We start from the raw sequence: 57,109 nt of genomic DNA on the forward strand, positions 1-57,109 counted from the left end.
ATCGGGGCCAATATAAAATATCAGGCTGACAGCGGAGGCCATACTGGGACACGATAGCCCTGATTAACCGCTTCGACTAACAACCACTGCGGCAGCTCCGGCAACTCAATCAGCGGCCAACTTTCCACCGTAGGCCACGCCCGGTAGAGTGCGCGGGTGGCGGTTAACTCGGCGCGCTGTGCCGCGCTCATTGGGGCGTCGTCAATAGAGTAGTCACTAATTGTCATAGTATCCGTTGCTAAAATAAAGGCGTCACGATACCCCCGCGCCAGCTTTGATAACGCCTCATTTGAGGGGGACGAGGTTTGAATATCGACCCAGCATGGCCTGCCATCCTGTGCCGCTCTCATTTTCCCTATTGGCGCATCACCCATAAATATCATGGCGTCATCATCGGCAATAAGATAACCATCTTCCGGCCACGTACCCGCCGCCACATAAATACTTTCTAACGCCACAGGAATAAAAGCATTCTCTGACGGACTATAAATATAATTGCTCATTAATACCCCACTCCCCAGACTGTAATCGTCGAATTTGACTTCGTATAACTAGACGCTGCCTGAAATGAGGAGCGATCAATAATGCGAGCGGCTGAAAGCACCGGGCTGGTCGCCACGTAAATCACCGAACCTGTCATTGACTGCATAATTGAGAGACACGCAGTCGGAAATGGAATGGGCCAGGTGCCATCAATAACAAGAAGCGCGCCATCTGGGGAGGGGGAAATAGAAACCGTGCGCCACTGGATGAGAACGCTTCGTTGCACGCCAGCAATCAAGGCTGGCACTGAAATGTAACCAGAGGCCGCCGCCAAACCCGTCGCCGCCGGTAATTTTTCCGCGCCGCCTAAATTAAGGCTGGTCAGTGCCGCTTTTACAAAAGCCGTATTCGCGAGCTGTTGCGTGTTATCCCCTGTGGTGGGGGTTGGGGCTGTGGGTTTCCCTGTCAGTATCGGACTTTTTTTCGGTGCATACTGTGAATGTGGATCATCTGCAAGTAGATGTTTTTTCATCAGGTCATCAGCATAATCCCTGACCTCAATCACTTTATCATCAACGTACTTACGCGTTGCCAATACCACCGACGGGTCGATTTTTAACGTGACAGCGGCAGTGCTGCTAACAATTAAAATTACCCGAATGGTTTGTGTACGGCCGCTACCCTCTTGCATCAGTGGCTTATAGGTTTCGGCGCAGTTGGCAATGGCAATCAAATCACCGTCTTTATCCAGCAAGCCTATTTCCCTAATCCACCACCCGCCCTCGGCCTCCGGGATAACCTGCTCCGCAATAATCTGACTGGTGTTAATTGGGTCAACAGACAGGGTATTAAGAGCGGCGCGGCGCTGTTCATTCACCAGTTGGGTTTGTGCCGGGTTAGGGGTTGGCAGTGTTCCGCCGCCATCCCCGACCGCCATGTGGGTAATCTCTAAGCGGGTGCCGAGCGCGGTGGCGTTCGCCAGCTTGGCCGCGCCGATGTTGGTCAGTAAAGCAAAGAATCTCGCTGTCATGGGTTCACTCTCAGGTCATCAATAATATGGACGGCGGCGCTGGCGTAATCCTCGCCGGTCACGGTTATGGTTTCAGGTAAATAGGGGTAAATGGTCAGCTCATCACCGCTGTAACTGGCAGCGGCCACAAACAGCGGGCCACTACTGTCGAGATTGATAGACAGGCCGACTAAATGACGGCTGCATGGCTTGGCGTCGTCTATCAGCCGCTCCAGCTCTTGATACATTTCTTCGGTAATGCCGGTTTCTAGCACCCCAACATCAAGGCGAAAGGTGCCGGGGGTTTCGTTGGTCTTCCACCACTCAATCACCTTGATGAGATAACCCAGCGGCTCAACTACCCGACGAATTGCACCGATGGTGCCTTTGTGTTTGTGGACATACTGCGAGGACTTCACCACCGCACGTTTGGTGGCTTCCGGCCAGTTCTCATCCCAGCGATCCACCGACCACGCCCATGCCAGATAAGGCAGCAGGGATAACGGGCAGGTATCGGCGTTCCACAGCTGGCGAATGGGAACCGGGGTGTTTTCCAGTTCGGCACAGGCGCGCGCGGCGGCCACTTCCAGCGCAGAAGAACCGACGGGCAATAAGCGGTCAGTCATCCGTACCTCCGACAGTGATGGTGCTGCCGGTGCAATACGCGGCTTGGGTTTTATCCAGCACCACGTCGGCCAATGGGGCATTAATCACCACCCGCTGGACGCCCTCAACATGCAGCGCGGCATACAGTGCTGACAGGCGAATGTCGCGACCGAGGCGGCGTTGTGTGGTGACAAAGGCGGTCAGTTTTTTCTCGGCGGCTACGCGCACCGGTTCCGCTTCTGGCCCCGGATGAAGATAGAGCACCGCGTCAATTTCATAATCTTCAATCCGGGCGGATTGCACCGTCACGCGGTCAGCCACTGGCCGCGTGTTCTCATCATTCAGCGCGGCTTCCACCACCGCCAGCAGTTCGGCCGAGGCTTCGCCATTACCTTCGCGCGATAACACCGTGACCGTGACACAGGCGGGTGTCGGGCTGATTGCCGAGGCATCGGCCACCCGCCCGTCGGCACTTTTGGCGTGATATTCATAAGCACCCGTTGGCCCGGCGACGCTCAAGCCCTCAAAGGCTTGCGGGATACGCACCCGGAAATCGCTGTCAGATTCCATCACCGCCTCAATGGGTGGAATGGCGGTTGAGTCGGCCGGGGTAATCACCAGCCGCTCAACGTTGTTATTTGCGCCGAGCTGGTCTAAATCGCTACCGACGGCATAGGCCACCATCACCGCGCGGGCCGCATCATTGACGCGCTGGCGTAATATCACTTCGCGGTAGGCGTTTTCCTGTAGCAACTTGACCAGCGGCTCAGATTCCAGCGACAACGTGCGGGCCACGGCGGCGCGCTGTTCTTCCGGGTAAAGAGATATCAGCGTGGCTTGGCGCTCGGCCAACAGGGTTTCATAATCCAGTTCTTCCACCACAAGCGGTGGCGGTAACAGGCTCAGGTCAATGGTTGCCATAGGGTTAGCTCACAGGGATGGTTAAAGAGAGAGGGGCCGCGCTGCCGGTGCGAGTGCCGGTAATATCGACCACCATTTTTCCATCTATGGTGGTTTCAAAGGTGATGCCAGTCAGCTTGACCCTCGGCTCCCAGCGCAAAATGGCACTGTAACTGGCGGCCATGATTTGCAGGCGCAGGGCTGGATTTTGCGGCTGGTCAATCAGCTCCGATAGCAGCGAACCATAGGCGCGACGCATCACACGTGACCCCACCGGGGTAATCAGAATGTCTGCAATTGACTGGCTGATATGGTCAGAGTCGGTAATGGTTTGCCCGGCGTTGCGGTTCATGCCGAGATAGGTGGCAGTGGTCATTTAATCCCCTCCGTATAGCTGCCACCGCGCTGCACGCCGCCGTGGTCATGGTCATCAACCACCACACCATTGGATGAGAACTTGCCGCCAGAATGTTCAATGTTGCCGCTCATCTTGCCGCCACTTTTCACGTTTAAGGTGGCAGTGGTCAGGTTGTGGGTGCATTCAACTTTTGGCGTGTCTAAAAGAATTTTGACCGAGGCGGCACAGGTGATAGTGGGGGCGGTAACATTCACCGATTCACTGGCATTGATAACCGCCGTTTTGACGCCATCAGCCCGCAATTCGCCGCTATCAGGTTCATAGTGCAGCGTTGCACCGTCAGGAAAGGTGATATACAGGCCATTGGCCGAGGCAGACGGCGGCGGGAAATCATCAGAGAAAATGCCCGGCAGCACAAATGCGGTATCCAGTTCGCCGCCGAGGGACAATATCAACACCTGCTCACCCTCGGACGGTGCCCACCATGATCGCGACTGACCGGCGCGCAGCGTCAGCCAGTTTAACCAGCCGGTAGTATTGTCTCCCGTTGCTACACGGCACAGGGCTTGGTCGAGATCGACCTCGGCCACCGTACCAATGCGGATAAGGTTGCGCAGCAGGCGCAGAATTTCAGTTATTTGGGTTTGTGTGTTCATGGGGAAAGAATGTGTTTTTGACAGATAAAATCCAACTAAAAGCAGTTGTATGGTGCTTGAAACAACAACGTAGCTAATCGGTACAGAAATTAATAACTTACTGATATAGTTGAGGACAATCTTAACTGGACGAGATAATTTAAATGGGAAAGACTAAAAAAAGGCACTCCTTTATGATATCAATCAAAATGGATAGTAATTCAAAAGGTGTTTCTTATGCTAAAAAAATACCATATATGAATTCAAAATCTTATTTTGATGCGCTTTCAATAAAGGATGGTGAAATTTTAATAAAAGGTGATAGGTCGGCCAGACCCAACTTTGATGAAATATTTTATAATCATGTAAGTATTTTATATACGCAAATGATAAAATCAATCTTGGCATATTACTGTTTGTCTGGTGCTATATGTAAAATTAATGAAATTAACTTCTATGATGACAGTCAACAATTAGTCAAATCAATCGAAATGGCTGAAATCAATAATGTGAATTTGCCTGGTCGTGACTTCACTGCATTAAAAGAGATTGATTTTAATAAAATGGATGTAATCTTTGATGATAATAAAAAGGGGAAGGTGTTTTTTATATCGCTCAGCTACTTTATCAGGTCCTTTTGCATGAGTGATTCTAGTGAGTCTTTTGAAAAGTTATGGAAATCATTTAACGCAGTTTATAAAGAAATATCAGGTGAGGAACGTGATAATGATTGCCACAGATATCTTCGAAAAGACATGGTGAATTCTCCACAGAAATACCCATTAATAGCGCAAGCAGTCACTAATTTAACTTCTCAAGAAATAAGAGCTAATACTCGATGGAATAAAATGATCCTTAATGACTTTAACACTAAGGAAAAAACAAAAGCATTTAAGTGTTTTATTCTTAGGAATGATGACTTTAGATTGATGGAAATATGTAAGGAATCATTACCTGTTAGAGCTGACTTCCTAAAGTCTAACGGACTATATGAAGTAACAAACAATCATATTGAAGATAAAATTAAAAATAAAATAGTGAATGATATGCATGTTGCAGCTACGTTATGCATCAAGTACATGTATTATGCGAGGAATAAATTAGCACATGGAGAACAAATTGACTCGGGATTTAGATTGAAGTGTATAAATAAACAAGAGGAGTCAATGAGTTGGTGCGCCTCACTATTAATGATGTTGGTTATAGATATATATAATTCAAATGATTTATAGTAAATATAATGCATAATTATGGAGGTGAACTCTATTCACCTCCAACTAAAAGTTATTTTGTAAGCTTTTTTCTATAAGTGTTTCGATCATTTTCTTATTCTCTGATGTAAATCCGAGCAACGGCCTTTCATCATACTGCACATCTTTGCTGTGCTCGTTCGGACGGTCACGCAGGCCAAAATGGTGCACTGCCGCCATTCGTTCCACGCGCCCGGCAAACTCGACCACCGCCTCATTTGGGCTACTGTTGGCTTTCATATAGCGGGCGGTGCGCAACTTGGCGAACATTTCCCGCTTAATCCGGCCTTTTGGCTTACGCAATGGTTGAGATTTACGCGCGGCATACGGGGTGCCGTCGGGCGCTTGCTGGCGTTTAATGCGTTGCTGTTGACTGGCCCGCAGGCGTTTGGCAACTGTCACCGCCAGCGCTTTGCGGGCTTTGGGTGTCAGACTGGCAATCAGCCCGGCCAATGCGTCATCAAAGGGTTTCAGCTCATTCATTTGACTGTTTCACCGTTAAAGTAGATTGCTGTTGGCCGTGTTGGCGTACCCGGCCACGCCGGTTCCAGCGCATGGTTAACATGCAGTGCACCGTCTACCTCTTTCACAATGGCCCGCTCGGTCAATTGCAAGTCGATACGGATATCACTCAGCACATCGCTCATCACATCAACCTTATGAATAAAGCCGGTGCGGCGTTTTTCTTCTGTTGCCATGATGTCCGGTTGATGTTCCCGCAGCCATGCCAGTATCGGCACAAAGAGATAATCAACATCACTGGGAAAATCCTCAATAAATAGCGTGAGCTGATATTGATTTTCAAAAGAGAGCGACGGGGCCAGCGTCGAGACAATGCGCCCGCCATCAACAAACATTTTCAGCCGCTCCGGGTTAGTCTGGAACAGTGGCAGACTGTCGGTTAAGGCTTGGCGTAGCAGTTTGGGTTTTAACATGGTGTTGTTCCTGACACTGTTTCACGGCTTCCACTTGTAGCCCGCAGGCCACCAGTGCGGTTTCTAACTGGCGGATATCGGCACTTAAATCACCATTAACCGCCGGACTACTGCCCGGCAGCGGGCAACTGTTCACTGTCGGACAGCCAACGTAAATAATCGTTGGGGCTGGCGAACGCGGGACGTTGGTGCAGCCGGATAACGTCAGCAGGCAAAGCAGCAGCAAACCAATCACGCAAGGCTTTATTTTCATTGAGTAACCTTTGAATTCTCTGTTCACGAGATAATGACAAGGTGCTGGCGTGGCTCAGTGATTGCCGTAATGCCCGCTCATTGTCTGCCTGTTGCCGGGCCTCATCTTGCAAGCGGGTGATCGCGTTGTCCCGGCTCTCAATCCCAGCGGATAAAGTGCCAATCACCAGTTTGGCGCTGTCTAAATCTTTTTTAAGATTATGGGCGTGCCACGCCAGCACCCCCATCATCAAAACCCATAACAGAAGTAATGTGCGCATATCAGACCCCACTCAGGCAGTGTGTTTGTTCGGTGGTGCGGCGACGCTCTAACCCTTTGGTTTTCACGCCATTGACATACACCCAGCGCGGCAACTGATTGCAGGCGCTGCGCCAGTCGCCCTTGTTGACAAAAAAGGCCAGCGTCGAGCGGCAGGCCGCACCGGTGCCGACGTTAAAGGCGAACGACACTACCGCGTCATACACCGGTTGCGGCATAACAAGCGGCATACACACCGCTATTGCCCGCTCAACCCGCTGCACGTCAGCGACCAGATTGACCGCCACCTGTCGCTCACTGATAACACTGCCCGGCTTCACCCCGGCGGTGTGACCGATGCCATTTGTCCAGACGTTGGCGCTGCATTGGTAGGCGTTGAGCTGGCAGCCCTCATAATCGGCAATCAGTTTTAGTCCAGCAGCCGATGTTTTTAAGGTTTGGTAGTTTGGCAAGGTGGCGGCCAGCGCCAGAATGACCCCGACCAGACAGCGCTTAACGATTGAGTTCATCGAACACCTCCCGCCTGATAACCACTTCTTTCAGCAAGAAATAGCTCTTGCGCCGGTAGTACCAGTTGATAAGACAGGTGGCAGCAGCGGCCACCGCTGCCACATAAAACGCGATATCTTGCGGACTCAGTGCGCCAATAAACGCCAGTACCAGCGCCAAGACATAGGCCAGCGCAGAGCTGATTTTCTCCATTTTCAATCCCATAATTGAACGGTTTCACGTTGGGCCGCCGGGGCCATGTCGGGCAACGCCACCGGATAACCGTGGGGCAGAATGGCCCCCAGTTCCGACAGCCCCGGATTCGCGTCATAGACTTGCTCCAGCACATCTTGCGTGCGCCCGTAATAGCGCCAGCACAGTGCGTCGAGCGTGTCGCCTTGCAACGCGTTGACCTGCATCAGATAAGGCCAATAATGTTGTGCGGCTTACCGGCAATGTTGCGAATGCTAATTCGCGCGTCACGCCACAACTCATCAACGGTACTTTCAATGGCCTCCGCGCGTTTATCACCGCGCGCACTGGCGTCATAGCCGCGATAACGCTCGGCCAACAGTGCAGCCGTAATGGCACAGACCGCGCGCTGGTACTCGGCCAACTGGATGCTCTCGCCGTCCAGTTGCTCGGCCTGCACCTCGGCCAGTGTTTTAAAGTCTGCCGCCATCTGGTCACGGCGGTACTCGTACAGTTCGGCGTTAACCTCGGCAATAGCGCTTTTGATGGTGAAGCGCAGGCGCTCGGCGGTGACTGTTCCCTCAAGGCGCAACAGCTCGCGCAGCTTTATCGGGTCAACCGCAGGCCAGAAAAAGGTATTTTCAATCACCGGTTCGGCCGTTTTGTCAGGCCGTGGCGCGGGGATAACAACAGTGGTCATGGCAACCTCAATAGCAGAATGGGTGGGCGGTGGACGACGGCGTTAACAAGGTAAACCCTGTTGCGGCCATCGTGCCGCCCGGCTCGGGGAGCGTTCGGTTTAGCGGCTGGCGGCGTTCTTTAATTTCACGGCCAGTCGCTCAATGTCTTTTTTGACGCCACAACCGGTATGCAGTTGGAGTGCGCGGTGAAGATGGGACAGGGCCAACTCGCCCCGGTCACTGTCACGCAGCACATAACCGGTGATTTTGTGCAGTTTGGCGCGCACTTGGTCGGGCATGTCTTCATCTTCCATCAGCTCAATGGTTTGCAGCAGAGGCTCAATATCAATCGGCTTATCGGTGGCATAGGCGCGCGCCGCAGCGTCCGCGACTTCCTCGGCAATCAGGTAAGCGGTCGAGCGGGTAAAGCGGTCGGTTGGCACTAACTGATAACGCAGGGCATAACGGGCAATATCCAGTGCACCGGGAATATCCCCGGCATCCAGCCGCCAAATCATGATGGTCATGACAATGGCGTCCTGCGCGCCTTTCCCCTCACTCAACACGCCAGACACCCACGGCAGATAATCCGGCAAGAGTTGGCGTTTCAGCTCGGCTTTACGCTCGTTTGAACGCACCTGTTTCAGCTTGCGTTTATCTTCATTGAGCTTGAGCAACATCAGCTCGTAGCCGGTGGCATGGCGCAGCGGGTTATCCCGCTGTTGTGAGGCGGCAATGGCCGACTGTTGGATAAAGTGGCGACGCGCAGGACTGGACATAGTTTATTTACCCTCGTCAGTAACAGCAGGGGCAGAAACAGCTTTCACCGCATCAACCAGTGCATCAGCAAGACGATCAAAGTCGGATTTGTCCGCTGCTTCGGTGTCTTCTTTTTTCGGCGGCGATAAAATCTCGATGTTCTCCACCAGACAGCCGCAGGTGTAATCCTCCACCACATAATCCTGTTTAATGGATTCGTAGTTTTCGATACGGTCACGCTTGGCGTTCTCATCGATATGGCGGCGGTGCGAGTCTTCCAGCCAGTAAATGGACAGGTTATCGAGGCGGGTGATAAAGAACGCGTTAGCCGGGAAGAACGGCACACGGACAGCCGGTAAATTGCCGATACGCTTCTGGCTGATAATCAGGTCAGCGGCGAGGGTTTCGCTGTTTTCCTGCTCTTTGTTGACGATAGGAAAATATTTATCCTGCATCAACTGACGGCCAGTGATAACCACCAGTTCAGGGTCTTCCTGATGCCATTCAGCAATCATGGTATTGGTGGCATCCATCACCAGCGCATCCAAGTTGGCATAATCGCCACCATGGCCGACACGGATTTTTTCCGATACTACCGTGCCATCTTCGCCAACGACTTTGCTCATCACGCGGATTGGCGCGTTGAGGCGGTATTTTTGCAACCAGCCCGGCGCGATATCCTGCAACAGTGGGTTTAGTGCACGGTTAGAGGTCTTGGCACGGTGGGTGCCGTTGAAGCCCGCCATAATGCGGTCAAGTGCCTGCCGCTTGATAATGGCGTCACGCAAGCGGGTCTGGAAGTCCTGATAACGCGCCCACAAGTCAAGGGTGTTATAGCGGATGTGGAAATCGTAGTTCACCTGTTCACAGAAATATTTCTCACTGTCCAGTGAGGCAAACTCGGCGGTTTCGCGTTCGTCGCCGCCGTCAGTATCGGTGGTGCTGGCAACCGAACCATTGACGCCAAGGCCGACCTTTTCGGCGGTCAGCTCGGCGACTGGCACAATATTGATACTACTCAGAAATTCTGAGGACTCTTGCACGCGGGTCATGATGGTTTGCGTGACGGAGGGTTCAACGCTGAATTTTTTATTCAGGTCGCCGGTTTCTACCCCGTTCAGCTCGGCTTGACGGGTCAGATAGGCATTAAATTTAAAGCGGGTTGCTGGGCGCATAATAATCCTGATTCAGTTAAATAACGTATTGATGAAATAACAATGTGACCGCACAGCCAGCGGCCAGTGACGACGGGCTAGCAGTCGGTCAAAACATCGTTCTGGCTGTTGACGCCGGTGGATTCCGGGCGCTTGGTCTGGCTAAAGTTTTCAGTGATAGAAAGCTTGGCTTCGAGGGACGTAACCCCTTGCTTTCCCTTTTCGATGCTCTGTTTCAGCTCCACCACTTGGTCAGCAAGTTGCTTCTCAATGGAGGTAAAACGGGCCTCAATGGTTTCTCCCTGCTCCTGCACATGCACTGCTACCGCATTCACCGCCTCATGCACATCATTAAAACGGGCATCGTCGGTGGCCTGTTTGCGGCTGAATACTGACTTCACCATGTTGAGCAAGGTGACACCCGGCTCGGCCACGTCTTCAAATTCCAGCTGCACTTCAACCGCCGCAGAGAAAAAGTTATCCGGATGGGATTTACGGGCGGCCAGTGGGTTGTGTTTGGCTTTGGCGCTGAACTCCAGCATTTCATTGCCGAGGCTGGCGGGGTCATCGGTCACGGCCAGACCGACCAGATAGGCTTTACCGGTATTGGCAAAGTTCGGGCGAATTTCCATGGATGTATAGATTTTCTGACGGTCTTTATTCATCAATACCAGCTCGTCAGTCGGGCTGATTTGGGCGAACAGTGCGCGCTTGCCTTTTAGCGCTGAATCATCGTCAATAGTTTCCGCTTTCAGACCGATGACATCGCCATAACGGCGGAAAGTGCTGTCCGGGGAGTAACTTTTCAAATGTTCCAGATTGATGCGGCAACCGTAGACGCGCGGGTCAAATGACTCGGCCATCTGGTTGATATCGTTGGCGTCAATCACTCGCCCGTCGCAGGTATCACCCTCAACGCCGATACGAAACCATTTTGATACTTTCTTAGCCATAAGTGGCTGCTCCATTCAGTGTGATTATGATTATTCGGTTCGGGGCTTAGTTTCCTGATGTAAGGCGGCGGCAACAACGAAAGCCAGTTGTGACGGGGCTGGCACAACAGCGAGGACGCGCAGAGTGTCGGGCTGGTCGCGTAGCCTAATGGCATGAATACGACACCGAGCACCATTATCAGCGACCCACGGCGACAGGCGGCTTTGCTTTACTGGCAGGGCTTTTCTGTGCGCCAGATTGCGGACACGCTGGCCCTAAAATCGCCGACTGTGCAGAGCTGGAAGAAGCGCGACGGATGGGACGCCATTGCACCCATTTCCCGCGTGGAAACCAGTATGGAAGCGCGGTTGATTCAGCTCATCATGAAAGACGCAAAAGAGGGGCGGGATTTTAAAGAGATTGACCTGTTAGGCCGCCAGATTGAACGACTGGCGCGGGTAAACCGCTACAGCCAGACCGGCAGCGAAGCGGATTTAAATCCGAATGTGGCGAACCGCAATAAAGGGGAGCGCAAAACCCCGGATAAAAATCTGTTCAGTGAATCCGCGATTGAAAAACTGGAATCTATTTTTCACGAAAATATTTTTGATTATCAGCGCAACTGGTTTGATGCCGGGCTACAACACCGTATTCGCAATATTCTGAAATCGCGCCAGATTGGCGCAACGTTCTTCTTTGCCCGTGAGGCGCTGCTGGATGCCATCACTACAGGGCGCAATCAGATATTCCTGTCCGCCAGTAAGGCACAGGCGCATGTGTTCAAAAGCTACATTATCGATTTTGCCCGCATGGTTGACGTTGACCTGAAAGGCGACCCGATGGTGTTACCGAATGGGGCGCGCCTGTTCTTCCTCGGCACGAACGTGCGCACCGCACAGAGCTACACCGGCAATCTCTATCTTGACGAATATTTCTGGATACCCAAGTTTCAGGAGCTGCGCAAAGTCGCCAGCGGCATGTCATTACACAAGAAATGGCGTACCACCTATTTCTCCACGCCGTCGAGTCTGGCGCACAGCGCCTATCCGTTCTGGTCTGGTGAACTGTTCAATAAAGGCCGCCGCAATAAATCCGACCATATCCAACTGGATTTAAGCCACAGCCATTTGGCGCGTGGCACGCTGTGTGATGACGGTCAGTGGCGGCAGATTGTCACGGTAGAAGATGCACTGACGGGCGGCTGCAATCTGTTCGACCTCAACCAGCTCTCACTGGAATACAGCCCGGCCGAATATCAAAACCTGTTGATGTGCGAGTTTGTGGACGATCAAGCGTCAGTGTTCCCGTTCGCCGAGTTGCAGGCTTGTATGGTCGACAGTCTGGAAGAGTGGGAAGACTACAACCCGTATTCGTTGCGGCCGTTTGGGTATCGGCCGGTGTGGATTGGTTACGACCCATCCGAGGCCAACGGCGGCGACAGTGCCGGGTGTGCGGTGATTGCGCCGCCCATGGTGCCGGGCGGCAAGTTCCGCGTACTGGAACGCCACCAGTGGAAAGGGATGGATTTTGAGGCGCAGGCCAAGCATATCGAAGAATTGACACAGAAATATTGCGTGGAATACATCGGTATTGATGCCACTACCGTCGGCCAAGGCGTTTTCCAGTTGGTGCGCCAGTTCTTCCCGGCCACAAGGGAAATCAAATACACCCCTGAAATCAAAACCGCCATGGTGCTGAAAGCCAAGCACACCATCAATAGCGGCCGTCTGGAATATGACACCGGCCACACCGATATCACCCAGTCCTTTATGGCCATTCGCAAGACCATGACCGCCAGCGGCGCGCGCTCAACCTATGCCGCCAGCCGCAGCGAAGAAGCCAGCCACGCAGATGTGGCGTGGGCGATTATGCATGCCCTGTTAAATGAACCCCTTACCGCGACATATGGCGGTCACAGCCCTAACTTCTTGGAGTTTTACGGATGAAATCAATGACTTTTACTGCTGGTCAAGTTGACGGCTTGCGCGAACATTTCGAAAACTCGGCCTTTGACTATCAAAAGACGTGGTATCGGGTGGGACAGACAGGCACAGACCGCAGTCTCACCAAATCGCGGCAGATTGGGGCCGACTGGCTGTTCGCTTTTGAAGCGTTACTGGATGCCATCACCAGCGGCCGCAATCAGCATTTTTTAACCTGCACCAGACCAAGCGCCTTGAATACCCGCGCTTATATTGCCGAGTTCTGTCGGGTCGTTGGGGTAAACGTGAACCCATGTTCGCTGAATAATATTCTGTTAGGTAATGGCGCACTTATCGCCTTTCACGGTGAAAACAGTCACGCCGCTGCTCATGCCGGGAATGTGTACCTGGGTGAATATGCATGGGCTAAAAACCCGCGTTCAATACTGCAAATGGCTAAGGGGATGGTAATGCACAAAAAACATCGTTTGACGCTCTATACCACGCCCTCCCGCTCAAATGCTGCTTTTAAAATTTGGAATGACTCACTGCGCCGCCCTCGAAAAATCGCACCAGTGATACACACCGATAACGGCGTTTTTTGTGCTGATGGCGTATTTCGTCAATCGGTTACGGCTGATGATGCCATTCAGCAAGGCGGCACATTATGGGAAAAGGATTGGGATAAAGATTGGCTGAAAAAACACATGACGGCGAATGATTTCAAGCTCTTATATTTGTGCGACTGGTCACAAGCGGCAAACAATGCAGAGGAAGTGAAATGAGTAAGCGCAAAGGCCGCAAGGCATTAAGTCGCCCGGCAACCAATCACACCGCCAGTCAACAACAACCGGTCGAGGCGTTCACCTTTGGCGAACCCTCCGCCGTGCTGGATAAACGGGAAATACTGGATTACATCGAATGCACCGGTAACGGTAAATGGTATGACCCGCCGATTAGCTTTGACGGGCTGGCGCGCAGTTTCCGGGCAGCGGTGCATCACAGCTCACCGCTGTATGTGAAACGCAATATTCTGGCGAGTACCTTTATCCCGCATTCAATGCTCAGTCAGCAGGCGTTTAGCCGTTATGCGCTGGATTATCTGGTGTTCGGCAATGCGTTTTTAGAGGTGCGTCGTAACCAACTGGGCGCGCCACTGCGCCTAGACCCTAGTCCGGCCAAGTACACCCGCCGGGGGCTGGAAAAAGATTGCTATTGGTTTGTACAGAACTGGAAAAATGAACACCTGTTTGAAGCTGGTAGCATTTTCCACCTGATAGAACCCGATATCAATCAGGAGCTTTACGGTTTGCCGGAATACCTCAGCGGCTTAAATTCGGCATGGCTCAATGAAGCGGCCACGCTATTTCGCCGCAAGTATTACCAGAACGGTGCTCACGCGGGATACATCCTGTATATGACTGATGCGGCGCAAAGTAGCAGCGATATTGAGGCGATGCGTAAAGCGATGCGCGACACCAAAGGATTAGGCAACTTCCGCAACCTATTTATGTACGCACCCAACGGCAAAAAAGACGGCATCCAGATTTTACCGTTGAGCGAAGTCGCCACCAAAGATGACTTTTTTAATATCAAGAACGCCACCCGCGACGACCTGCTCAGTGTGCACCGGGTGCCACCGCAGATGATGGGGATTATTCCCAACAATACCGGCGGTTTCGGTGACGTGGCGAAAGCCTCACAAGTGTTTGTCCGTAACGAGTTAACGCCGTTGCAAGAACGATTGAAAGAGGTGAATGACTGGATAGGGCAAGAGGTGATCCGGTTCAAGCCTTATGAACTGATAAGCGAGGATTAATATGGGACGTAAAGCACCAACACTACCACCATACAAACCCGGCGACACAGTGAAGAGGCCCGCGCCACCGCCGCAGCCACCGCAAAAATACAAAACGAAAAAAGGAATAATTATGGAAACTCAAACTAACCAGAAAATCACAGCGCAACTGGCTGTTGATATTCTTAATCAAGCGTTGTCACTTGACCCGGATTGTATTACTGCGCTGGTATCGCATCGAATAGAGTGTAACGCGACGTTAGCCCATGACTCTGAGGTGATGTGTGGTATGTCTAAAGACAAATACATGACTGGCGCGCTTGGCGTTATCAACTCACTGGTTACAGACGGCTTTGTCGCTGCACTGTATACAGATGAAAAAAAGCTGGCAGCGTTTCAAGTTTGCAAATAGTTAATTGATATTTTTGAATATCATAGCCGCCGAACCGGGCGGCTTTTTCATGCCCGAAAAGTAGCGATTCCAACACCTCGCGCCATACGCCACCAGACGCCCGTCACGCCATCACACCCCATGAACACGCATTGATTCCCAACTCAACCGAACGCAGCACCACGGCCCGCCCAAGATCGATAAACAAGGGTATCAAAACCCTTTGCGCGCAATGCTATCCCCGCCACGCCTGCGCGCTTTGCAGGTCGCTTTTCATGCACTTGCATGAGGCATCGAGAACCGCGCCGGGACTGGGGCTAAGGGGGAGTTTCTGGCTCAGGTTCATCATGCAAAATCATGCACTATATGCATGCAGTGCTAAATTTGAATTTAAAAAAAAAGAAAAGCCACTGTAATAGCTACAGTGGCCTACAAAAAACAAGGTTTACTTTTCACACTCAAGTATTAAATAAACTAATGGGCGGTCAGTCGTACCATTCTTTTTAGCAACTGAAGCTGTAACCTTATTTTTGGCGATTCTCTTGCACAGAGAATCACATAACACCTTGTTTATATAACCCAACTTTCCAATTTCATGCACAACAGCGATCGCATTTGGATCATGCTCGTTATCTGGTTCAGGAATAAGGCTTACCATATCCCCAACAGAGACACGTTCCAAGTCCAATCCTAATTGATAACGAGTACCTGCAACCTCAAGTAAAAGCTCCGCTTCACCGTTAAGCACATCAGGATCTATCAAAAGACAAAAACCGTCACCCGGCGATTTTGCACCGGTATATCCCAATAGTGCAAAGTCAGAGCCTTCAAATGGTGAAGGTAAAAGATGTTGCGCCAAATACTCTTCAAAATCCTTACGTTTGCGCGGAGGTAAGCGCCGAACAAAAGGCTCTAAAACATTATTAGTATGTTCAGCATGTTTCATACTGAACGCAGGATGTCCCAAAAAACCTTTATCCTTTGCAGCGATAAAGTCTTCTGTATTGAAATGGTAAGTGAACGTATAGCTATCATCAGCCAGCCGGTTCAATTGACCAACAATGTGCCGGGTTCCACCGGTAGTAGGTTGCCAAGTCAGCAACAAGCGACTCGGCTCTATAATTTTATTGATAGTTCGCATATTTAGAATCACTGATAGCCGTTGATGTCTGCGTTCAAGTAGCCGAATAGTCCAGTCAGCTCTCATTTTGGTGAAAGGTTCACCAACTTTTATGTCACATAATTTGCGAATCTGATTCGTCAAAACATCTAGATCGAAGTTCAATCTTTTAACCATGTGAGTAGCATAAGCTTCATCTTTAGCTAAAGTTTGTATTGAACTAAGATGATTAAGTCTTATCCTCGTATCTTTGCGGCTCTTCCTTAAATGATGGCAGCCGTTTTGGATATATTCATCTAATTTTTTCTTCGTCCAACTTTGGACTCGATTCGCAAATCGTTCATGCCCAAGACTGGTGCCATTATCAAAGAATGGTGCAATTATTGCTTTAACTTTGTGAGTAGCATTTTCGTCTTTGGATCCTGGCACAAAGATAAAACCCCAGTTTTCTTGATGTCTATCCGTATTCCCAATCAAAGAGTCCAGCAGCAACATGTCACATAAAGTTTCTGTCCATAAAGGATGCGGGTCTAGAACTCCATTAATACTAAATGCTCTGCATATCAGCCTTAAATCTTCTATATTGTGATGTTGGCCTGAATCATCATCAAAATCGTTTATTAGTACGTGAAAAAATTCTGATGCATGGACAAATAGTTGTCGTTCTTTATCGTAAAACCACTCTAATAAAGCACCAAACTCGCTTGTTTCTTCATCCAGTATTCTGACCGCTGGGTAGGCTTTTGGAACCGAGACCCCCAAGCTCTCTCCAACAAGGAATGCTATTGTCTCCATCCAAAATTGGTCAGGATATGCATCCCTTGATAGCTTGAATAAGTAAGGCCAATTAGGCTTAATACCCGCAGGGGGATTAGATGGAGACCAAAGCATTTTCTTGTCCCTAGCGCCGATAGGGAAAATACCATGCTCATCATCCTTACGCCAATCAGTAACATCTATCAGAGGTATACTCATTATATTTTTGATTTATATTTTTTTAAGTGCTTGATATGCCGCACTTACATATGCAGCCTGATATTTAGCGTCATGAAGAGCATGGTGCGCATATTCATTCATCTTAATTGCAGCACGAGCATCAAAATTTTTTAATTCTTTAGCGAGATCAATAATAGTACGCACGTCTCTATCATTTCTAAAATCCCAAGGTAAATCAATAGATTGCTTTCGGTATGCGGAAGCTAAAATAGCATTATCAAAACTTGAACCGTTCCCCCAAACCTTAACATTTTCATCACCAAACCGTTTGATGAAATCTGAAAATTCAACCAGTATAGCTTTCATACTTAAAGAATCGGGGTCATTAAACACAGAACGTGCTTCATCGCTTTGTTTCATCCACCATTGCAGTGTTGCAGGCTCTGGCTGTCCAAACTCCAAAGCGGAGCTTAAATGTACTACTCTATAAAACTCAGCATGCTGTGTGCCTGACGAAAGATCGAAAAAAATTGCACCTATTGATATCAATGGCGCTTCTGTCGAAACACCCAAGGTTTCAAGATCCAACATTAAATGACTCATTTTTCCAACCCTCACCATAATCTAGACATTATGAGACTTTATAAAGTTAATGCTGACAATAGTATACTAGCTCAACAGATACCTAACACTATAACGCTCTGAAATCAGTGACATCACATTTTAGAACTCTTGATTGACACTGAATTTATAGCTGTTGAATTCGGATATATGAAAAATATCCTACCAGCTAAATACTCTCAGCACAGTCAACGAGTTATTAAATTTTAGTTGCCGACTCAATCTTTAACTTTTGGCTTGTTTGACCTCTACCCTCGCCTCTTTAACAAGTTCAGCAATCCAAACCAAAGCAATCTCACGATCACGGTTTTGACTCTCACTACCAGTGGTAAGCCGTGCTATCAGATCGATTCTTTCGAGTAAGACTATTTCTTCTAATGAATCTGGCACCTCATCCCTCCGCCACACATGGTACTGTGTTTATATACAGTATATTATGCACTTTTTAAGAAAACTTCTATATAATTATGTGGTTTTACTTGAATAAAAAATCTTGGCTTAAAAAGTAGCCTGTTGAACAACAAGCCTTTTATGCATCAAAGCAGTGAACACGACACGTCACACTACATATTTAATTTTCATTGTGACGCGTCACAACGGTTTAACTGTGCTAATCAATAGACTGTTGATGCCTTTGGTCTGCCAACATGCCGCATCACCCCGTAAGCAACACCCATTTGGATCACCCGGTAAGGTATCGCCACATTTGCCACAACGTTGTTTATCCAGCTCAGCTTGTTGCTCTTTTAGTCGCTGGTTATCTTGCCGAATCAGCAGCGCGATATATTCCGGTAAATCGTAGGCTGGCCGGAACAGACGCCGGGCAGCCATGCCCTCGGTCAGCATCGCGTACTCTTCTGGCTCCAGTCGGGCGCGAATTTCATTGATACCGGCAGATTTATCACGCTGGCGCTGTGCCTGTTTGCGGGTAGTGGCGGCGGTTTTAGTCATGAGTTTCCTCTCAGGTAGATTAATCATCGAATTCCGGCCAGTCGGACAGTGCCGGGTAATGGATCACCGCATCACCAACAGCCATTTTTGCCCCACGGGCTAACGATTCCAGCTCCCAGCGCTGGACGCTGATATCTTTCAGCAGTAAATCGTTGCGGATTTGGGGGATGCGCTGGCGTTCTTCGCGGGTTAGACGGGCGGATGGCGCAATTAGTCGGCCCTTGGTGGGGTCATAACTGCGTTGCATCTTGCTTATCGTTGGCTGCTTCTCTTTAACGCGGGACACAATCGCCCTCACGGCGGCAGTGTCCGACCAGTCAATAACGGCATCCGGTGGGTATTCCATCGCCGCCACAGGCGTTTTATCCTGCCCGTTGGGGTCATTTGGCGCTTGGGTGTTTTCACCTAACCCACAGTTATTGACAGGACTCCGAGGCGCGCCAGAGGCGCTTTTTAAAGTCAAAGACTCAACGTCAACGGCACTAGCAACGATGCGCCATTGGGTTGTACGGGTTTCATAAACATGGTCAGCGCCCAAATGCGGCGCATAGATACCCACGACTTTCTGTACTTCCTCATCGTAGGCGTTGAGTTCATCAGCGATACGCTTGGCTACACGGACAGTCTGATTACCGCTATTGGTTCCACCCTGTGCGGCGATGTAGGCCGCAAAATCACCCTCGTCAGCCGCATGGCGCACGGCTTCCACGGTTTCGTCAAACGACTCCGCCAGACTGATAAAACGGATGCGGCGACACTCGCGATAGGCTCCCATGGAGGGAATACCAATCGGGCGAAACTGAGGGATGCGCCACGTTGCCGCCCACGCCGTAACCGCCGCAGCGGATTCAGTCAGCAGCTCACCGGTTTCATGGTCGCGTTCACCCTCAAGTGCATAGCCGTCGATATTCTTGGCAATGTATTTAGCGATGTAACCCGCGGCCCCGCCTTTGTTCAGGTGCTTGCACTCAAAGCGGTATTTAGCGGCCCCGCGCTCGTCACTGTCTTCTTTCAACGCATAACGGCGCATGATGTCGATAATCTGCTGGCGCTGCCTGCGCTCACAAAACAGCATCATGTGCCAGTGCGGGGTGCCGTCGTGGTGCGGCTCAACTACTCGCATTCCGTAGACGCTTAATTCGTTGTCTTTAAAGGCGGTGCGCATCTTGCTCCAAATGTTGCAGAGGTAGCTCTGGCCGTCTTTTGGGGAATAGGCTTCATCGTCCCACTTATGGTTAAGCTGGATTTTTGTGTTATCCCCTTTACCAATAAGGCGGGTCGGGTGATATTTTGACGGGGTGGTGATGGTCAGGAACATGCCGACGTGCTTCTGTGAAGCTGCATATTTTTCGATACCAGCGATGGTGCTCATTAGCTCCATACGGCGAATTTCTGGATTAGAAATACTCGCCATCACCTTATCAATCAGGTCGATGCGCTCACCGGTTTCAATATTTTCTAGCTGGCAGCTTTTGAGGTATTCCAAATTAGACTGGCGACGGGCGAACACTTCGCGTATGGCCTGCTTACTGGCATAAGAAGATGCTGACTTATCACGGCTGACATTACCGACAGCAATCAATAACGCTTCCCGCCAGCGGGTACGTTGGGCTTTGAGTTTGCGCTCCCACCATTCGGGATCAACCAGCCGTGACAGGCTGGCGATAGCAGACGTGATATCTAACCGGCCTTTCAGGTATTTGCGCCAGTGCATCGGGGTGATATTAAAAGCGCGCGCCATTCTGGCAAGATCGCCGAATATCCGTACCTGTGTATCGGCCTGCAATAAAACGGCCCTATCACCCTGATTAGCCTTAATGCATTCATCACAATGATGGTTGTACGCCACCATTAGCTCATCACCGATTTTGCGGGCAAAGCGGCGCAGCTCTTTATCATGCATACCCGCTAAGCTGGCATAAGTTGGGGCATCAGTGGAAAAGCTCATTGATGCACTGAGGCGCATAACATTTTTGCTATTGACCACCTGAATACGCGGCCAGATACGCTGGTCAAAGACAAACACCAGCCATTTATTAGCATCGTTTAGCCCTTTATTGGCTAACAGGTATTGATAGCGAGAAATGAACTGGCTACGCAGGAAATGCGGCAGATTATGGATATTGGCTAAAACGGCTTGCCCCTGAATCAGTTGTTCACGGGTAAGCGGTCTTTGAATGCCGGGCAAGGTTTGGCGCGGTTTGCTGCCGGGATAGGCATAAGCAGGAACAGCAGCGCCGCTGCCCGGATAAGGCAACGGCGGAGTTGGGGTAATGCGGCCACGGATTGAATCTGTCATTTGGCTGAAAAGGCTTCTTGGCACAGTTTACCGATACGACCAATTTCATTCCCAAGTGATGCAAAACTATTAATCTGCGCTTCACCTATATTGCGCTTTATTAATCCCTCAACTAGTTGGGCAATAGTTGGATAATAAGCAATTGGCTCTAAACGTTCCTGCCCCTCACTTTTACCTTTTTGGCTTACTTTTACTTCATTAAGAATAAATTGCAGACTGTCAGAAGTAACAACGTGTTTTTCACCGATTTTAATATTCATAATAAACTCTTTATTTAGGTAATAAGTTAGGAGAGTGAAAATCTTTAAATCCTTTCTCACATAATTCAGCAAGGCGCTTGGTTTCCTCGACCAGTGCCGGAATAGAATTAATGCCTGAACGATAAATACGATGATGAATTAAATCACTTACCAAACTAACTCTTGTCGGATAATGAGCAATTACGGCTAACACCCTTTCATTTTCTTTGGTGAATTTAATCTCGTTAAGCACGAGGTTTGGAATGCGATTTAGAGTTCGGGTTGGCTCAAGCAACGTAATTGCGTAACGAGCATCAATAATGATTTCATCAATCATCAATGTTGCGCCTGCGCTTGGTTAAGAATTCCCTCGGCTATTTGATTAAGCAGCTCCGCCGCCTCTACGCCGTTCAATTCTCGGTTTAGGATTTGATTAGCAATCTCATCCAAACGAAATGAAACCAGCGCGGCCTGATTCTTTCTTTCATCCATGCGCGCTTCATTGAGCATTAGCTCCATTGATTCAACTGACGTCATTGTGATTGTGCTCTCACTGCCCGGCTTTGCGGGGTCTACGAAAACCCATATATTCTGTTCTGTATTCTGCATAGATAACTCCTGTTTTTAGGCAATACGAAACCCGGCGAGTAGAACGCCATATATTGCGATGATAATTAATTAATAATATTCAGCGCGCAGTCATCATTACTGACAAACGACGGCAGCGAACGAGTAAACTCAATTAAGTAATTTAACGCTTCAATAACAGATTCTCTTTCTGCTGGAGTTAACTCTGAAAACTGCATATTCACATGGCGTTTTTTTAACCCTGCATGAAAACAAATTGTTTTACGCAAATGTGCCGGTGATTTGTCAAAAACCTCCTGAGCAACATTCTTTCTATTACGGAAATGCGTTTCTTTTAATTCAGCAATACGAGCAATACCCGTCATTCTTAATTTTTCAGCTTCCGTTAATTGCAGCATATAACCCCCAATCAACGTCCGAACAGACGACGTAATATTGGCGTCTTCTTTGCAGAGGACAATTCTTGTAAAAGCGCCTTTTGATTACTTCCCGGCTTCCAGCGCTGGCCGTTCTTCAACTCCAGCACACCGTTACCGAAATGGCGCAGGTTTACCGGGCTTTGCTGTTTTAACAATGGGGCAATAGAAATAATCATAAAGACACCTCAACTCAAACCGGCGACAGCACTCAAGCCGCTAATAACATCAACGGTTGAAGCTAACGCGGGGGTTGACTGAATGCGCGCCTGCACCGTCAGGCCAATCAATGACAGATGACGAATCGCAGTATTGACGCTATCCAACAGCGCAGATTTGCTGAATGCTGTTTTGTGATTACCTTGTACCGCAGCGGCAGCAATAGAACCCACGGCGGCAGTTGCTTTAAGCGCGTAGGTAGAAATGTTATCGGTGCTGGCCTCATTTACTGGCACTGACGGCATACAGTTTATTTGCGCCAACATGGCATCGATAAGGCTGGCGTCTTCTGTTGCGTCGGTGATCGCAAGCAATTCAGTAACCGTAAGCTGGTGCGGTTGCTCCGGGTTGAGCTTGTTCCGCAACGTTTGTGCATTCATATCCAACTGTTTAGCCAACTGCGTCAGATTGTGGCGCGTTGGAAACTGGCGGCATACATTGTCAAAGTGCGGATGTTTAGAAACAGAAAAATCAAACATGTCACATCCTTAAAGTTCACTTAAAGTGAATACAGATTATCAATGATGAGCTGAAAACGAGCATGACCGAATACATTACGAAGTTGTTCTTCTTTCCAACGCGCATAGTAAATACGAATCGGGCCACCTGCTTTCTTACATCCCTTGCGAATCACTCGCTTTTCAATTGGTACACGAGGGTTATTGCCAGTAGTCCAACGGTAAGCGGTACGTTTTGAAACACCCTCAAGTTTTGCGAACATTTCTAAACTCACTACAGGAGCAGGAATTTTTATAATTGCGATTTCAGAAGCCATGATGCATGATTCCCTATTTGCCAAAGTTTGCAAGTGATGAGCCTCTGTTTGCCAACACCAGTCATCATTTGCGTAGGTTTAGCCAAAATATATCCCCATATTGGGAGATAGTAAATAGGTTTTATCAAAATGAGAATTGATTCTTTAGGATGGAGCAACGTAGATGTATTGGATAGAGTCTGTTTGGCATATGGATTTTCTCAGAAAATTCAATTAGCTAACCACTTCGATATCGCGTCTAGTTCGCTGTCTAATCGATATACCCGTGGGGCTATCTCTTACGACTTTGCAGCACACTGCGCACTTGAAACGGGGGCCAGCCTTAGATGGCTACTGACCGGAGAAGGGCAGCAATTTGAAGGTAAGTCCTCATCATCAGATACAAAGAGAATAGAAACATTCACATTAAGTGAAGAAATACTCAAAAGTGATGGTTATCTGAGTATTGATGTTCAGCTTTTTGGGAAGCCTCTATCTGATGGAATTGCTGTTCGCACTGATGGAAAACTTCACTTTATCGATAAAGCGGCATCGTTATCGGACGGTTTGTGGTTGGTTGATATTGATGAGTCTATTAGCATTCGTGAGCTAACAAAGCTACCGGGCAAAAAGTTACATGTTGCTGGAGGGAAAGTGCCGTTTGAATGTGGGATTGATGAGATTAAATTGATAGGACGCGTTACGGGTGTTTACAGCGATGCCAGCTAAAACCCGCCCCCACTATGAATAAGGACGTTGTGATGGATACTATAATTCCACTTTTATTTTTATGCCTATCTGTTTTTTCGACGGTTATTTATTTCAAGTCACCCGAGAAATTTATAATGCGTTGCGCCAAAGGATTGTCGGTATTTCTTTTTTCCATAGCGGCTTTTGGTGCCTATTTAAGTGGTGATTACGCTATTGCATATCCTATTGTGGTTATTGTTTTGTTCCTTACGCTTCGCCAAATAAGAATCACTAAAAAACCGGCATTACTATCAGTTGTAACTATACCGGACGCTCCGTTGAATACACCAGAGACGCGTTACAGTAAGCATCAAATAAAAGACTGGTTCAAAAATATTTCTTTTGAGTACACAGATTCAAATGGTAATTCAACTCATAGAAAAGTTGACGTAAAAGAAATTAATGAACAGAACATTACTGGTTACTGTCACTCGCGTAGGCAACTACGGACATTCCGCCTAGACCGAATTGAGAATAGCGAAATTGTAATCCGCGATACTGGCGAATTAATCAATGTATATGACTGGATTGTCCAGCTATATGAAGAATAAGGTTAACTCATGACCGTTCGTAAAAATCCGGCTGGCGGCTGGATTTGTGAGCTCTACCCAAACGGGGCAAATGGCAAACGCATCAGAAAGAAGTTTGCCACAAAAGGTGAAGCACTAGCGTTTGAACAATACACCGTTCAAAACCCGTGGCAGGAAGAAAAAGAAGAAAGGCGCACATTAAAAGAGCTGGTTGACGCATGGTATAGCGCTCACGGCATCACACTTAAAGATGGCCTCAGACGCCAACAAGCAATGCATCACGCTTTTGACTGTATGGGCGAACCTCTAGCGAGAGATTTCGATGCGCAAATATTTTCCCGTTACAGGGAGAAAAGATTAAAAGGTGAACACGCCCGTTCAAACAGGGTAAAAGTGGTATCACCCCGCACACTAAATCTTGAATTGGCTTATTTTCGAGCGGTATTTAACGAGCTAAATCGACTCGGTGAGTGGAAAGGTGAGAATCCTTTAAAGAATATGCGACCTTTTCGCACCGAAGAAATGGAAATGGCCTGGCTCACTCAGGAGCATATCACCTTACTGCTGGCTGAATGTAAACGTCATGGCCACCCCGATTTAGAAATGGTCGTCAGGATTTGTCTTTCCACCGGCGCGCGGTGGTCAGAAGCGGAGTGTATGCGTAAAAGTCAGTTATCAGAGTATAAAATCACCTACACGAATACGAAAGGCAGGAAAAACCGAACCGTTCCTATTAGCAAAGAGTTATACAAATCACTCTCATCCGATAAGAAAGGACGCTTATTTACAGATTGCTATGGTGCATTTCGCTCTGCTCTAGAGAGAACCGGTATAGAACTACCAGCAGGCCAATTGACGCATGTATTACGCCATACATTCGCCAGCCACTTTATGATGAATGGTGGCAATATTCTCGTACTACAGCGCGTACTCGGCCACACAGACATAAAAATGACAATGCGTTATGCTCACTTTGCCCCTGACCACTTAGAAGATGCGGTAAGATTAAATCCACTGGCGGAAAGTGGCGATAAAGTGGCGGCAGAAATGGCATACGCAGGCAAATAGATGCAATCATTGGCAATCTAAGTCAATGAAAATAAATGTAAAACATTGATTTTATGTAATTCAGGTAGTGACTCATAATCGCTTGGTCACTGGTTCAAGTCCAGTAGGGGCCACCAAATAAAACAAGGAGTTAGATGAGAAATCGTCTGACTCCTTTTTATTTGGTTTGAATGAGCGATTACACTACCCAAGATAATAGCCACAAAAAAGAGGCGCAGCTTTCACTGGCACCTCAAACGTCAAAGAAGAATAATATTATTTAAGGATAGATTTTATATTTCTCGCGTAACTTCAGATAATTATCTAGATCGGGCTGCCAGTTAGATTCCAGATAATTCACGGTCTCATCGACAGTCAATTTCTTCTCACCAGCTTCTTCCATTAACTTAACCAGATGACGTGTGCCCGTTAATTTTGCTAGCCAAAGAGGGCGGATTAAAAAATAATCATTCTGATAATCCAGATAATTGGCCTCCATCTGTGGAGAAATAACCATCGAATAACCGGCCTCTTTAAATTTGAACCACCATTCAACAAAGTAACGTATTGTCGGCTTAAAGTCGGCTATATTGGCAACAGCAAATTGTTCGCCACACACTTCCTTACCCGCTTGCGGCCACCCTGTTTTCTGCTGGTTGATGTCGACGTGATAACAGGTGTTAATATAAAATCGCTTGGATGGGAAACCTAATTGTTCAAAGGGGTGGTCGGAACCTCGCCCCATATTGACACTGGTTGCTTCAAATAATCCCAAAGAAGGATAAAGCTGAATAGCCAGATCGCTGCGTAAATTGGGTGAGGGCCTTACTGGTAATGAATATGGTGAATTATGTGTATAATTTCCCATAGTGATGACAGTCAAATCCTCAGGTGGAAACTGATAAGCTTTGATACCGAATGCCTGCCAACTAGAATCCTTGAAATTCGTTAGCCAGCCCTCATTGATTATCATACTGGCAAACTCCCCAGACGTCAGTCCGTGCACCATAGGGATAGGATGCATACCAATACCAGAAATATTCTCTTCTTCGAGAATAGGTCCATAGACATAATTTCCGAGCGGGTTAGGCCGGTCAAATACCATAAATTGTTTATGATACTTTTGCAGACTTTCCAACATATGATGCATAGAAATGGTATAGGTAAAATAACGAACACCTACATCCTGTAAATCATAAATAACAATATCAACATCAGATAACTGCGCTTCAGTGGGATGTGCCCGCACACGCCCGTCTTTATCCCTCCCATATAGAGAAATAATGGGAAGACCGCTCTGTTTATCAATGTGATTATCATCCCCTAACCCGGCATCTGCATTCCCACGAATACCGTGTTCAACGGAGAATAGCTTTTTTACGGTAAAATGGAATTTATCTTGCTCAGATAACAATTTGTCGATGGTATGACGCCCTTCCTTGTTAATCGAGCTTTGGTTGACCATTAAACCCACTCGCTTATTTTTTAGCAGTGGCCCATAAACATTTTCCTGATCAACGCCTAAAATAATTTCTTGGGTAGCGCTGGCATAACCAGCGCTGATAATAAGCAATGAACATAGACATAGTAATACCTGCAGGAAATACCTCATCCTTTGTCTCTCACAATGAGTAAATTGATGTTCTGATATATCTTATCAATTATCAGAAATTATGTCTTAGCTCCACGGCCCAAAACCAAAAGTTGTTACTGGTTTTGTTGCTATTCATCCAGGTTTGCTCTGGGCGATAATAGGTATCGGCAAATATGGATGTTTGCTTTGTCACTGGATAAAGCACCTGTAAACCATAGCGGCTACGATTCTTTTCTTTATACATAGTTTCATGATTATTCGAATCACGGAAACTCTGTGTACCTTTAACCAGAGCCAGACGCGTATAAGGCATAAACAGAAGACCATTATCAAACTTATGACGATAAATGCCCCATAAGAAATGCTCTTTGTTATAAAGCGTATTGACCAATTGCTCATCAATATACAAATAGTTTAACCAAAGTGAGTTATTCTGATTAAAGGTGATATTTGTGCCAACAAAATGCTCATTTATTTGGCTCCAATCTCGTTTGTATACCCCATAATTCCCTTTAGCACGAGCATAGTCCAATTTACGGTCAATCAGGCGGAATGAGAAACTAGCATTAAAACTTAGATTCTCAGAATATTTATAATATGCCTGTGGACGGATCCAAATTTCATGCCGCTCTTCGCCTTTACGGACATCCCCTTTATATTCAAGATCAGCTAATGCCGGATTATTTATTGAAGGATAATGCCAATTGTCATTACGATAACCTAATCGCAATTTTGTATTACCGCTCTTACCATCATAGATGAAAGGAAAAGTTCTGGTTACGCCTGCCTGCCAACGTGTACGATCATACTCAGGATTATTATCTAGATATGTTTTCAAAAACTGCACATCATATAGCCACAATGAGTCATTTTGATAAATATAGGCTCCAATATAAGGTGAGGTTGCCATACTACCTTTAATAAATTTCCAACTTTCATCACTGTCTATTTCTTGCTCTGCGCCTATATAAGTTTCGAAGTTCCAGGCTTTTTGTTTTAACTTATCCTGCGCCTCTTTTTTTTCCAGCTCTATTTGTTGGATTCGTTTATTTAATTTATGAATCTCTTGGTCATAGTCAGTTTCAAATTCATCGGCCAATACAGGTATGCACAGTGTTAGGGCGCTGAAAACCACAAATCCTTTTAAGATATTCATTTTTACCTTCCGCTATTTTTATAACGTGGTTAGTCCATAACCACGTGGATAGAGTATCTGGCTATTATCAGGTGTTTTGATATCCACTGGTAATTTTCCATGTGGTTCGGCCAACACATCTAATTTCCCTTTTGGTCCCTGAAACAATGTTCTTAGTCCACTGCGAATATTAGTTTCCAAACTGTTTCGTACATTATTGGTAACATCGAATCCAGTGATACCATAAATAGCAATATTGGCCTTTACTCCGGACAAATAGGAAATATCGTAAGGATTACGGCTGGATATCACGACCAACGGAATATTAGCTTTATTTGCTTCATCTATAATCCGCTGAGCATTAATAGGATTAAGCTTAAGATTGTAAGTCGCAAGAATAATAAAGTTTTGATCTTTAATTTTCTTTGCTATTGCTTCAACAGCTACATCGTTTTTATCTAACTTAATGACTTCATTGTTAACGGAAAATTCAACCTGAAATTCCTTAGCAATATCATCAAGATGCTTAGTAATGAGTTCATTGCGTGGTTTCTCATCAGAGAATACCATTATCTTATTTTGTGGCTTAATCTGATAAGGCAGAACATTATCATTCTTAATCAGTGTAATGGCCTGCTCAGAAATAAAATTCTCAATGTCCTTATGAGTTTTGGATGCGACGACCTTTTCTGCTATAGCAACATCATGAGGTTCCGAAGAAATATGCTTACTCAATTTGGTGTAAATTACCCGCTGTGCTGCATTCTCAATACGTTGTTTAAGCTCAGGATCTTTTTCAGCCTCGGTTTTTAAATAATCATAAAGTGCATTGAGTTTTTCAATACTGGCGCTGCTCTTAATTTCCATTGGCATTAAGATAATATCATTGCCAGCCATAATGGCCTGCTTGATAGACCAATGACTGTCAAAGTTACTGGTAATCGCGCCCATATCCATAGCATCTGTTAGGATCAAGCCATCAAACTTGAGCTGATTGCGTAATATATCAGTTAGAATTGGCTTTGATAATGTCGCTGGAGTGCCTACTTTTTCCCCCTTGATATTCGTCAGCATTGAATTATCCAGGGCTGGAACGACGACATGGGCAGTCATAATTGCATCAGTAACTGGCATGACGTCAACAAAGGGTTTCAGCTCGACTTGCTGCCATGCAGCTTTATCAATATTGACAGTCGGCAAGGAAAAATGCGTATCTGAGGTAACATTGCCATGGCCAGGGAAATGTTTTAGTGAGGTGAGTACATTGTATTTGTGGATGCCACTGATATAACTACGAGCTAATTCCCCCACCAGCACCGGATCATCTGAATAAGAACGTACGCCGATAACAGGGTTATTTTGGTTATTATTGACATCAACTACTGGACCAAAATTAAAGTTAAAACCCAAGCTGGACAATTCATAACCATGGATACTTCCAGCCTGCTGAGCAAACTTAGATGATCCCGTCGCGCCTAATGCCATATTACCCGGCATTTCAGTACCAACTCGTAGACGGGTGACATAACCCCCTTCTTGGTCGGTGCTAATAAACAGAGGGAGATTACTGCGTGCTTTCTGAAGATTATTAATTAATTTGACGGTTTGTGGCGTATCAATCAGATTCTCACGAAAAAGAATAATAGAACCTAAATGATAATCGTGAATCATCTTACTGACAGTGTCATTAATTTCAATAAATGCCGTTTTATTACTGTTATCAGTATGACTCCATGAGCGAATATCAACCATCAATATTTGCCCCAGTTTTTCTTCAAAACTCATTTTAGACGTCATTTTCTCAGCAGAGATTTTTGGCGACAACCACATTTCTTTAAGTTGCGCGTCTGGAATAACATCTGCATAAGTACAGGTGCTAAATAAGAGAATCGCGGATATTATTTTTTTCATTAACTCCTCCATTAGTTATGTTTGCCGGGCGATTTTACTTTTTAGCACACATAATAAAGTGACAATTATCACAGTTGATTGATTCGCCTTTCTTGCCTTAAAAGGAATAATAGCATTTCTTTTCCTGCAGTTCATTTCAGAAATGCCGCTATATAAGGCGATAAAGTCAGGAATAATTTTCCACCATCAGGAATATTTATTCTAAAATCATTTAATCGTCATTGAGATATGCAGGTCATTTCTGACGAGATGGAGACAACAAATCTAATACCGGCAATGAGATAATTAATTCATATCATCTTCATTGCCTTAATTTTTATAAAGCGACAAATCAAAGCATCAGTCATCCAGATTATTTATTGTCATGCTCGCATTCAGAATCAAGGGTTTTGCCATTTCTTTTCGTTCCTGCATCAACGCCAAGAATATCAGATCGGTTAAGGTATTTTGGGCCGTTCTGGAAGAAATTGAAGAGCTACGCCACTCATTTTCATCCGAAATACTTTCAAGGACATAATCTGCAATTTTAGCCAATGGAGAAACTTTACTGCCAGTAATTGCAATGACAGTTGCCCCTTGTGCTTTGGCGACTGTTGCTGCGATTTTCATGTCTTTTCTTCTGCCAGTAAAAGAAAGAACAATCTGCACATCTTTAGGTGTGAGAGTGAGTGCCGCAGCAATCTGTACATGGAGGTCGGCTTCAACCAGGGTCATTATGCCTATTTTCTGTAATTTATAGCTCAGATCTTTTGCTGTAAGCCCTGAGCCCCAAATACCTACTATCTGTACTCGCTGAGCTGCATTAATGAGCGAGACCACTTGCTGAAAAACGGAGAAATTAATTTTCCGTGTTGTCTCCATAATCGCTGCCGTCTTCTCGTGCGCCAGCTTTTGTGCCATCACCATCAGTGAGTCTTCTGAAGAAATAGAGTTGTGCAGCGCTTTATGTGGGTAGGATTTAAATAAATTATTCTTGCTTAATTCTTCACTGATGGCGATTTTTAGTGCTGGAAAGCCTTTCATGCCAATCTTCTGGCTAAATTTCACAATGGCTGATTGGCTGACTCCTGCATTTTCTGCGAACTGGGAGGAGGATATACTCAGTATGGATTCTGGATTATGAAGAATATATTTCGCTATTTTTTGCTGATTTTCAGCCAATTCAGGTAGTAGCCAAGTTATTTCATTCAAAATAGACATCAAAGGTTCCCGTTAAAGACAATAGATTATTCCAGCGCAAGCACCTTTTATGACTCAGGTGTAACTGCATAAAAGTAATGAAGATAATTTATTTATTTGTTCTACTTTATCTGTACTTATTCCTCATAGCCCCAGTAATTAGAATAGATTTTACCGTGATAATCATCACATTTAATAAATAAATAATTCCTTAACATCGCTGATAATTTAAATAAAAGGAAGTCCCCATGAAGATTAATCTAAGCTCAATGGTTACGGAAAGCCGAAACCCCGCCAGTTCTCAAATTGATACGCTATCAACACTGGAGATACTCAAGGTTATCAATCATGAGGATAAAAAAGTGCCCTTCGCCGTGGAGGAAAAACTGCCCGAAATCGCCCAAGCTGTCTCTCTTATCGCAGAGGCTTTCGTGCATGGCGGCAGATTAATTTATTGTGGGGCGGGGACCTCAGGACGATTGGGAATTTTGGATGCTAGTGAGTGCCCACCAACTTACGGGACACCGCGAGAAATGGTCGTTGGCCTGATTGCTGGCGGAAACACTGCCATTCTCCAAGCGGTTGAAAATGCAGAAGATAGCCGTGAAATGGGTGAGCAAGACCTGCGTAATCTCAATTTTAATGCCCGCGATGTATTAGTGGGAATTGCAGCCAGTGGCCGCACACCTTATGTTCTGGGGGCCATGGCCTATGCACGGCGTGTTGGGGCTAGCGTGGTGGCTATTTCCTGCAATCAGAATAGTGAAATGGGGAACGCGGCAGATATCGCCATTGAGCCTTTGGTCGGCCCGGAAGTTGTCACCGGATCATCACGGATGAAAGCTGGAACTGCACAAAAGTTAATTCTGAATATGCTGACCACTGGCGCGATGATCCGTAGCGGAAAAGTTTATAGCAATCTGATGGTGGATGTTGAAGCGACAAATGCCAAACTGGTGCAGCGCCAGGTCGATATTGTTGTTCAAGCAACAGAATGTTCCCCCGAAGATGCGCAACAGGCGCTCAATGAATGTAACCGCCATTGTAAAACAGCCATTATGATGATTCTGAGTGGTATGTCTGCGGAGGAAGCAGCCGATATCCTCAACAAAAATAAGGGATTTATTCGCAAAGCGCTACAGGAGATTAAAGCATAACCATGGCGAAAATAACGGGCACCACGATAGATCAAATTTTACTCTTCATTGGTGGGCGTCAAAATATCATCGTCTGCGGAAACTGCATGACGAGGCTCCGTCTCACTTTAAAAGACCGTCAACTGATTCAACATGAAAGCTTAAAAAAAATCCCCGGCGTCATGGGAGTGGTGAATGGCGATGACCAATTACAGATCATTCTTGGGCCGGGCAAAGCTCAAACAGCCAGCGAAATGATGAACAAGATACTGAGTTCTGAATCGCATCAACCAGTTGAAAATAGTAATAATATTGATTTACAGGTGCTAGCTGGCCAGACAAAGCAGCAAATGAAAGCGAAACAACAAAGCGCGGTTCATAATTTTCTGACCAAATTCGCCACCATCTTTACCCCGCTCATTCCTGGGTTTATTGCTGCGGGATTATTGCTGGGGATAGCGACCTTGCTCCAGCAAACACTGGCATTGGATGGCGTCATTCAATCTCCGTGGTTGGCAGCACTGATTGCCTACATGAAAGTATTCAGCATCGGTTTATTTACCTTCCTGAGCATTCTGATTGGCTTTAATACGCAAAAAGCCTTTGGCGGGACGGGGGTCAACGGCGCAATTATTGCTTCACTCTTTATTTTACGTTATGTGCCAGAGGGTACTGTCGGCTACTACGGCGGCATGGACAACTTCTTTGGCCTGGCGATTGATCCACGCGGCAACATCATCGGTGTCCTGCTGGCCTGTATGTTGGGTGCATGGATTGAGCGGCAAGTGCGCCGTTTCATCCCTGATAATCTGGATATGATACTGACATCATCAATAACCTTGCTGATTACCGGTGCCATTACTTTTGTTGTCATTATGCCGCTGGGTGGCGAGCTGTTTAAGGGCATGTCCTGGCTGTTTATGCATTTGAATGGTAACCCGTTCGGCACCGCGATTCTGGCGGGGTTATTCCTGATTGCAGTCGTGTTTGGTATTCACCAAGGGTTTGTTCCAGTTTATTTCGCCTTAATGGATGCGCAAGGATTCAACTCATTATTCCCGATTTTGGCCATGGCCGGTGCGGGCCAGGTGGGCGCGGCGCTGGCACTTTATGCCCGATCGCCAAAAGGTTCGGTGCTGCGTACACAAATTAAAGGGGCCATTTTCCCGGGGCTATTGGGAATTGGAGAACCTCTTATTTATGGCGTGACATTACCGCGCCTGAAGCCCTTTATTACTGCTTGTGTAGGCGGCGCGGTCGGCGGTTTCTTTATTGGTTTGGTTGCCTGGTTGGGGTTGCCAGTTGGTTTGAATACTGTATTTGGCCCATCGGGATTAGTGTCTATTCCGCTGATGACTTCAGCTCAAGGGATTTTCGCCGGGATGCTGGTTTATGTGGCCGGTCTACTGATCTCATATACTGCTGGCTTTATTCTGACGTGGTTTTTCGGGCATAAAGATATTGATTTAAGCTAATTGCGATGATTGACTTGGCCCTGCACACCGCAGGGCCTCTATCCGTTACAAAAGTGGGCCGTTACAAAAGCGGGCCTTTATATAAGTTATATCCCAACTGCTGAGCCACTGACGCCACCATTTTTTGGCCGCGTACGCTATTACCTACGGGGTCAAGGGGCGGCGAAAATGCAGCAATCCCCATGACGCCCGGCACGACCGCCAAAATTCCGCCGCCGACACCACTTTTACCCGGTAACCCCACGGTATAAGCCCAATCACCGGAGCTACCATACATCCCTTCCATGGTCATTTCAGCCAAAATATATGGCATATTTGAGGCCGTCAGCACCTGTTTTTGAGTCACAGGATTTCTGCCGCCTGCCGCGAAAGTGGCCCCCATGGTTGCCAGTTCAATGGTACTGAACAATGTTGAACACTGGCGGGTATAGACGTCACAGGCTTCCATCGGGTCGCAATACATGGCCTGGGCCGAATAAAGTAGCCAGGCAATGGCCCGATTGTGAAAATTGGTGGTTTGTTCTGAATGGTTAACTTCATCCGAAAGTGCAATCGGCGCACCCGCCAGTTGCTGCTGAATATCCAAAATACGCGCCCAGCGCTCTTCCCGACTGCTGGCCTTAATTGCACTCACTGTGGACATCGCCCCCGCATTTACCAGCGGTGACAATGGTTTGCCATTATGCAGTTCCAACGCAATCACCGAGTTAAAAGGCAAACCGGTAGGATCTGCGCCTATCTTGTCCTGCACTGCTTGTGGGCCAATATCTTCTAATGCCAAAGCAAGAGAACACACTTTCGAAATCGACTCTAAAGCAAAACGAAAATCAGCATCGCCTTGTGAAATAATATCGCCACCAACAGTGACAATAGCTAGCCCGGCCAGCTGACTGGGAACACTGGCCAGATAGGGAATATAGCTGGCATTCTCCCCACCAGCGAGCATGGAATATTGCGAATGGACATCGTTAATAACTTGATTCAGGCGAGCTAGGTTAATAGTCATAACACTGACTCCAACACTTTATATTATTGAGCAGGGGGCCACTGCCCCCTGCATACAGAGAGGAAGAACATTAACTTCTCGGCGTGTCCGCCACTGGAGTTTTAATTGCCGCTGCCGTGACATCATTAGTATGTATCGCCGAAGCACTCGGGATCCCCGGGTGACCATTTTCTGCTTGCCAGGTAAATGGCGCAAAATCACTATTTGCATCACGCCAATGAGGCTTGCGGACGATATAAATCAAGAATGGCAAGGCGACAAAGAACAGTGTAGAGGCAATCAGGATGCCAACATATTCTGTTGGGCTGCCCACGGAGATTTGGCTAGGAGGAATAAAGCTGAATATGAAAGCGAGAATTGAGCCTATAAGCCCCGCACCGCCAATAATCCACATACCAATCCCCCCACCGGGAATATGATATGGTCGAGGACGATTCGGCTGACTGTAGCGCAGATAAATAGCCGAACTGAACATCAGCATATACATGATAAGATACAAGATAACCGTCATCTGGCTCATTATCTGGTATGCCGCCTGCACCGAAGGTAATACCACAAACAGTATCGCCAACAAGGAAACAAGCAGCGCTTGTAGCAGTAGAATATGGGTCGCCATGCCATTCTTATTGGTATGTTGCCACCAGCGCGGCAGATAACCGGCTTTCGCCACCACCAGCAAACCCGAGGACGGGCCGGCAACCCAGGTCACAACCCCCGCCAAGACCCCAATGGCCAACGCAAAAGCCACCACTGGCCCCAGCCATTCCAGATGCGCCCACTTGAACATATCGTCGTAGGCCACCAACAAACTTTGCGTCAGACTAATTTCAGATTGTGGAATAATAAAGGCGATTGCCAGAGTCCCTAACACGAAAATAAGCACCGTGCCCACGGCTGATAACATAATGGCTATAGGGTAATTTCTATTAGGATTATCAACATCTTTAACATGAATGGCATTCATCTCCATACCGGCGTAGAACAAGAAAATACTGGCTGCCAGCACCACGTTATCAAAGTTGGAAAAGTCAGGAACCACTTTATCCCAAGCTAAATCTATTTGTGGAGCTCCGCCGCCAATTAAGTAAGAGAAACCCAACACAATCAAAATAATCGCAGGAATAATAGTCCCAATAATACCGCCCCATTTCGCAACTTTCGTGAATGTATCTACGCCTTTAAAAGCAATAAAGGTCGCGAGCCAATAAATAAATAGCACTATTCCTAAGACAAAGAATTTATTGGCAGATAGGGCCTCGTCCCAGCGTTGTTCGGGGCCGATAAAGGCCAGTGAGACTGCGGCAAAGGTCAGTGCAGTGGGGAACCAAACTGTCACCTCAATCCACAACATAAACATGGCGAGAAAGGCTAACCGGGGGCCAAATGCTTCGCCAACCCAGCGAAATACCCCCCCTTTCTCCGGCCAACCTGTGGCTAATTCCGCCGCTACCAGTGATACAGGGATTAAGAAAAATACTGCGGCAAAGAGATAATAGAAAATTGAACTCAGGCCATATTCGGCTTCAGCGGGCAATCCTCTGAGGCTGACGACGGCGACAATATTCATAATTGCCAGTGTGGCAATACTCAGCTTTTTGACTGGAACAGGGGATTTACCTGTACCGGAAGTATTATTCGACATAATTTATCCACCTTATTCACCGGCATGACGCCGCCTTGACCTAAAGGTTAAAAATCAGAATAAAACCGCCATCCGGTTTATGTATGATTAAAACTATTCTGACTTGCCAGGCCCCCAAGGGATGGATGTTCACTTAGGTATTTCAGTGAAGATTTAAAATCGTCTAATAACAGCCCGGCGAAATCCATTTCGAATCCGCGGCGGCACATAATACGCATGACCACAACATCAGACATCTTTCCACTCAAGGTAAATGCCGGAACTTGCCAACCACGTAGCCTCAAACGCTCGGAAAGGTCATATAAGGTATATCCCGTTTTTGCCCCCTCTTTAATACGGAAACAGATGGCGGGAATACCCTCATCCGGGCCACCACTGCAATAGAACTCATAAGGCCCAAGTGGTGCAATTTCTTTAGCTAGGAATTCTGCCACCTGATAACAGGCACTTTGTACCTTGGTATAACCTTCACGCCCTAAGCGTATGAATTCATAATATTGGGAAATAACTTGCCCTGCGGGGCGCGAGAAATTGATAGCAAAAGTGCCGACCTGACCGCCAAGATAATCGACATTAAATATAAGCTCTTCAGGTAAGGCTGCCGCATCACGCCAAATAACCCAACCACATCCCAAAGGTGCCAATCCGAATTTATGCCCGGAAGTGCTGATTGATTTCACCCGTGGCAAACGGAAATCCCACTCAATATCCGGCGCAACAAAGGGCGCTAAAAAGCCACCACTCGCCGCATCGATATGCATATCAATATCAAGGCCAGTATCTTTTTGTAGCTTATCCAGCGCATCATGCAAGGGTTTAGGAAACTCATAGTTACCTGTGTAAGTCACACCGAAAGTCGGCACTACGCCAATAGTATTTTCGTCGCATGCCTCTATCATCCGCTGTGGGTCCATAAATAATTGCCCTGGAACCATAGGAATTTCACGTATTTCGACATCCCAATAACGAGCAAATTTATGCCAACAAACTTGTACCGGCCCACAGACAAAATTAGGCTTATTCGTGGGTTTACCTGCCGCTTCTCTTTTTTTGCGCCAGCGCCACTTCATCGCCATGCCACCCAGCATGCAAGCTTCTGAAGAACCAATGGTATTCGTCCCCACCCCTTGCTCACCTTTTGGCGTAGGTGCATTCCACAAATCGGCCATCATGTTTACACAACGCATATCTATTGCCGCCGATTGCGGATATTCCTCTTTATCAATCCAGTTTTTATTTATCGAAAGGTCCATTAACTTGTGGACATTATCGTCGTCCCACGTTTGGCAAAATGTCGCGAGATTCTGTCGCGCATTACCATCAAGAAATAGCTCGTCACTTATGATTTGAAAAGCAATATCCTCGCGCATCTCCTCTTTAGGAAAATTTTTATTTTCTGAAATATGACGAATGGCTTGAGAGCCAAAGCGGGAATCTAATAACGTAGAGCGATAATCATCCAGAGATTTTTTAGTCATTTCCTACCTCTATCCTAATTGAGACAAAAGAACAATTAAAAATCAGTAAAATCAAACAACTATGGAAAACCAGGTTATTATTGATGTTTATTTAATGGCAAAAAATACATCGTCCGAGCATTATTATGATTTAACATACTAATAAAACGTTAGCACTGGAAAAAAAATGCGCCACTATAAATTTGAATATGTTTTTTAAGGAAAGAATAATTACATTATTATTTGTTTCATATTTATTTCCTATTTGTTAGGAAAATTATGAGCTATGTCCTACTCCTCAGACTCTATTAGAGGGTAATTCCATCATCCTTATTTTAGTGCTTAATCACTTTTTCTCGATGACAATCATTGGCATCCAAGATCCCCTAAGATCTCAAGTGGTTTCAATTGGAAACCAGATAAACCATCAGTCAGCTTTATGTCCACCGTAAAAGAAGCAGAAAAAAGCAGAATCCGCCCCTTACCAATAACCGCGTTTACACCGCGCCTCACCTCAATCATGGTGCTGCTCTTTGCTATGGCATTGATTTTAGTTAGCCTTGCCCCCACTTTTTTACTGTTATTGGTGGCAATACTGTTTTTACATCTGACGTACAAGAAATATTCCACAGTATAATCAATTAAATATCATAAATTTTATTTATGAATCTTTTGTTCGACCTATACTCATGATAGTTATCGATAAATGAGTTCAGACCTTACAGGAGTTATTGTTATGCTGAATATAGATCGGAAATACCTTATAAGTGTTGATGAAAAAACGTTAAAAAAACAGCAGCTTATTATGCGAATTATTGCTGTGTTACTGCTGCTCGGCGGGATTTTTTGCCTAATTAATCCATTAGCTTCCGGGACCGTTCTGAGCACTATCATCGGTATTCTACTGCTGCTTAGCGGGATTGCGATGATCGTCGGGATGATAGCCAACCGCACTCATAACCTTTGGCCGATGGTCACCGGTATATTGCTGGGTGTGGCATACATTGTGATGGGTTATGTATTCATTACCAATCCTACAGTGGGAATGATAAGTCTGGCGATAGTATTAGCGGTGCTGTTTGCTTTTGGTGGCGTCATGCGGCTGATAACCGGCTATAGAACATGGGGGCTACCGGGCGCATGGCTGCAAATTTTACTGGGTGTATTGGATCTAATTATTACCTATCTGCTGGTCAGTGCTGGGCCGTTGATGTCGATAACTATGGTCACCGCTTTGGTCGGGATTGAGATGTTATTCAGCTCACTTGGCTGCTTTATGATCGCGAGTTTATATAAACGCTAATATTAATATTTATCCCTAAGCGGTATTGCGGATGGCGATACCGCTGACCCGAGAATATTTTCATATTCTCGCCCCCTTATTGATACTCACCGTGGTAACCGCCATAGTGAGTATCAATATACCCAAATTAGCTATGCCACCACGCTGTTTTCTATCCTATTCCAAGTTTACCAAAATACATTATTCGCCTATTGGATCTGGAATTCATTACTCACCAAATATCCCGTTTCAATGGTCGCGCCGTTATCCTTATTAGGGCCAATTTGCGATATGTTAGGTTCAGTAATGATTCTCAATGAAAGTATTCCTTCCGGGAAAGTTATCGCGATGGTATTTATTATTAGTGGGCTGATTATCGGCTTATACGGCAACCAGTTGATTGAACTACTAAAAAGGAAATCTTCCGTGGCCGTCTAGTTTCGCTGTCATTGAATAAAAAAGGTCATATTCATGACGGCTATCACAATCAGCACATTGTGATTTCCCAAGCTGCACTGCACCGTCTAAATTTGAATAAAAAATCTCATCCGACCACTTACTGAACTCAACGGTGGCGAAGAGAAATAACAATAATGGAGACTGCAATGTTAGCTTATCCTCACCTACTCGCGCCCCTAAATCTTGGTTTTACCACCTTGAAAAATCGCGTATTAATGGGGTCGATGCATACCGGGCTGGAAGAGTTGCCCGATGGCCCACAGCGCCTGGCCGCGTTCTATGCGGAACGAGCGGCAGGAGGCGTCGGCTTGATTGTCACTGGCGGCATTGCGCCCAATAAAAAGGGCGTGGTGTATCAGGGCGCATCGGTGCTAAATGACGCCTCACAAGTGCCGCACCATCAAATTGTGACCGATGCAGTGCATCGTGCCGGCGGTAAAATCGCGCTACAAATTCTGCATGCGGGCCGTTATAGCTATCAAAAACAGCCGGTTGCACCCTCAGCATTACAAGCGCCAATTAACCCTTTTACTCCTCAGGCATTGAGTCACGACGAAGTGCTGCAAACCATTGCCGACTTTGCAAACTGCGCGCGATTAGCCAAACAGGCGGGTTATGACGGTGTAGAAGTCATGGGTTCTGAGGGATATTTGATTAATCAATTTATTACCGCCAAAACCAATCATCGCAATGATGAATGGGGAGGTGACTTTACGCGTCGAATGCGCTTTGCCGTTGAAATCGTGCGGGCAGTCCGAGAGGCGGCCGGCCCTGATTTTATCTTAATTTACCGCCTTTCTATGCTCGATTTAGTCGAGGACGGCTCCAGTTGGGATGAAATTGAACAGTTGGCGCTGGCGGTCGAACAAGCGGGTGCCACCCTGATTAACACCGGCATTGGCTGGCATGAGGCCAGAATCCCCACTATCGCCACCATGGTGCCACGCGCCGGATTCAGTTGGGTGACCCGTAAATTGATGGGGAAAGTGAATATTCCATTGATCACCACCAACCGGATTAATGACCCCGCAGTGGCGGAGCAAGTGCTGACTGACGGCTGCGCAGATATGGTGTCAATGGCGCGTCCATTCCTCGCTGATGCCGCTTTTGTGCAAAAAGCGGCTCAAGATCGGGCGGATGAAATTAACACCTGTATCGGCTGTAATCAGGCCTGTCTGGATCAGATTTTCGACGGCAAACTGACTTCGTGCCTGGTTAATCCTCGCGCCTGCCGTGAAACTGAAATGCCCGTATTACCGACAGACGCGCCGAAGCGGCTCGCGGTGGTCGGCTCCGGCCCTGCTGGGTTGGCTTTTGCTGTCACGGCGGCCAGCCGCGGTCATCAGGTCACACTCTTTGAGGCGGCGACAGATATTGGCGGCCAGTTCAATATTGCCAAGCAAATCCCCGGTAAAGAGGAGTTCTACGAAACACTGCGTTATTTCCGTCGCCAATTAGTGCTCCATGGTGTCATTCAGCAGTTAAATACCCCGGTACACGCCGGGCAATTGGCTGATTTTGATGAAATCATTCTCGCTTGTGGTATTCAGCCGCGTTTGCCCGCCATCAAGGGTATTAACCATCCGAAAGTGCTGACCTATCTGGATGTATTGCGTGATAAAAAACCGGTCGGTGAACGGGTGGCTATTATTGGCGCGGGGGGCATTGGGTTTGATACTGCCGAATATCTCAGCCAATCCGGTGATTCCAGCAGCCTGGATAGCCGCGCATTCAACCACGAATGGGGCATTGATCAAGATTTAGCCCATCGCGGCGGGCTATCGCCAGAGGGAAGCAAAGCCCATCCATCACCACGAGAAATTTTTCTATTGCAGCGAAAGACCAGCAAAGTCGGTGAAGGGCTTGGGAAAACAACCGGTTGGATTCACCGCACCAGTTTGGCGATGCGTGGCGTGAAGATGCTCAACAGTGTCAACTACGAAAGTATTGATGATGAGGGCTTACATATCATTCGAGCAGAACAAGCCAGTTGTCTCCCCGTCGATACCATTATTATTTGTGCGGGCCAGGAGCCACGTCGAGAATTGCATCAGCCCTTGCTGGATATGGGCAAAATCGTGCATTTGATTGGCGGTGCTGACGTCGCCGCAGAGCTAGATGCCCGCAGAGCCATTGATCAAGGAACACGGCTGGCGCTGGCGATATAAGCATGAGTAAAAAGCGGGAAGTGGTAAATACCACGCCCCGCAGCGTCCAGGACAATCGCCTCGGGGTTAATTTTAGCAAAGGATTATCCAAAGTCATTGGCGTCACCGGTAGGCAGCAAGCAAACAAATCCCGATGAGCTGACTCAAGTCAGTGATTCGGGTGAGTGCGTGCCGCTAACACCCCGGTGGCTTCAAGGACAAAGGATTATCCAAAGTCATTGGCGTCACCGGTAGGCAGCAAGCAAACAAATCCCGATGAGCTGACTCAAGTCAGTGATTCGGGTGAGTGCGTGCCGCTAACACCCCGGTGGCTTCAAGGACAAAGGATTATCCAAAGTCATTGGCGTCACCGGTAGGCAGCAAGCAAACGAATCCCGATGAGCTGACTCAAGTCAGTGATTCGGGTGAGTGCGCGCCGCTAACACCCCGGTGGCTTCAAGGACAAAGGATAATTAGAAATCGCTGTACGACATATCCAGACTACCACTGCCACCGCCCTCAGAGCGGGATGAAGCCGTTTTTACCGCTTTAAGCACCATAAACTTCTGGTTGGAATCCAGTGTCTCGCAGTTACCAAACAAACGTTTCAATTTGTGGAAATAATCCAAATGGCGGTTCCCGACAATCATCAGCTCGCCGCCCACTTTCAGACAACGTGTGGCATCACAGAACATCTGCCAGGCCACGTGGTCACTGACCGCGTGTTGTTGATGGAATGGCGGGTTACAGAGTACCAGCTGCAAACTCTCGCGCTCCACACCGGCTAAACCATGGCTCACCATAAATTCACAGCGCGATAAATCTTGCGGGCGGTTATAGGTGATATTCAGCTCGCTGGACGCCACCGCCATATAGGATTCATCGACGAATAACATTTCTGCCAGTGGGTTTTGCTCCAGCGCGATTAAGCCAACCACCCCATTACCGCAGCCCAGATCGGCTATTTTACCTTCTACATCATAAGGTAAGATTTCCATGAAGAAGCGCGCACCGATATCCAAATTATTGCGCGAAAAAACGTTCGCATGGTTATGGATAACATATTCAGTGTTTGCCAATGGCCAATCCGTGGTTTCCGGCGCTTCTGACGGTGGAATATCGGCCACTTCACAGTGAATCAGTCGCGCTTTTTTCCATGCCAGAGTCGTTTTGGTCGGCCCCAGAATTTTTTCAAACAATTGCAGGGTAGAATTATGCACATCGCGGGATTTTGCCCCGGCAATAATCACCGTGTCCGGCGCGACGACGCGACGTAAAGCATGCAATTGATGCTCCAGCAGCGCTAATGCTTTAGGGATCTTAATCACCACCAGCTTAGGGGCCTCAGGCAAGGCATCCGTACTGCTCAACAAGGTGGCAGCTTCTTCATCCAGATGATTTAAACGCAAATTATGCGCCGTCGCTAGCTGGCTCATATAAGAGTCACTGACACTAAATGGACGATGGGCATGTAAAGCACAGGCCAGCGTACCAAACTGGTCGTTAAACACCAGCACCGAACGGCCATCAATTTGGCTTAAGTCAATGTTTTGTAGCAGATATTCATCTGCCGCTTCCCACGCCTGTAAGGTGTTGGAATTTTCTTGTGGGGGAAAACGTTCAAGCTCAAGGCTTTCTGTCCCCAGTAAGAGTTGGCTCATCACCGCTCCTGGCTACTATTATAAATAATAAATTTGGGCTGTTTATCCCCTAAAACGGGCGCTCAGTAAAATGTTTTTTTGCTTAAATGCCGTTTTATCGAAACCAAGACCGACAAAAAGGGAGAAATTCTAGGGTCTGGCCGGGAAAGCAGGCTAACAAACGCCTCAAAAGCGCTTAATGAAAAGTGTATTTTACCCCAATGCCAATCATTACAAAATCTTAGTTTTATGCCAATTCATTAGCAATTGGCTTCATTTGGATGGGTTCAACATAAAATACCCCATCAAAATATGGCATTCTATTTATTAGTAATAAAATAAGAATATTTTCTTGTTTTATTTTTATAAATCTTATTTTAAAGGGTTAAAAGCACAAAATATCTCATTTTATATCTGGCCTGAATATGCAGCCAGAAACCATATTTCAACAATTCATAACTCTTGAATATTAATTACCAGGAAGGTAAGCAGACAATGTATATATCAAATATTATCCGATCAGAAAACCGTATGAGTACTCCACAACTTATTAATTCTCATTTATTGCCTCATCGCATTACGTCTTGTGCTAAAGCTATCAGTGCGTTGTTATTGGTATTAGGGAGCACGCCAGTTTGGGCAAATGATGATAATGATGAGGAAACTATTGTTATACCCTCTAATTTAACCCCTTTCACCCCTATGACTGATGCCCCCCCTCCGCCACTGATCCCAGGTCAGTTTATTCCGCGACCACAACCCGGCCCCAGTGTATTTGTTAATGAACCAGATGGTACTCACTTGTCACAACAAGACCCTGACAGGGTATTTCATATAGCAGTTGTCCCTAAACCCGCTGACGGAGCTGTAGCTAAACCCGCAGCCGAAGCTGTGGCTAAGCCCGCTGACGGAGCTGTAGCTAAACCCGCAGCCGAAGCTGTGGCTAAGCCCGCTGACGGAGCTGTAGCTAAACCCGCAGCCGAAGCTGTGGCTAAGCCCGCTGACGGAGCTGTAGCTAAACCCGCAGCCGAAGCTGTGGCTAAGCCCGCTGACGGAGCTAAACCCGATGCAAAAGCTAAAACAGCGCCATCCCGCCCCCAGAAAAAGGCCCCTGTACTGGTATCTAAACCCGCGCCCATCATTGGCCACAATCCGCAAGTCGGTAGCTATATTGCTAACCAGATAGCGGCTCAACAAATGTTTATTACCGATGACTTACAATATCGACAGGGAGAAACTCGATACATTGACCCAGTAACAGGCGAGGAAAAAGTCAGTAGTCTGTGGCTCAACACTTCAGGCGCCAAAAACCGCTTTAACTCTGGCAATGACCAATTACGGACGAAAAGTAACCGCTACGCTATCCAACTCGGGGGAACCCTAAACAAATGGAGCAGCGGTGGAGATGACCAAGGGATTTTAGGGATAACCGCAGGTTTTGGTAAATCAACCAATCACAGCCATTCTACATCCTCTCACCACCAGGCTCAGGGTTCTGTTGATGGTTATAATCTCGGTTTATACAGTATCTGGTACGCTGATAACCAGACCCGGCTTGGGCCTTACATTGATCTCTTGGCGCAATACGGCTGGTTTAATAATCAAGTTAAAGCGCCAAATGTTACAACTGCTGCGAATTACAAATCTTACCTATTTACTAGTGCACTGGAAACCGGCTACAAAATTCAACTGCTCGAAACAGCCGATACCAAGCTTTCGCTACAACCTAGAGCAAAAGTAATGTGGCAACGTACTAGCGGGTTACTGCATAAAGAGCCTAATGCAATACTCATTAATATTGAAGAAGACAATGCGGTGACCACTAAATTAGGGATGCGCACTGTACTTGAGTTAGATATTGATACCTTATCATCGGCCAAAAACCTGCAAATTAGCCCTTCTTTTGAAGCTAATTGGATCCATAGCCGTGTCAATCAAGGAGTTCAATTATCGCGAGCCTACACCACCCCGCAGCGAGTACAGGACAAGATAGAGTTAGTGAGTGTCAATGTTTCGCCGCAAGGAAATAGTAATATTGCTGACCTTAAGCTGGGTATTGAAGCTAACATTGATAGTAATCTACGGTTGTGGACTTATTTAGGCCATCAATTCGGTGGGCACAACTATAGCGATACTCAAGCCACTATAGGGATGAATTATCGTTTCTAAGCTGGCAATATTTAATTCGTTTTCCCTATTAAATTGAAAATATCCATATCGGCAAAATGTAGTCACAGTGATGCCGATATGGGTAACTTTCAGTTTAAACTGCGGGATTTTATATGAGCCGCCAATTTCTATTTAAGCTAATTATTTTTGTTCAAATAATCGCCTTTTGTCTAACCCTCTGAAAAACGCTATTATCGGCGTCAATATACACAGAGCCATTGGCAACCAGAGCAAATACATATGCAGGAACTCACCTATCTGCACGGTTATCCCGAACACTTACAGTCTCAGGTACAGCAACTCATTACTGAACAGCGATTGGGCAATGTATTGCGCCAGCGTTACCCTCAACCACATGATTACAATACAGACAAAATGCTGTATCAATATACGGTTGATTTAAAAAACCAATATCTACGCAATGCTCAGCCGTTAAGTAAAGTGGCTTATGACAGTAAAATTCAAGTCATGAAACATGCACTAGGCCTGCACACCGCTATCTCCAGAGTGCAAGGCGGCAAATTAAAGGCCAAAGCGGAAATCAGAGTCGCGACAGTGTTTAAAAATGCCCCTGAAGCCTTTCTGAAAATGATTGTGGTTCATGAATTAGCACATTTGAAAGAGAAAGATCACAACAAAGCGTTCTACAGTTTATGCTGCCATATGGAGCCGCAATATCATCAGTTAGAGTTTGATACACGCCTCTATCTAACACATTTGGATCTATTTGGCGCGATTTACTAGACTTTGATTTACCTATTTCGCTATAAAAACCAATCCGTTAATGGCGGGGTGGTTCAATGTGTTTTTCTTCTGTAGGAATGGAGTTCACTATGATTCGTTTCGCTGTTATTGGCACCAATTGGATCACCGCGCGTTTTGTTGATGCCGCACACGAAAGTGGCAAAATGAAACTGGTCGCTGTTTACTCCCGTAAATTGGAGCAAGCCAAAAAGTTTGGCGATGATTATAACGCTACTGAATGCTTTGATGATCTTGAAGCAATGGCAGCCAGTGATCAGATTGATGCTGTGTATATCGCCAGCCCAAATTCTTTGCATTACCCTCAAGCTAAATTGTTCCTCAGTCATAAAAAGCACGTCATTTGTGAAAAATCATTGGCTTCTAATTTTGCAGAAGTTGAAGCTTTAGTTGCCTGTGCCCGCGAACATGAAGTCGTGCTATTCGAGGCCTTTAAAACGGCCTACCTACCTAATTTTGCTCAATTAAAACAATCTCTACCGCGGGTGGGGAAGTTGCGTAAAGCCTTTATCAATTACTGCCAATATTCATCACGTTATCAGCGTTATCTGAATGGTGAAAACCCGAATACCTTTAATCCTGCATTTTCGAATGGCTCGATTATGGATATCGGTTACTACTGCCTGGCAAGTGCTTTGGCTTTATGGGGAGCGCCTAAATCCGTGCTCGCAAGCGCAAGCTTATTACCGAGTGGTGTTGATGCCCACGGCACTGTTTGTCTAAATTATGGTGATTTTGATGTGGTTATTATTCACTCAAAAGTGAGCCAATCGGATATTCCTAGTGAAATTCAGGGCGAAGATGGCTCATTAGTTATCGAAAGCATTTCTGAATGCCAGTCCGTAGCCTTTACTCCTCGAGGTAGTCACTCACAAGACCTGACGCAGCCTCAGCATATTAATACTATGCTGTATGAAGCCGAGGTTTTTGCCAATCTGATTGAAGCTCATCAGGTAGAACACGATGGCTTACAGTTGTCATTGCTGACGTCACGAATCCAAACGGAGATCCGCCGCCAAACCGGCGTTATCTTCCCAGCGGACTCCCAACCACCCGCAGTAAGTTAATATTTTGTTTCAATGATTGACCTGCGGGCTATTTTGAATTATTTTTGCGCGGCAAAGGGGAGTAACTTCATTGCCGGTTTGCCGTCATTACGGTGCGAAAGCACCCGGTTACCGGGCACCTCATTAATGTTCGGGCATCTGTTTAGATGCTTCCATACCCAAAATAATTCGAGTTGATGGATGATGGGTATACATTAATAGAGTTGTAAGTGAGACCTTGCCGGAAGGCGAGGTTTGCTTGCAGCTCAGACATAGCGGCTGGCGTCTTCCGACGTTGGCCGTTTTTGTTTTACGAGGTTTATAAATGATGAATACCGTGGGTACTCCCTTACTGTGGGGTTGTTTTGCCGTTGTTGTGACAATTATGCTCGCCATCGACTTATTGTTGCAGGGGCGGCGTGGCTCACAAACCATGACTCTACGCCAGGCCGCCTGTTGGTCGCTGGTGTGGGTGAGTTTGTCTTTGCTGTTTAATGCCGGTTTCTGGTGGTATCTGACTGAGACCATGGGGCGCGAAATCGCCGACAAGCAAGCGCTGGCTTTCCTGACCGGCTATCTGATTGAAAAAGCACTCGCCGTCGATAACGTCTTCGTCTGGCTGATGCTATTTAGCTATTTTGCTGTTCCTGCTAATTTGCAGCGCCGCGTGCTGATTTACGGTGTATTAGGTGCGATCGTGCTGCGTACTATCATGATCTTCGCCGGAAGTTGGTTGGTGTCGCAATTCAGTTGGATTTTGTACCTGTTTGGTGCTTTCCTCCTGTTTACCGGCATCAAAATGGCATTGGCGAAAGAAGACAATACGCCGATCGGCGAAAAGCCACTGGTGCGGTGGATTCGTAATCATCTGCGCATGACTGACGAGCTACATGGCGACCACTTTACTGTGCGCAAAAACGGTCTGCTCTATGCTACGCCGTTAGTATTAGTATTGATTCTGGTTGAACTGAGCGATGTCATTTTTGCCGTTGATAGCATCCCGGCTATTTTCGCCGTCACCACGGATCCCTTTATTGTTTTGACCTCTAACTTGTTTGCGATTCTAGGCCTACGCGCCATGTATTTCTTATTAGCAAACGTGGCTGAGCGCTTCTCCATGTTGAAGTATGGCTTATCGGTAATTTTGGTCTTTATCGGCGTCAAAATGATGATTATCGATCTGTTCCATATCCCTATTGGCATTTCATTAGGTGTGGTAGCAGGCATTCTGGCCCTAACATTGTTAATTAATGCTTGGGCAAATCATCGTGCAGATAAGCGTTTAGCAGCAGATAAAACCGCTCATAAATAGTTAGCATTGCGACACAATATATTATGCGGGGCAGTTATAGCCCCGCATTTATCTCGCTTATTTCGCCAACCACCAAATGTTATTGCCATCACACAAATGTAAACAAAATGTTATGCAAATTTGATCCGCATTGGATTTTGCTGATTGTTTCTTTCCTGCCCAATAGATTCCCTTATACTGTCAAAGCAAACACACCCAGTTACAAATAATACTAAGTTACAGGTGTGGAAACTATGCCCCAAATAATTCGAGTTGTAGGACGGCGGCAATTGAGTGACAAATTGGTTGTAAACCATTTTGAACAGCGCTTGCGCTGGCACGTAGGGTGAGCTTCTGATGAGGCTCATAATCCCGATGAGCTTACTCAGGTAAGTAATTCGGGTAAGCGAGAGCAGCCAACACATACAACTTGAAGTATGACGGGTATAAGCGCGTGGCCCCGTTCCGGCTTATGCGCTAATTAACTAAAAATAATATTGGGAAGAGGTATCACTGGAAACTATGGAAAATACACAGTCTGGCTTTATCGGATTTATCATCCGCGGTAGTTTGGTTAAACAGATTTTGGTCGGCTTGATTGCCGGGATTATTTTAGCGCTAGTCTCCACTCAAGCCGCACTGGCTGTGGGTTTGCTGGGGACTTTGTTTGTGGGTGCATTAAAAGCGGTCGCCCCAGTTCTGGTTTTGATGCTGGTCATGGCCTCAATTGCTAATCATAAGCAAGGCCAAAAAACCAGTATCCGCCCTATTCTGTTTTTGTATCTATTGGGTACATTCTCTGCCGCACTGATTGCCGTGGTGGTGAGTTTTATTTTCCCCTCAACCCTGATCCTGGCCACTCATACTGCGGATATCACCCCACCGAGTGGGATTACCGAAGTGTTGAAAGGCTTGTTGAGCAGCATCATTGCTAACCCAATCCATGCGCTGCTTAATGCCAATTATATCGGCATTCTGGCTTGGGCTGTGGGCTTAGGTATTGCTTTGCGTCATGCCGCTGATACCACCAAAGCATTGATTAATGATATGTCTGACGCGGTAACCAAAGTGGTACGGGTGGTTATTCGCTTTGCACCGCTGGGTATCTTTGGTCTGGTTTCCTCCACCATGGCAGAAACCGGCTTTGGCGTGTTACTGGGCTACGCACAACTGTTGGTGGTGTTGATTGGCTGTATGTTACTGGTCGCATTGGTGGTCAACCCACTGATTGTTTACTGGAAAATCCGCCGCAATCCTTATCCATTGGTGTTTGCCTGCTTGCGCGAAAGTGGCGTTACCGCTTTCTTTACCCGCAGTTCAGCCGCGAACATTCCCGTGAATATGGAAATGTGCAAAAAGATGAATTTGAATGAAGATACCTATTCGGTATCCATTCCATTGGGCGCTACCATCAATATGGCAGGTGCGGCGATCACCATCACTGTGCTGACATTGGCGGCAGTTCATACCTTAGGCATTACCGTTGATTTACCCACCGCTCTGCTATTGAGTGTGGTTGCTGCGGTCTGCGCCTGTGGCGCATCGGGTGTGGCTGGCGGCTCGCTGCTGTTGATCCCGCTGGCATGCGGCATGTTTGGCATTCCAAATGAAATCGCCATGCAAGTGGTCGCGGTTGGTTTCATCATTGGCGTATTGCAGGATTCAGCTGAAACCGCGCTGAACTCCTCAACCGACGTCCTGTTTACCGCCGCAGCTTGTCAGGCCGACGATGCCAGACTGGCGGATCCTGATCCGCTGGCTAACCGTAAAAGCGTCTGAATTTCAACCTAAAGGGGATGGGGGCAATTTAGCCCCCGTTTCTTATTGAATCACATCTTCTTTTTCCGCTTTCTTCTCTACCAGAAAAGGGTCTATCCCTTGCTGTTGCAGACGATAGAAACGAATAATATTAAAGCCGTTAAGCAGCAAGAAACTGCCTTCAATCAATGAACCGCCAATAGATCCCAACCAAACATTGTGGATAACCCAGCACACGGTGGAGACCCACATCACGCAGCGAGTTGTCAGGCCAGTGGTGCGAAATATCGCCCAAGTGCTGATAACGGTGCCGAAAATCGGCAATATCTCGACCGCGTGCTGCATACGCCATATACCAAAAGCTAATGTCAGACTGATAAACACCAACATGGCAATATTACTGCGGGTTTTAGCCGCGACCAGATTTCGCAGCGCATTGAGCATGGCGCTACTGCCAGCCGCACTGGCTCCCATCAGGAAGAAGTGGCAGCCAATAATGGCACTGTAGGCGGAAAGTTGAAGTCTAAAACGCCGTTCATCACGATTGAAGAACATGGTGATACCGACAAAAAATGCCAGCACGCCAACGGCTTGAGCAAACCAATAGAAAGTCATGGGGGGATAATCCTGGTGTACGGTGACCGTACTAATTAATAAGCAAACGGCATTTTATTAAAAATAATAAAACACCGTTTCATATTAATCAAAAGACACAATATTTACAAGGTGACGCCACTTTTAAAGATGGCCAGTTCGCGGAAATCATTGACTTCATTGCGTGCTGGTTGACCATTGGCAATGGCGACTATCAAATCAATAAACTCTGTCAATAATGTATCCATTGGCGTGCCGTGAATCAGTTTACCGGCATCGAAATCAATCCAATGGGGCTTTTTGGCAGCCAGTTCACTGTTAGTTGCCAGTTTAACTGTCGGCACAAAACCGCCGTAAGGTGTGCCACGGCCGGTACTGAATAACACCATATGGCAACCTGCACCCGCTAATGCACTGGTGGCGACAGCATCATTACCCGGGGCGCTGAGTAAATTCAGCCCAGGGCGCTGTAGGCGCTCACCATATTTCAGCACATCGACCACTTTGCTCTGGCCCGCTTTTTGGGTGCAACCCAGTGATTTCTCTTCCAATGTGGTGATACCGCCCGCTTTATTGCCCGGAGATGGGTTTTCATAAATCGGCTGGTTATGCGCGATAAAGTACTGTTTGAAATCATTGACCATACTAACGGTCTTTTCAAACGTTGCTTCATCACGGCACCGGCTCATCAAAATCCGCTCTGCCCCAAACATTTCCGGCACTTCTGTCAGGACGGATGTCCCGCCATTGGCAATCACATAGTCAGAAAAACGGCCCAGTAATGGGTTAGCGGTAATTCCTGATAAACCATCAGAACCGCCACATTCCAGACCAAATTTCAGCTCACTCAACTTACCCGGCACCCGTTGGTCATGGCGCATCACCTGATACAAAGCATGCAAATGCTCCAGACCGGCTTCGACTTCATCATCCTGCTGCTGACAAACCATAAAGCGCACGCGATCTTCATCAACCGGCCCCAGCGTGGTCTGGAAAACATCTACCTGATTGTTTTCACAGCCCAAACCAATCACCAGCACTGCGCCAGCATTGGGATGGCGCACCATATTTTGCAGCATGGTTCGGGTGTTTTCGTGGTCCTGACCCAGCTGTGAACAGCCAAACGGGTGGCTGAACAGATAGACGCCATCAATACCTTCCGCGTCTTGTGTTTCTTTCAAGAAGCGTTGCTGGATCTGGCGGGCGATCCCATTCACGCAACCCACAGTTGGGATGATCCACAGTTCGTTACGCACGCCCACATCGCCATTATCCCGGCGATAGATCTGTACTTCGCGATCCGCCATTTGTGGTGGTAACTCACTGAATTCTGGCTGATATTGATACTCATCCAGATCACTGAGGTTTGTTTTGGCATTTTGCGAATGAATATGTTCGCCCGGCTGAATCAGTATTAATGCATGGCCGATCGGCAAACCATACTTAACGATCATTTGTCCCGGCTCAATGGCTGTCAGGGCAAATTTATGCCCACGAGCGACTGGCTGAGCCAACTTAACACTGAATTCTCCGATTTCGAGAATCTCATCAGCGGCTAAATCTTGCAGTGCGACGGCGACATTATCTAGCGGGTGAATTTTTATAATACTTTGCATAATTAGACTCTTAGATGTAAGCCGCGACTGCAACTCTCATACCACTGTCAATAATGGTTTGCAGTTGTTCTGTCACCTGATTTGCCAGTTGCGGGACGGCCGTCAGATCCTGACCCCAGTGGGTAGCATCAGACAATACGCCGTTAACTAACTCTGCCAGCGCGATATCGCCGTTTTTTACCCCATTCCACAAGGTTGAATAACGTTCCAGCCAGTGAGCATCATCCTGTAGCGGATAAGTTTGACCATCACGTTCACCACGATAAAAGGCGATCAAAGCAGCCAGGGCAAAGGTCAGGCGCGGTGGCAATTTGCCTTGCTGTTGTTGATAAGTCAGCAATTGAGGCAAAATTCGGGTGCGGAATTTTGTCATGCCATTCAAAGCAATAGACAATAATTGATGCTGAATGAATGGGTTGCGGAAGCGGCTCAGTACCGCCTGAGAAAATGACAGCAACTCATCTTTCGGTAAATCCAGTACTGGAACAATCTCTTCAGTAATAGTTTTTTCGACAAAACGGCTGATTTGCGCGTCATCCATGGTTTGGCCGACAGTATCCAACCCAGACAGATAAGCCACTGGCACCAGTGCAGTGTGCGCGCCGTTCAGAATCGCAACTTTGCGCTCTTTATAGGGCTTGATGTCATCAACGATAAGAACATTCAGATCTAATTTATCAAGGCGAAGTTCCTGCGCCAGTTCTTTTGGCCCTTGGATAACAAACAGATAGAAGTATTCAGCCGTGTCCAGGAAGCTGTCCTGATAGCCCAATTCTGCTTGCAGTGCAGCCACTTCATCACGCGGATAACCGGTCACAATGCGGTCAACCAATGTTGAGCAGAAAGTGTTATTTTCCGTCAACCACTGAGTAAACGCTGCTGGCAATTGCCAATGGCTGGCATAGCGCAGCACCAACTCACGCAGAGCTTCACCATTATAATCAATCAGTTCGCAAGGCAGTAGCACCCAGCCTTTATCCGCTGCACCAGCAAAATGCTCAAAACGTTCGAATAACAAACGCGTCAATTTTGCTGGGAAAGAGCTTGGCGGCGCATCGCTGAATTGATCCGCTTCGTTCCAGGCAATGCCAGCTTCAGTGGTGTTCGAAAACATAAAGCGGATATTAGGATCACGGGCCAGCGCCAGATATTCATCAAACTGACGATAAATATTGATTTCGCGGTTAACCGAGCGGATCAGACGGGATTCACGCACCGTTTCGCCTTGCTCGTTCAGACCGCGGATCACCGCAGTATACAAGCCATCCTGGGTACTGAGTGAAGGAGGGAAATCGCTATCGATCGGGCGGATCACCACGATCCCGGCATTCAGATCGGTATGTTCATTCAGTAAATCAATCTGCCAGTCAACAAAGGCTCGCAGGAAATTACCTTCACCGAATTGAATGATTTTGTCCGGGTGGCTACGGCCAGGAAAGTCACGACGGTTCAGAGCTTGCATCAGGGTTCACCTCATAACGCATACTGCCGGGCGTTAAATAAACAACGAGTTAATGTTATATGGGGCTGACATTCAGCCCCGTGATTGTTATCGGATATTCATCACTAAAACAGTTCGGTGATTACAGCTCGATAGCGAAATATTGTTTGGCGTTATCAAAGCAGATGTTTTTCACCATAGAACCCAGCAGCTCAATATCTGCCGGAGCTTCACCATCTTCGACCCAGCGCCCAATCATCTGGCACAGAATGCGACGGAAGTATTCATGGCGGGTATAAGACAGGAAGCTGCGGCTATCAGTTAGCATCCCAACAAAGCGGCTCAACAAACCGAGCTGGGCCAATTGGGTCATTTGGCGTTGCATGCCATCTTTTTGGTCATTGAACCACCAGCCAGAACCAAACTGCATTTTCCCGGCAGGACCTTCGCCCTGGAAGTTGCCTACCATGGTGCCGATCACTTCGTTATCCCGTGGATTCAAGCAGTAAAGGATGGTTTTTGGCAGCGAATTGCGCAGGCCCTGTGCATCCAATAAGCGAGATAAAGGCTGCGCTAAGGGTTGGTCATTAATGGAGTCAAAGCCGATATCCGGCCCGACCAGATTGAACATGCGGCTGTTGTTATTACGCAATGCGCCGATGTGATACTGCTGCACCCATTCACGGCGGTGATACTCGCCAGACAGGAATAATAAGACAGCGGTTTTAAACTGAGCGATTTCTTCGGTACTTGGCTGATTACCGGCCAAACGACGGGCGAGAATGCCGTCTAAAGTCGCTTCATCAGCTTCACCGTAAACCACCACATCCAGCGCGTGGTCAGAAACTTTACAACCATGGGCGGCAAAGTGATCCATACGTTTGTTCAGCGCGGAACACAAATCAGCAAAGCGGCTAATAGAAGTGTCAGCGGCAGCTTCCAGGCGTTGCATATAATCGTTGAAACCTGCGGCTTCAATATTGAAAGCTTTGTCTGGACGCCAGCTTGGTAACACTTTGATATTGAAGCTGCCGTCAGCCGCAATAGCTTTATGGTGGCGCAAGTCATCAATCGGGTCATCAGTAGTACCGACCATTTTGACATTCATCTGCTGCATGATACCGCGCGCAGAGAAGCTGTCCTGAGCCAGCAACTCGTTACCGCGCTGCCAGATTTCTTCTGATGTGGCGGGGGACAATAACTTACCTGTAATACCAAATGGACGGCGTAATTCAAGATGCGTCCAGTGATACAAAGGGTTACCAATAGTATGAGGAACCGTTGCAGCCCAAGCATCAAACTTCTCACGGTCGCTGGCATCACCGGTACAGAAACGCTCCGCGACACCATTAGTGCGCATAGCTCGCCATTTGTAATGGTCACCTTTCAACCAGATGTCATACATATTCTTAAAGCGGGTATTTTCTGCGATCTGTTCAGGGGGTAAATGACAGTGATAATCATATATTGGCTGATCTTTCGCGTAGTCATGATACAGACGGCGGGCAAATTCAGTGTCGAGCAAAAAGTCTTCGGTCAAAAACTGCGACATATTAGGTTCCTCACTTGAAACATCTTAGAGTTCTGCTTTCTGTTATCGCGAAGTTATCACACCAATTTCATCTATCGTCCAGCATTTTTTTATAGATAAAGATCGCAAAAACCTAACAAAAAGAACAAATACTCAACATTTATAGTCTATTTAGTCCCTTTAGGCACTAAGTCTGCTGGGTTCTATTATTCCCTAATTGAAAAGTGGTTTTTGTGATATCACTCAACTTTTAAATCTGTATGACAAGTTATTGTTGCGTCGCCATCAGTCATCTCATTAGCCATGTTCAAATAAAGGCATTGATTTGACCCAAATAGGTATAAAAAATGAGCGCCGTACCAGCACTGCGGTCTCGGATAGGAAGGGAAACCTAAAATAGTTGAAGCGACCGCCAGCACGCCAGCCTCAACTCATGAATAAGAAAGGCCAGGCACCACCGCATGCACAGCAATGTCGGATTGGGCCACATTGCGCCATGAAACATCACGACAGGCGGTGTTTCATGGCAGTAATCTAATACTGGGAGAAAGTTAAAAATGATGCGTAAAATTAAAGGCTTACGCTGGTACATGATCGCTTTGGTTACCGTGGGCACTATATTAGGTTACCTGACGCGTAACGCTATTGCCGTTGCCGCACCAACGTTGCAAGAGCAGTTACATATCACGACACAGCAATATTCTTATATTATCGCCGCTTATTCAGCCGCTTACACTCTGATGCAGCCGGTAGCTGGCTATATTCTGGATGTGGTGGGGACGAAAGTCGGTTATGCCATGTTTGCCGTCATGTGGGCCATATTCTGTATGAGTACCGCATTAGCCAGCAGTTGGGGCGGTTTAGCGATTGCTCGTGGTGCTGTGGGTGCAGCAGAAGCCGCCATGATCCCTGCGGGTCTGAAAGCGACCAGTGAGTGGTTCCCAGCAAAAGAACGCTCCATTGCCGTGGGTTACTTCAACGTAGGTTCTTCTATCGGCGGCATGATTGCACCACCATTAGTGGTGTGGGCTATCATGATGCACAGCTGGCAGATGGCATTTATCATTACCGGTGTGCTTAGCCTGATTTGGGCCATTGCTTGGTTAATCCTGTACAAACACCCGAAAGATCAGAAAAAACTGTCTGATGAAGAGCGTGAGTACATCCTGAGTGGCCAAGAAGCGCAGCACTCTACTGCTAACGCCAAAAAGATGTCTGCAATGCAGATTATCCGTAACCGCCAGTTCTGGGGTATTGCAATACCACGTTTCTTGGCAGAACCCGCTTGGGGCACATTCAACGCGTGGATCCCACTGTTCATGTTTAAAGCTTATGGCTTTAACTTGAAAGAAATCGCCATGTT

Annotated in this window: 58 protein-coding genes and 3 pseudogenes (1 of these 61 cut by a window edge); 19 read left to right on the forward strand and 42 right to left on the reverse strand. The window is 47.1% G+C overall.

Annotated elements, in window-relative coordinates; all coding sequences use genetic code 11:
* Nucleotides 1-20: 20 nt before the first annotated feature.
* From OVO64_RS19100 to OVO64_RS19125, 6 genes and pseudogenes are all read right to left on the reverse strand, one after another.
* Entirely contained in the window at nucleotides 21-503 is a 483-nt protein-coding gene (locus OVO64_RS19100; RefSeq protein ID WP_235895050.1) for a phage tail protein, read from the reverse strand.
* A 302-nt stretch (nucleotides 504-805) separates the two neighbouring features.
* Nucleotides 806-1,513 (reverse strand): annotated as a pseudogene (locus OVO64_RS19105) (phage tail protein); the annotation flags it as partial.
* Nucleotides 1,510-2,118, reverse strand: coding sequence for a phage tail protein I (locus tag OVO64_RS19110; RefSeq protein ID WP_145510050.1), 609 nt, complete (start codon nucleotides 2,116-2,118; stop codon nucleotides 1,510-1,512). The gene OVO64_RS19110 and the pseudogene OVO64_RS19105, both read right to left, overlap by 4 nt.
* Nucleotides 2,111-3,019 (reverse strand): baseplate assembly protein, encoded by a 909-nt coding sequence (locus tag OVO64_RS19115; RefSeq protein ID WP_145510049.1) that lies wholly within the window; start codon nucleotides 3,017-3,019, stop codon nucleotides 2,111-2,113. The genes OVO64_RS19110 and OVO64_RS19115 overlap by 8 nt, the downstream gene beginning before the upstream one ends.
* A gap of 4 nt (nucleotides 3,020-3,023) precedes the next feature.
* On the reverse strand, nucleotides 3,024-3,374 hold the full coding sequence (locus OVO64_RS19120; RefSeq protein ID WP_050537553.1) for a GPW/gp25 family protein: 351 nt from the start codon (nucleotides 3,372-3,374) through the stop codon (nucleotides 3,024-3,026).
* A complete protein-coding gene (locus tag OVO64_RS19125) occupies nucleotides 3,371-4,012 on the reverse strand; it encodes a phage baseplate assembly protein V (protein WP_145510048.1) in 642 nt (213 codons plus the stop codon). The genes OVO64_RS19120 and OVO64_RS19125 overlap by 4 nt, the downstream gene beginning before the upstream one ends.
* 143 nt (nucleotides 4,013-4,155) lie before the next feature.
* On the opposite strand from OVO64_RS19125, the gene OVO64_RS19130 reads away from it, so the two are divergent.
* Nucleotides 4,156-5,223, forward strand: coding sequence for a hypothetical protein (locus tag OVO64_RS19130; RefSeq protein ID WP_145510047.1), 1,068 nt, complete (start codon nucleotides 4,156-4,158; stop codon nucleotides 5,221-5,223).
* 45 nt (nucleotides 5,224-5,268) lie between these two features.
* Here the strand turns inward: OVO64_RS19130 and OVO64_RS19135 are convergent, their stop codons facing one another.
* From OVO64_RS19135 to OVO64_RS19185, 11 genes are all read right to left on the reverse strand, one after another.
* Nucleotides 5,269-5,724 carry a phage virion morphogenesis protein gene (locus tag OVO64_RS19135; protein ID WP_145510046.1) on the reverse strand — a complete coding sequence of 152 codons (456 nt, stop codon included), beginning with the start codon at nucleotides 5,722-5,724 and terminating at the stop codon, nucleotides 5,269-5,271.
* Nucleotides 5,721-6,176, reverse strand: a complete 456-nt coding sequence (locus OVO64_RS19140) for a phage tail protein (RefSeq protein WP_145510045.1) — start codon at nucleotides 6,174-6,176, stop codon at nucleotides 5,721-5,723. Before OVO64_RS19140 ends, OVO64_RS19135 begins: the two co-directional genes overlap by 4 nt.
* On the reverse strand, nucleotides 6,115-6,402 hold the full coding sequence (lysC, locus tag OVO64_RS19145; protein WP_235896343.1) for an Rz1-like lysis system protein LysC: 288 nt from the start codon (nucleotides 6,400-6,402) through the stop codon (nucleotides 6,115-6,117). The genes OVO64_RS19140 and lysC overlap by 62 nt, the downstream gene beginning before the upstream one ends.
* Nucleotides 6,284-6,688, reverse strand: a complete 405-nt coding sequence (lysB, locus tag OVO64_RS19150) for an Rz-like lysis system protein LysB (RefSeq protein ID WP_145510044.1) — start codon at nucleotides 6,686-6,688, stop codon at nucleotides 6,284-6,286. The genes lysC and lysB overlap by 119 nt, the downstream gene beginning before the upstream one ends.
* A gap of 1 nt (nucleotide 6,689) precedes the next feature.
* Entirely contained in the window at nucleotides 6,690-7,196 is a 507-nt protein-coding gene (locus tag OVO64_RS19155; protein ID WP_005163751.1) for a lysozyme, read from the reverse strand.
* Nucleotides 7,180-7,389 carry an HP1 family phage holin gene (locus OVO64_RS19160; RefSeq protein WP_046695133.1) on the reverse strand — a complete coding sequence of 70 codons (210 nt, stop codon included), beginning with the start codon at nucleotides 7,387-7,389 and terminating at the stop codon, nucleotides 7,180-7,182. The genes OVO64_RS19155 and OVO64_RS19160 overlap by 17 nt, the downstream gene beginning before the upstream one ends.
* Nucleotides 7,390-7,391: 2 nt before the next feature.
* Nucleotides 7,392-7,595: a tail protein X gene (locus tag OVO64_RS19165; protein ID WP_050088535.1), complete on the reverse strand. Its 204-nt coding sequence runs from the start codon at nucleotides 7,593-7,595 to the stop codon at nucleotides 7,392-7,394.
* On the reverse strand, nucleotides 7,595-8,068 hold the full coding sequence (locus OVO64_RS19170; RefSeq protein ID WP_145510043.1) for a head completion/stabilization protein: 474 nt from the start codon (nucleotides 8,066-8,068) through the stop codon (nucleotides 7,595-7,597). The genes OVO64_RS19165 and OVO64_RS19170 overlap by 1 nt, the downstream gene beginning before the upstream one ends.
* A 99-nt stretch (nucleotides 8,069-8,167) precedes the next feature.
* Complete coding sequence (gene gpM, locus OVO64_RS19175) at nucleotides 8,168-8,827, reverse strand: phage terminase small subunit (protein ID WP_145510042.1); 660 nt, start codon at nucleotides 8,825-8,827, stop codon at nucleotides 8,168-8,170.
* 3 nt (nucleotides 8,828-8,830) lie between these two features.
* Complete coding sequence (locus OVO64_RS19180) at nucleotides 8,831-9,982, reverse strand: phage major capsid protein, P2 family (RefSeq protein ID WP_014609016.1); 1,152 nt, start codon at nucleotides 9,980-9,982, stop codon at nucleotides 8,831-8,833.
* A 77-nt stretch (nucleotides 9,983-10,059) separates the two neighbouring features.
* Nucleotides 10,060-10,914 (reverse strand): GPO family capsid scaffolding protein, encoded by an 855-nt coding sequence (locus OVO64_RS19185; RefSeq protein WP_145510041.1) that lies wholly within the window; start codon nucleotides 10,912-10,914, stop codon nucleotides 10,060-10,062.
* Between the two features lie 153 nt (nucleotides 10,915-11,067).
* On the opposite strand from OVO64_RS19185, the gene OVO64_RS19190 reads away from it, so the two are divergent.
* Genes OVO64_RS19190 through OVO64_RS19205 form a run of 4 tightly spaced genes read left to right on the forward strand, consistent with a single transcriptional unit; the run spans nucleotide 11,068 to nucleotide 15,026 of the window.
* On the forward strand, nucleotides 11,068-12,840 hold the full coding sequence (locus OVO64_RS19190) for a terminase ATPase subunit family protein (protein WP_145510040.1): 1,773 nt from the start codon (nucleotides 11,068-11,070) through the stop codon (nucleotides 12,838-12,840).
* A complete protein-coding gene (locus OVO64_RS19195) occupies nucleotides 12,837-13,601 on the forward strand; it encodes a terminase large subunit domain-containing protein (RefSeq protein ID WP_145510039.1) in 765 nt (254 codons plus the stop codon). Before OVO64_RS19190 ends, OVO64_RS19195 begins: the two co-directional genes overlap by 4 nt.
* Nucleotides 13,598-14,635 carry a phage portal protein gene (locus tag OVO64_RS19200; RefSeq protein ID WP_267248948.1) on the forward strand — a complete coding sequence of 346 codons (1,038 nt, stop codon included), beginning with the start codon at nucleotides 13,598-13,600 and terminating at the stop codon, nucleotides 14,633-14,635. The genes OVO64_RS19195 and OVO64_RS19200 overlap by 4 nt, the downstream gene beginning before the upstream one ends.
* Nucleotide 14,636: 1 nt before the next feature.
* Nucleotides 14,637-15,026, forward strand: a complete 390-nt coding sequence (locus tag OVO64_RS19205) for a hypothetical protein (protein ID WP_235896342.1) — start codon at nucleotides 14,637-14,639, stop codon at nucleotides 15,024-15,026.
* 424 nt (nucleotides 15,027-15,450) lie between these two features.
* Here OVO64_RS19205 and OVO64_RS19210 read toward each other — a convergent pair whose 3' ends face one another.
* The 12 genes from OVO64_RS19210 to OVO64_RS19265 all read right to left on the reverse strand — a co-directional run bounded on the left by OVO64_RS19210 (nucleotide 15,451) and on the right by OVO64_RS19265 (nucleotide 23,169).
* Complete coding sequence (locus tag OVO64_RS19210; RefSeq protein ID WP_235896341.1) at nucleotides 15,451-17,100, reverse strand: HIRAN domain-containing protein; 1,650 nt, start codon at nucleotides 17,098-17,100, stop codon at nucleotides 15,451-15,453.
* Between the two features lie 12 nt (nucleotides 17,101-17,112).
* The gene (locus OVO64_RS19215; protein WP_235896340.1) at nucleotides 17,113-17,652 is read right to left on the reverse strand and encodes a 3'-5' exonuclease; all 540 of its coding nucleotides are present in this window, start codon (nucleotides 17,650-17,652) and stop codon (nucleotides 17,113-17,115) included.
* 255 nt (nucleotides 17,653-17,907) lie between these two features.
* Complete coding sequence (locus tag OVO64_RS19220) at nucleotides 17,908-18,072, reverse strand: hypothetical protein (RefSeq protein WP_267248949.1); 165 nt, start codon at nucleotides 18,070-18,072, stop codon at nucleotides 17,908-17,910.
* A 201-nt stretch (nucleotides 18,073-18,273) separates the two neighbouring features.
* Nucleotides 18,274-18,633 (reverse strand): hypothetical protein, encoded by a 360-nt coding sequence (locus OVO64_RS19225; RefSeq protein ID WP_145510037.1) that lies wholly within the window; start codon nucleotides 18,631-18,633, stop codon nucleotides 18,274-18,276.
* A 19-nt stretch (nucleotides 18,634-18,652) separates the two neighbouring features.
* On the reverse strand, nucleotides 18,653-20,932 hold the full coding sequence (locus OVO64_RS19230; protein WP_267248950.1) for a replication endonuclease: 2,280 nt from the start codon (nucleotides 20,930-20,932) through the stop codon (nucleotides 18,653-18,655).
* Nucleotides 20,929-21,192 carry a DUF5405 family protein gene (locus OVO64_RS19235; protein ID WP_019079987.1) on the reverse strand — a complete coding sequence of 88 codons (264 nt, stop codon included), beginning with the start codon at nucleotides 21,190-21,192 and terminating at the stop codon, nucleotides 20,929-20,931. Before OVO64_RS19235 ends, OVO64_RS19230 begins: the two co-directional genes overlap by 4 nt.
* A gap of 10 nt (nucleotides 21,193-21,202) precedes the next feature.
* Nucleotides 21,203-21,508: a DUF5405 family protein gene (locus tag OVO64_RS19240; RefSeq protein ID WP_050537567.1), complete on the reverse strand. Its 306-nt coding sequence runs from the start codon at nucleotides 21,506-21,508 to the stop codon at nucleotides 21,203-21,205.
* Entirely contained in the window at nucleotides 21,508-21,780 is a 273-nt protein-coding gene (locus OVO64_RS19245) for a DUF2732 family protein (protein WP_050537568.1), read from the reverse strand. Before OVO64_RS19245 ends, OVO64_RS19240 begins: the two co-directional genes overlap by 1 nt.
* Before the next feature lie 65 nt (nucleotides 21,781-21,845).
* Nucleotides 21,846-22,157 carry a DUF5347 family protein gene (locus OVO64_RS19250; RefSeq protein ID WP_145589275.1) on the reverse strand — a complete coding sequence of 104 codons (312 nt, stop codon included), beginning with the start codon at nucleotides 22,155-22,157 and terminating at the stop codon, nucleotides 21,846-21,848.
* An 11-nt stretch (nucleotides 22,158-22,168) separates the two neighbouring features.
* Nucleotides 22,169-22,354 (reverse strand): phage filamentation protein Fil family protein, encoded by a 186-nt coding sequence (locus OVO64_RS19255; RefSeq protein ID WP_005163725.1) that lies wholly within the window; start codon nucleotides 22,352-22,354, stop codon nucleotides 22,169-22,171.
* Nucleotides 22,355-22,363: 9 nt separating this feature from the next.
* A complete protein-coding gene (locus tag OVO64_RS19260) occupies nucleotides 22,364-22,873 on the reverse strand; it encodes a phage regulatory CII family protein (protein WP_050159559.1) in 510 nt (169 codons plus the stop codon).
* A 20-nt stretch (nucleotides 22,874-22,893) separates the two neighbouring features.
* A complete protein-coding gene (locus tag OVO64_RS19265; protein WP_145510035.1) occupies nucleotides 22,894-23,169 on the reverse strand; it encodes a hypothetical protein in 276 nt (91 codons plus the stop codon).
* Nucleotides 23,170-23,298: 129 nt separating this feature from the next.
* Between OVO64_RS19265 and OVO64_RS19270 the strand changes: the two genes are divergently transcribed.
* From OVO64_RS19270 to OVO64_RS19280, 3 genes are read left to right on the forward strand one after another with little or no spacing between them, the layout of a single operon-like run.
* Nucleotides 23,299-23,877: a phage repressor protein CI gene (locus tag OVO64_RS19270; protein ID WP_145510034.1), complete on the forward strand. Its 579-nt coding sequence runs from the start codon at nucleotides 23,299-23,301 to the stop codon at nucleotides 23,875-23,877.
* 32 nt (nucleotides 23,878-23,909) lie between these two features.
* Entirely contained in the window at nucleotides 23,910-24,449 is a 540-nt protein-coding gene (locus OVO64_RS19275; protein ID WP_145510033.1) for a hypothetical protein, read from the forward strand.
* Nucleotides 24,450-24,458: 9 nt separating this feature from the next.
* Complete coding sequence (locus tag OVO64_RS19280) at nucleotides 24,459-25,496, forward strand: tyrosine-type recombinase/integrase (RefSeq protein ID WP_145510032.1); 1,038 nt, start codon at nucleotides 24,459-24,461, stop codon at nucleotides 25,494-25,496.
* A 259-nt stretch (nucleotides 25,497-25,755) separates the two neighbouring features.
* On the opposite strand, the gene OVO64_RS19285 is transcribed toward OVO64_RS19280, so the two are convergent.
* The 4 genes from OVO64_RS19285 to OVO64_RS19300 form a co-directional block, all read right to left on the reverse strand.
* A complete protein-coding gene (locus OVO64_RS19285) occupies nucleotides 25,756-27,087 on the reverse strand; it encodes an exo-beta-N-acetylmuramidase NamZ domain-containing protein (RefSeq protein ID WP_038638915.1) in 1,332 nt (443 codons plus the stop codon).
* Nucleotides 27,088-27,139: 52 nt separating this feature from the next.
* The gene (locus OVO64_RS19290) at nucleotides 27,140-28,225 is read right to left on the reverse strand and encodes a hypothetical protein (protein WP_038638911.1); all 1,086 of its coding nucleotides are present in this window, start codon (nucleotides 28,223-28,225) and stop codon (nucleotides 27,140-27,142) included.
* An 18-nt stretch (nucleotides 28,226-28,243) separates the two neighbouring features.
* The gene (locus OVO64_RS19295) at nucleotides 28,244-30,115 is read right to left on the reverse strand and encodes a glycoside hydrolase family 3 protein (protein ID WP_186377466.1); all 1,872 of its coding nucleotides are present in this window, start codon (nucleotides 30,113-30,115) and stop codon (nucleotides 28,244-28,246) included.
* Between the two features lie 339 nt (nucleotides 30,116-30,454).
* Complete coding sequence (locus OVO64_RS19300; protein WP_038638905.1) at nucleotides 30,455-31,315, reverse strand: SIS domain-containing protein; 861 nt, start codon at nucleotides 31,313-31,315, stop codon at nucleotides 30,455-30,457.
* Nucleotides 31,316-31,542: 227 nt separating this feature from the next.
* Here OVO64_RS19300 and murQ point away from each other — a divergent pair, with 227 nt between their 5' ends.
* Nucleotides 31,543-32,451, forward strand: a complete 909-nt coding sequence (gene murQ / locus OVO64_RS19305; protein ID WP_038638902.1) for an N-acetylmuramic acid 6-phosphate etherase — start codon at nucleotides 31,543-31,545, stop codon at nucleotides 32,449-32,451.
* Nucleotides 32,452-32,453: 2 nt separating this feature from the next.
* Nucleotides 32,454-33,905: a PTS N-acetylmuramic acid transporter subunit IIBC gene (gene murP / locus OVO64_RS19310; protein ID WP_038638899.1), complete on the forward strand. Its 1,452-nt coding sequence runs from the start codon at nucleotides 32,454-32,456 to the stop codon at nucleotides 33,903-33,905.
* A 61-nt stretch (nucleotides 33,906-33,966) separates the two neighbouring features.
* Here murP and glsA read toward each other — a convergent pair whose 3' ends face one another.
* The 4 genes from glsA to OVO64_RS19330 form a co-directional block, all read right to left on the reverse strand.
* Entirely contained in the window at nucleotides 33,967-34,911 is a 945-nt protein-coding gene (gene glsA / locus OVO64_RS19315) for a glutaminase A (RefSeq protein ID WP_038638896.1), read from the reverse strand.
* Between the two features lie 70 nt (nucleotides 34,912-34,981).
* Complete coding sequence (gene gadC / locus OVO64_RS19320; protein ID WP_038638893.1) at nucleotides 34,982-36,553, reverse strand: putative glutamine/gamma-aminobutyrate antiporter GadC; 1,572 nt, start codon at nucleotides 36,551-36,553, stop codon at nucleotides 34,982-34,984.
* A 77-nt stretch (nucleotides 36,554-36,630) separates the two neighbouring features.
* Nucleotides 36,631-38,031: a glutamate decarboxylase gene (locus OVO64_RS19325; RefSeq protein WP_038638890.1), complete on the reverse strand. Its 1,401-nt coding sequence runs from the start codon at nucleotides 38,029-38,031 to the stop codon at nucleotides 36,631-36,633.
* Between the two features lie 345 nt (nucleotides 38,032-38,376).
* Nucleotides 38,377-38,640: a hypothetical protein gene (locus tag OVO64_RS19330; RefSeq protein WP_155409535.1), complete on the reverse strand. Its 264-nt coding sequence runs from the start codon at nucleotides 38,638-38,640 to the stop codon at nucleotides 38,377-38,379.
* A 106-nt stretch (nucleotides 38,641-38,746) separates the two neighbouring features.
* Between OVO64_RS19330 and OVO64_RS19335 the strand changes: the two genes are divergently transcribed.
* The 3 genes and pseudogenes from OVO64_RS19335 to OVO64_RS19345 all read left to right on the forward strand — a co-directional run bounded on the left by OVO64_RS19335 (nucleotide 38,747) and on the right by OVO64_RS19345 (nucleotide 41,919).
* Nucleotides 38,747-39,313 carry an HdeD family acid-resistance protein gene (locus tag OVO64_RS19335; protein ID WP_038638887.1) on the forward strand — a complete coding sequence of 189 codons (567 nt, stop codon included), beginning with the start codon at nucleotides 38,747-38,749 and terminating at the stop codon, nucleotides 39,311-39,313.
* 138 nt (nucleotides 39,314-39,451) lie between these two features.
* Nucleotides 39,452-39,730, forward strand: a pseudogene (locus tag OVO64_RS19340) (EamA family transporter); the annotation flags it as partial.
* Nucleotides 39,731-39,897: 167 nt separating this feature from the next.
* Nucleotides 39,898-41,919, forward strand: coding sequence for an FAD-dependent oxidoreductase (locus OVO64_RS19345; protein ID WP_267248951.1), 2,022 nt, complete (start codon nucleotides 39,898-39,900; stop codon nucleotides 41,917-41,919).
* Nucleotides 41,920-42,371: 452 nt separating this feature from the next.
* Here the strand turns inward: OVO64_RS19345 and rlmG are convergent, their stop codons facing one another.
* Nucleotides 42,372-43,559, reverse strand: a complete 1,188-nt coding sequence (rlmG, locus tag OVO64_RS19350) for a 23S rRNA (guanine(1835)-N(2))-methyltransferase RlmG (RefSeq protein ID WP_267248952.1) — start codon at nucleotides 43,557-43,559, stop codon at nucleotides 42,372-42,374.
* Between the two features lie 510 nt (nucleotides 43,560-44,069).
* Between rlmG and OVO64_RS19355 the strand changes: the two genes are divergently transcribed.
* From OVO64_RS19355 to sstT, 5 genes and pseudogenes are all read left to right on the forward strand, one after another.
* Entirely contained in the window at nucleotides 44,070-45,707 is a 1,638-nt protein-coding gene (locus tag OVO64_RS19355) for an autotransporter outer membrane beta-barrel domain-containing protein (RefSeq protein ID WP_267248953.1), read from the forward strand.
* A 225-nt stretch (nucleotides 45,708-45,932) separates the two neighbouring features.
* Nucleotides 45,933-46,451: pseudogene (locus OVO64_RS19360) on the forward strand (M48 family metallopeptidase); the annotation flags it as partial.
* Nucleotides 46,452-46,540: 89 nt separating this feature from the next.
* Nucleotides 46,541-47,536 (forward strand): Gfo/Idh/MocA family protein, encoded by a 996-nt coding sequence (locus OVO64_RS19365; RefSeq protein ID WP_145591236.1) that lies wholly within the window; start codon nucleotides 46,541-46,543, stop codon nucleotides 47,534-47,536.
* 304 nt (nucleotides 47,537-47,840) lie between these two features.
* The gene (locus OVO64_RS19370; RefSeq protein ID WP_038638869.1) at nucleotides 47,841-48,827 is read left to right on the forward strand and encodes a TerC family protein; all 987 of its coding nucleotides are present in this window, start codon (nucleotides 47,841-47,843) and stop codon (nucleotides 48,825-48,827) included.
* A 501-nt stretch (nucleotides 48,828-49,328) separates the two neighbouring features.
* Entirely contained in the window at nucleotides 49,329-50,585 is a 1,257-nt protein-coding gene (gene sstT, locus OVO64_RS19375) for a serine/threonine transporter SstT (RefSeq protein WP_038638866.1), read from the forward strand.
* Nucleotides 50,586-50,627: 42 nt separating this feature from the next.
* Here sstT and OVO64_RS19380 read toward each other — a convergent pair whose 3' ends face one another.
* From OVO64_RS19380 to uxaC, 4 genes are all read right to left on the reverse strand, one after another.
* Entirely contained in the window at nucleotides 50,628-51,179 is a 552-nt protein-coding gene (locus OVO64_RS19380; RefSeq protein ID WP_038638863.1) for a YgjV family protein, read from the reverse strand.
* 104 nt (nucleotides 51,180-51,283) lie between these two features.
* Entirely contained in the window at nucleotides 51,284-52,774 is a 1,491-nt protein-coding gene (locus OVO64_RS19385) for a UxaA family hydrolase (RefSeq protein ID WP_038638860.1), read from the reverse strand.
* A 10-nt stretch (nucleotides 52,775-52,784) separates the two neighbouring features.
* Nucleotides 52,785-54,236, reverse strand: coding sequence for a tagaturonate reductase (locus OVO64_RS19390; protein WP_050292034.1), 1,452 nt, complete (start codon nucleotides 54,234-54,236; stop codon nucleotides 52,785-52,787).
* Between the two features lie 121 nt (nucleotides 54,237-54,357).
* Nucleotides 54,358-55,767 carry a glucuronate isomerase gene (gene uxaC, locus OVO64_RS19395; protein ID WP_038638855.1) on the reverse strand — a complete coding sequence of 470 codons (1,410 nt, stop codon included), beginning with the start codon at nucleotides 55,765-55,767 and terminating at the stop codon, nucleotides 54,358-54,360.
* A 536-nt stretch (nucleotides 55,768-56,303) separates the two neighbouring features.
* On the opposite strand from uxaC, the gene OVO64_RS19400 reads away from it, so the two are divergent.
* Nucleotides 56,304-57,109, forward strand: the 5' portion of a protein-coding gene (locus OVO64_RS19400; RefSeq protein ID WP_323744690.1) for an MFS transporter. It continues 499 nt past the right edge of the window; the window shows 806 of its 1,305 coding nt (coding positions 1-806); the start codon lies at nucleotides 56,304-56,306; its stop codon lies off the right edge, out of view.

The sequence above is a fragment of the Yersinia sp. Marseille-Q5920 genome, from assembly GCF_946902935.1.
GTDB lineage: Bacteria > Pseudomonadota > Gammaproteobacteria > Enterobacterales > Enterobacteriaceae > Yersinia > Yersinia rochesterensis.

Bases quoted from the DNA above. Each gene is read 5' to 3' on its own strand.
- OVO64_RS19260 (WP_050159559.1), bottom strand. From the start codon at position 22,873: ATGTTTGATTTTTCTGTTTCTAAACATCCGCACTTTGACAATGTATGC.
- OVO64_RS19135 (WP_145510046.1), bottom strand. From the start codon at position 5,724: ATGAATGAGCTGAAACCCTTTGATGACGCATTGGCCGGGCTGATTGCC.
- OVO64_RS19270 (WP_145510034.1), top strand. From the start codon at position 23,299: ATGAGAATTGATTCTTTAGGATGGAGCAACGTAGATGTATTGGATAGA.
- OVO64_RS19225 (WP_145510037.1), bottom strand. From the start codon at position 18,633: ATGACTAAAACCGCCGCCACTACCCGCAAACAGGCACAGCGCCAGCGT.
- murQ (WP_038638902.1), top strand. From the start codon at position 31,543: ATGAAGATTAATCTAAGCTCAATGGTTACGGAAAGCCGAAACCCCGCC.
- OVO64_RS19185 (WP_145510041.1), bottom strand. From the start codon at position 10,914: ATGGCTAAGAAAGTATCAAAATGGTTTCGTATCGGCGTTGAGGGTGAT.
- OVO64_RS19380 (WP_038638863.1), bottom strand. From the start codon at position 51,179: ATGACTTTCTATTGGTTTGCTCAAGCCGTTGGCGTGCTGGCATTTTTT.
- OVO64_RS19290 (WP_038638911.1), bottom strand. From the start codon at position 28,225: ATGAATATCTTAAAAGGATTTGTGGTTTTCAGCGCCCTAACACTGTGC.
- OVO64_RS19240 (WP_050537567.1), bottom strand. From the start codon at position 21,508: ATGATTGATGAAATCATTATTGATGCTCGTTACGCAATTACGTTGCTT.
- OVO64_RS19295 (WP_186377466.1), bottom strand. From the start codon at position 30,115: ATGAAAAAAATAATATCCGCGATTCTCTTATTTAGCACCTGTACTTAT.
- OVO64_RS19335 (WP_038638887.1), top strand. From the start codon at position 38,747: ATGCTGAATATAGATCGGAAATACCTTATAAGTGTTGATGAAAAAACG.
- OVO64_RS19195 (WP_145510039.1), top strand. From the start codon at position 12,837: ATGAAATCAATGACTTTTACTGCTGGTCAAGTTGACGGCTTGCGCGAA.
- OVO64_RS19385 (WP_038638860.1), bottom strand. From the start codon at position 52,774: ATGCAAAGTATTATAAAAATTCACCCGCTAGATAATGTCGCCGTCGCA.
- OVO64_RS19355 (WP_267248953.1), top strand. From the start codon at position 44,070: ATGAGTACTCCACAACTTATTAATTCTCATTTATTGCCTCATCGCATT.
- gadC (WP_038638893.1), bottom strand. From the start codon at position 36,553: ATGTCGAATAATACTTCCGGTACAGGTAAATCCCCTGTTCCAGTCAAA.
- gpM (WP_145510042.1), bottom strand. From the start codon at position 8,827: ATGTCCAGTCCTGCGCGTCGCCACTTTATCCAACAGTCGGCCATTGCC.
- OVO64_RS19325 (WP_038638890.1), bottom strand. From the start codon at position 38,031: ATGACTAAAAAATCTCTGGATGATTATCGCTCTACGTTATTAGATTCC.
- lysB (WP_145510044.1), bottom strand. From the start codon at position 6,688: ATGCGCACATTACTTCTGTTATGGGTTTTGATGATGGGGGTGCTGGCG.
- rlmG (WP_267248952.1), bottom strand. From the start codon at position 43,559: ATGAGCCAACTCTTACTGGGGACAGAAAGCCTTGAGCTTGAACGTTTT.
- OVO64_RS19300 (WP_038638905.1), bottom strand. From the start codon at position 31,315: ATGTCTATTTTGAATGAAATAACTTGGCTACTACCTGAATTGGCTGAA.
- OVO64_RS19275 (WP_145510033.1), top strand. From the start codon at position 23,910: ATGGATACTATAATTCCACTTTTATTTTTATGCCTATCTGTTTTTTCG.
- OVO64_RS19255 (WP_005163725.1), bottom strand. From the start codon at position 22,354: ATGATTATTTCTATTGCCCCATTGTTAAAACAGCAAAGCCCGGTAAAC.
- murP (WP_038638899.1), top strand. From the start codon at position 32,454: ATGGCGAAAATAACGGGCACCACGATAGATCAAATTTTACTCTTCATT.
- OVO64_RS19280 (WP_145510032.1), top strand. From the start codon at position 24,459: ATGACCGTTCGTAAAAATCCGGCTGGCGGCTGGATTTGTGAGCTCTAC.
- sstT (WP_038638866.1), top strand. From the start codon at position 49,329: ATGGAAAATACACAGTCTGGCTTTATCGGATTTATCATCCGCGGTAGT.
- OVO64_RS19190 (WP_145510040.1), top strand. From the start codon at position 11,068: ATGAATACGACACCGAGCACCATTATCAGCGACCCACGGCGACAGGCG.
- OVO64_RS19100 (WP_235895050.1), bottom strand. From the start codon at position 503: ATGAGCAATTATATTTATAGTCCGTCAGAGAATGCTTTTATTCCTGTG.
- OVO64_RS19155 (WP_005163751.1), bottom strand. From the start codon at position 7,196: ATGAACTCAATCGTTAAGCGCTGTCTGGTCGGGGTCATTCTGGCGCTG.
- OVO64_RS19235 (WP_019079987.1), bottom strand. From the start codon at position 21,192: ATGAATATTAAAATCGGTGAAAAACACGTTGTTACTTCTGACAGTCTG.
- OVO64_RS19160 (WP_046695133.1), bottom strand. From the start codon at position 7,389: ATGGAGAAAATCAGCTCTGCGCTGGCCTATGTCTTGGCGCTGGTACTG.
- OVO64_RS19170 (WP_145510043.1), bottom strand. From the start codon at position 8,068: ATGACCACTGTTGTTATCCCCGCGCCACGGCCTGACAAAACGGCCGAA.
- OVO64_RS19200 (WP_267248948.1), top strand. From the start codon at position 13,598: ATGAGTAAGCGCAAAGGCCGCAAGGCATTAAGTCGCCCGGCAACCAAT.
- OVO64_RS19230 (WP_267248950.1), bottom strand. From the start codon at position 20,932: ATGACAGATTCAATCCGTGGCCGCATTACCCCAACTCCGCCGTTGCCT.
- OVO64_RS19140 (WP_145510045.1), bottom strand. From the start codon at position 6,176: ATGTTAAAACCCAAACTGCTACGCCAAGCCTTAACCGACAGTCTGCCA.
- OVO64_RS19370 (WP_038638869.1), top strand. From the start codon at position 47,841: ATGATGAATACCGTGGGTACTCCCTTACTGTGGGGTTGTTTTGCCGTT.
- OVO64_RS19285 (WP_038638915.1), bottom strand. From the start codon at position 27,087: ATGAGGTATTTCCTGCAGGTATTACTATGTCTATGTTCATTGCTTATT.
- OVO64_RS19120 (WP_050537553.1), bottom strand. From the start codon at position 3,374: ATGACCACTGCCACCTATCTCGGCATGAACCGCAACGCCGGGCAAACC.
- OVO64_RS19245 (WP_050537568.1), bottom strand. From the start codon at position 21,780: ATGCAGAATACAGAACAGAATATATGGGTTTTCGTAGACCCCGCAAAG.
- OVO64_RS19250 (WP_145589275.1), bottom strand. From the start codon at position 22,157: ATGCTGCAATTAACGGAAGCTGAAAAATTAAGAATGACGGGTATTGCT.
- OVO64_RS19345 (WP_267248951.1), top strand. From the start codon at position 39,898: ATGTTAGCTTATCCTCACCTACTCGCGCCCCTAAATCTTGGTTTTACC.
- glsA (WP_038638896.1), bottom strand. From the start codon at position 34,911: ATGACTATTAACCTAGCTCGCCTGAATCAAGTTATTAACGATGTCCAT.
- OVO64_RS19390 (WP_050292034.1), bottom strand. From the start codon at position 54,236: ATGCAAGCTCTGAACCGTCGTGACTTTCCTGGCCGTAGCCACCCGGAC.
- OVO64_RS19115 (WP_145510049.1), bottom strand. From the start codon at position 3,019: ATGGCAACCATTGACCTGAGCCTGTTACCGCCACCGCTTGTGGTGGAA.
- OVO64_RS19130 (WP_145510047.1), top strand. From the start codon at position 4,156: ATGGGAAAGACTAAAAAAAGGCACTCCTTTATGATATCAATCAAAATG.
- OVO64_RS19215 (WP_235896340.1), bottom strand. From the start codon at position 17,652: ATGTTGGATCTTGAAACCTTGGGTGTTTCGACAGAAGCGCCATTGATA.
- uxaC (WP_038638855.1), bottom strand. From the start codon at position 55,767: ATGTCGCAGTTTTTGACCGAAGACTTTTTGCTCGACACTGAATTTGCC.
- OVO64_RS19210 (WP_235896341.1), bottom strand. From the start codon at position 17,100: ATGAGTATACCTCTGATAGATGTTACTGATTGGCGTAAGGATGATGAG.
- OVO64_RS19365 (WP_145591236.1), top strand. From the start codon at position 46,541: ATGATTCGTTTCGCTGTTATTGGCACCAATTGGATCACCGCGCGTTTT.
- OVO64_RS19125 (WP_145510048.1), bottom strand. From the start codon at position 4,012: ATGAACACACAAACCCAAATAACTGAAATTCTGCGCCTGCTGCGCAAC.
- OVO64_RS19110 (WP_145510050.1), bottom strand. From the start codon at position 2,118: ATGACTGACCGCTTATTGCCCGTCGGTTCTTCTGCGCTGGAAGTGGCC.
- OVO64_RS19265 (WP_145510035.1), bottom strand. From the start codon at position 23,169: ATGGCTTCTGAAATCGCAATTATAAAAATTCCTGCTCCTGTAGTGAGT.
- OVO64_RS19165 (WP_050088535.1), bottom strand. From the start codon at position 7,595: ATGCAGGTCAACGCGTTGCAAGGCGACACGCTCGACGCACTGTGCTGG.
- OVO64_RS19205 (WP_235896342.1), top strand. From the start codon at position 14,637: ATGGGACGTAAAGCACCAACACTACCACCATACAAACCCGGCGACACA.
- OVO64_RS19180 (WP_014609016.1), bottom strand. From the start codon at position 9,982: ATGCGCCCAGCAACCCGCTTTAAATTTAATGCCTATCTGACCCGTCAA.